This window comes from Microbulbifer sp. ABM4_008 (genome assembly GCF_056311705.1).
Genome location: NZ_CM149970.1, coordinates 1,252,672 through 1,310,342, shown reverse-complemented (window position 1 = coordinate 1,310,342; position 57,671 = coordinate 1,252,672). Strand labels below are relative to the sequence as shown.

At 52.1% G+C, this 57,671-nt stretch carries 54 protein-coding genes and 1 pseudogene (2 of these 55 only partly in view); 20 read left to right on the top strand and 35 right to left on the bottom strand.

Annotated features, from left to right (window positions below; all coding sequences use genetic code 11):
• The 3 genes from recJ to ACYX4J_RS05720 all read right to left on the bottom strand — a co-directional run.
• Window positions 1-540 carry the 5' portion of a single-stranded-DNA-specific exonuclease RecJ gene (gene recJ / locus ACYX4J_RS05730; protein WP_476178064.1) on the bottom strand. Its footprint begins 1,188 nt before the window's first position, so 540 of the gene's 1,728 nt are visible here — the first part of the coding sequence; it begins with the start codon at window positions 538-540; its stop codon lies beyond the left edge, outside the window.
• A gap of 60 nt (window positions 541-600) precedes the next feature.
• Window positions 601-2,001, bottom strand: a complete 1,401-nt coding sequence (thrC, locus tag ACYX4J_RS05725) for a threonine synthase (RefSeq protein ID WP_445358741.1) — start codon at window positions 1,999-2,001, stop codon at window positions 601-603.
• 87 nt (window positions 2,002-2,088) lie between these two features.
• Window positions 2,089-3,411 carry a homoserine dehydrogenase gene (locus tag ACYX4J_RS05720; RefSeq protein WP_444898218.1) on the bottom strand — a complete coding sequence of 441 codons (1,323 nt, stop codon included), beginning with the start codon at window positions 3,409-3,411 and terminating at the stop codon, window positions 2,089-2,091.
• A gap of 404 nt (window positions 3,412-3,815) precedes the next feature.
• Between ACYX4J_RS05720 and ACYX4J_RS05715 the strand changes: the two genes are divergently transcribed.
• From ACYX4J_RS05715 to aspA, 3 genes are all read left to right on the top strand, one after another.
• Window positions 3,816-4,829: an asparaginase gene (locus ACYX4J_RS05715; protein WP_476178063.1), complete on the top strand. Its 1,014-nt coding sequence runs from the start codon at window positions 3,816-3,818 to the stop codon at window positions 4,827-4,829.
• Window positions 4,830-4,934: 105 nt separating this feature from the next.
• Window positions 4,935-5,750: a helix-turn-helix domain-containing protein gene (locus tag ACYX4J_RS05710; RefSeq protein WP_476178062.1), complete on the top strand. Its 816-nt coding sequence runs from the start codon at window positions 4,935-4,937 to the stop codon at window positions 5,748-5,750.
• Between the two features lie 106 nt (window positions 5,751-5,856).
• The gene (gene aspA / locus ACYX4J_RS05705) at window positions 5,857-7,323 is read left to right on the top strand and encodes an aspartate ammonia-lyase (protein ID WP_444907653.1); all 1,467 of its coding nucleotides are present in this window, start codon (window positions 5,857-5,859) and stop codon (window positions 7,321-7,323) included.
• Window positions 7,324-7,376: 53 nt separating this feature from the next.
• On the opposite strand, the gene ACYX4J_RS05700 is transcribed toward aspA, so the two are convergent.
• The 6 genes from ACYX4J_RS05700 to ffh form a co-directional block, all read right to left on the bottom strand.
• A complete protein-coding gene (locus ACYX4J_RS05700; protein ID WP_282933659.1) occupies window positions 7,377-8,126 on the bottom strand; it encodes a DsbC family protein in 750 nt (249 codons plus the stop codon).
• Between the two features lie 319 nt (window positions 8,127-8,445).
• The gene (gene rplS / locus ACYX4J_RS05695) at window positions 8,446-8,802 is read right to left on the bottom strand and encodes a 50S ribosomal protein L19 (protein WP_282934563.1); all 357 of its coding nucleotides are present in this window, start codon (window positions 8,800-8,802) and stop codon (window positions 8,446-8,448) included.
• A gap of 73 nt (window positions 8,803-8,875) precedes the next feature.
• Entirely contained in the window at window positions 8,876-9,640 is a 765-nt protein-coding gene (gene trmD / locus ACYX4J_RS05690) for a tRNA (guanosine(37)-N1)-methyltransferase TrmD (protein WP_476178061.1), read from the bottom strand.
• A gap of 12 nt (window positions 9,641-9,652) precedes the next feature.
• On the bottom strand, window positions 9,653-10,192 hold the full coding sequence (gene rimM, locus ACYX4J_RS05685; RefSeq protein ID WP_108735295.1) for a ribosome maturation factor RimM: 540 nt from the start codon (window positions 10,190-10,192) through the stop codon (window positions 9,653-9,655).
• 22 nt (window positions 10,193-10,214) lie between these two features.
• Window positions 10,215-10,454, bottom strand: a complete 240-nt coding sequence (gene rpsP / locus ACYX4J_RS05680; RefSeq protein WP_108733998.1) for a 30S ribosomal protein S16 — start codon at window positions 10,452-10,454, stop codon at window positions 10,215-10,217.
• Window positions 10,455-10,609: 155 nt separating this feature from the next.
• Entirely contained in the window at window positions 10,610-12,022 is a 1,413-nt protein-coding gene (gene ffh, locus ACYX4J_RS05675; RefSeq protein ID WP_444893186.1) for a signal recognition particle protein, read from the bottom strand.
• Between the two features lie 205 nt (window positions 12,023-12,227).
• On the opposite strand from ffh, the gene ACYX4J_RS05670 reads away from it, so the two are divergent.
• Both ACYX4J_RS05670 and ACYX4J_RS05665 read left to right on the top strand, forming a co-directional pair.
• Window positions 12,228-13,028: a cytochrome C assembly family protein gene (locus tag ACYX4J_RS05670; RefSeq protein WP_413662808.1), complete on the top strand. Its 801-nt coding sequence runs from the start codon at window positions 12,228-12,230 to the stop codon at window positions 13,026-13,028.
• Between the two features lie 79 nt (window positions 13,029-13,107).
• Complete coding sequence (locus ACYX4J_RS05665; RefSeq protein ID WP_444911251.1) at window positions 13,108-14,370, top strand: HlyC/CorC family transporter; 1,263 nt, start codon at window positions 13,108-13,110, stop codon at window positions 14,368-14,370.
• A gap of 15 nt (window positions 14,371-14,385) precedes the next feature.
• Here ACYX4J_RS05665 and rnhB read toward each other — a convergent pair whose 3' ends face one another.
• The 16 genes and pseudogenes from rnhB to rpsB all read right to left on the bottom strand — a co-directional run bounded on the left by rnhB (window position 14,386) and on the right by rpsB (window position 30,959).
• Window positions 14,386-15,003, bottom strand: coding sequence for a ribonuclease HII (rnhB, locus tag ACYX4J_RS05660; protein ID WP_476178060.1), 618 nt, complete (start codon window positions 15,001-15,003; stop codon window positions 14,386-14,388).
• A gap of 6 nt (window positions 15,004-15,009) precedes the next feature.
• Window positions 15,010-16,179, bottom strand: a complete 1,170-nt coding sequence (gene lpxB / locus ACYX4J_RS05655) for a lipid-A-disaccharide synthase (RefSeq protein ID WP_476178059.1) — start codon at window positions 16,177-16,179, stop codon at window positions 15,010-15,012.
• A 101-nt stretch (window positions 16,180-16,280) separates the two neighbouring features.
• Window positions 16,281-17,060, bottom strand: coding sequence for an acyl-ACP--UDP-N-acetylglucosamine O-acyltransferase (gene lpxA / locus ACYX4J_RS05650; RefSeq protein ID WP_444896539.1), 780 nt, complete (start codon window positions 17,058-17,060; stop codon window positions 16,281-16,283).
• A gap of 106 nt (window positions 17,061-17,166) precedes the next feature.
• Window positions 17,167-17,607, bottom strand: coding sequence for a 3-hydroxyacyl-ACP dehydratase FabZ (gene fabZ, locus ACYX4J_RS05645; RefSeq protein ID WP_108734005.1), 441 nt, complete (start codon window positions 17,605-17,607; stop codon window positions 17,167-17,169).
• Window positions 17,608-17,685: 78 nt separating this feature from the next.
• Window positions 17,686-18,747: a UDP-3-O-(3-hydroxymyristoyl)glucosamine N-acyltransferase gene (lpxD, locus tag ACYX4J_RS05640; protein ID WP_476178058.1), complete on the bottom strand. Its 1,062-nt coding sequence runs from the start codon at window positions 18,745-18,747 to the stop codon at window positions 17,686-17,688.
• A gap of 14 nt (window positions 18,748-18,761) precedes the next feature.
• The gene (locus tag ACYX4J_RS05635; protein WP_413662813.1) at window positions 18,762-19,277 is read right to left on the bottom strand and encodes an OmpH/Skp family outer membrane protein; all 516 of its coding nucleotides are present in this window, start codon (window positions 19,275-19,277) and stop codon (window positions 18,762-18,764) included.
• Window positions 19,278-19,345: 68 nt separating this feature from the next.
• Window positions 19,346-21,898 (bottom strand): outer membrane protein assembly factor BamA, encoded by a 2,553-nt coding sequence (bamA, locus tag ACYX4J_RS05630; RefSeq protein ID WP_476178057.1) that lies wholly within the window; start codon window positions 21,896-21,898, stop codon window positions 19,346-19,348.
• A gap of 61 nt (window positions 21,899-21,959) precedes the next feature.
• Window positions 21,960-23,237, bottom strand: a pseudogene (bamA, locus tag ACYX4J_RS05625) (outer membrane protein assembly factor BamA); the annotation flags it as partial.
• Window positions 23,238-23,348: 111 nt separating this feature from the next.
• The gene (gene rseP / locus ACYX4J_RS05620; RefSeq protein WP_475712164.1) at window positions 23,349-24,704 is read right to left on the bottom strand and encodes an RIP metalloprotease RseP; all 1,356 of its coding nucleotides are present in this window, start codon (window positions 24,702-24,704) and stop codon (window positions 23,349-23,351) included.
• Between the two features lie 60 nt (window positions 24,705-24,764).
• Entirely contained in the window at window positions 24,765-25,949 is a 1,185-nt protein-coding gene (gene ispC, locus ACYX4J_RS05615; RefSeq protein WP_476178056.1) for a 1-deoxy-D-xylulose-5-phosphate reductoisomerase, read from the bottom strand.
• A 109-nt stretch (window positions 25,950-26,058) separates the two neighbouring features.
• Entirely contained in the window at window positions 26,059-26,904 is an 846-nt protein-coding gene (locus ACYX4J_RS05610) for a phosphatidate cytidylyltransferase (protein ID WP_413662816.1), read from the bottom strand.
• Between the two features lie 122 nt (window positions 26,905-27,026).
• Complete coding sequence (gene uppS / locus ACYX4J_RS05605; protein WP_476178055.1) at window positions 27,027-27,782, bottom strand: polyprenyl diphosphate synthase; 756 nt, start codon at window positions 27,780-27,782, stop codon at window positions 27,027-27,029.
• Complete coding sequence (gene frr, locus ACYX4J_RS05600) at window positions 27,782-28,339, bottom strand: ribosome recycling factor (RefSeq protein WP_282933674.1); 558 nt, start codon at window positions 28,337-28,339, stop codon at window positions 27,782-27,784. The genes uppS and frr overlap by 1 nt, the downstream gene beginning before the upstream one ends.
• Entirely contained in the window at window positions 28,336-29,073 is a 738-nt protein-coding gene (pyrH, locus tag ACYX4J_RS05595) for a UMP kinase (protein WP_282933675.1), read from the bottom strand. Before pyrH ends, frr begins: the two co-directional genes overlap by 4 nt.
• Window positions 29,074-29,235: 162 nt before the next feature.
• On the bottom strand, window positions 29,236-30,099 hold the full coding sequence (tsf, locus tag ACYX4J_RS05590) for a translation elongation factor Ts (protein ID WP_282933676.1): 864 nt from the start codon (window positions 30,097-30,099) through the stop codon (window positions 29,236-29,238).
• Window positions 30,100-30,212: 113 nt separating this feature from the next.
• The gene (gene rpsB, locus ACYX4J_RS05585; protein WP_282933677.1) at window positions 30,213-30,959 is read right to left on the bottom strand and encodes a 30S ribosomal protein S2; all 747 of its coding nucleotides are present in this window, start codon (window positions 30,957-30,959) and stop codon (window positions 30,213-30,215) included.
• Window positions 30,960-31,284: 325 nt separating this feature from the next.
• Here rpsB and map point away from each other — a divergent pair, with 325 nt between their 5' ends.
• The 7 genes from map to dapE all read left to right on the top strand — a co-directional run bounded on the left by map (window position 31,285) and on the right by dapE (window position 39,458).
• Window positions 31,285-32,055 (top strand): type I methionyl aminopeptidase, encoded by a 771-nt coding sequence (map, locus tag ACYX4J_RS05580; protein WP_282933678.1) that lies wholly within the window; start codon window positions 31,285-31,287, stop codon window positions 32,053-32,055.
• Between the two features lie 122 nt (window positions 32,056-32,177).
• On the top strand, window positions 32,178-34,883 hold the full coding sequence (locus ACYX4J_RS05575; RefSeq protein ID WP_475710334.1) for a [protein-PII] uridylyltransferase: 2,706 nt from the start codon (window positions 32,178-32,180) through the stop codon (window positions 34,881-34,883).
• 31 nt (window positions 34,884-34,914) lie between these two features.
• Entirely contained in the window at window positions 34,915-36,087 is a 1,173-nt protein-coding gene (gene dapC / locus ACYX4J_RS05570) for a succinyldiaminopimelate transaminase (RefSeq protein ID WP_476178054.1), read from the top strand.
• A gap of 74 nt (window positions 36,088-36,161) precedes the next feature.
• Window positions 36,162-36,830, top strand: coding sequence for an endonuclease III (gene nth / locus ACYX4J_RS05565; protein ID WP_413662821.1), 669 nt, complete (start codon window positions 36,162-36,164; stop codon window positions 36,828-36,830).
• A 2-nt stretch (window positions 36,831-36,832) separates the two neighbouring features.
• The gene (locus tag ACYX4J_RS05560) at window positions 36,833-37,177 is read left to right on the top strand and encodes an ArsC family reductase (RefSeq protein WP_475709653.1); all 345 of its coding nucleotides are present in this window, start codon (window positions 36,833-36,835) and stop codon (window positions 37,175-37,177) included.
• 21 nt (window positions 37,178-37,198) lie between these two features.
• Window positions 37,199-38,230 (top strand): 2,3,4,5-tetrahydropyridine-2,6-dicarboxylate N-succinyltransferase, encoded by a 1,032-nt coding sequence (gene dapD / locus ACYX4J_RS05555; protein WP_475709652.1) that lies wholly within the window; start codon window positions 37,199-37,201, stop codon window positions 38,228-38,230.
• Between the two features lie 94 nt (window positions 38,231-38,324).
• Window positions 38,325-39,458 carry a succinyl-diaminopimelate desuccinylase gene (gene dapE / locus ACYX4J_RS05550; protein ID WP_476178053.1) on the top strand — a complete coding sequence of 378 codons (1,134 nt, stop codon included), beginning with the start codon at window positions 38,325-38,327 and terminating at the stop codon, window positions 39,456-39,458.
• A gap of 70 nt (window positions 39,459-39,528) precedes the next feature.
• Here dapE and ACYX4J_RS05545 read toward each other — a convergent pair whose 3' ends face one another.
• A complete protein-coding gene (locus ACYX4J_RS05545; RefSeq protein ID WP_413662825.1) occupies window positions 39,529-39,672 on the bottom strand; it encodes a hypothetical protein in 144 nt (47 codons plus the stop codon).
• 157 nt (window positions 39,673-39,829) lie between these two features.
• Between ACYX4J_RS05545 and ACYX4J_RS05540 the strand changes: the two genes are divergently transcribed.
• From ACYX4J_RS05540 to ACYX4J_RS05520, 5 genes are all read left to right on the top strand, one after another.
• Window positions 39,830-40,561 (top strand): cupin domain-containing protein, encoded by a 732-nt coding sequence (locus ACYX4J_RS05540; protein WP_444896528.1) that lies wholly within the window; start codon window positions 39,830-39,832, stop codon window positions 40,559-40,561.
• A gap of 344 nt (window positions 40,562-40,905) precedes the next feature.
• The gene (locus ACYX4J_RS05535) at window positions 40,906-41,448 is read left to right on the top strand and encodes an NmrA family NAD(P)-binding protein (RefSeq protein ID WP_476178052.1); all 543 of its coding nucleotides are present in this window, start codon (window positions 40,906-40,908) and stop codon (window positions 41,446-41,448) included.
• A 462-nt stretch (window positions 41,449-41,910) separates the two neighbouring features.
• Window positions 41,911-43,986: a S9 family peptidase gene (locus ACYX4J_RS05530; protein ID WP_476178051.1), complete on the top strand. Its 2,076-nt coding sequence runs from the start codon at window positions 41,911-41,913 to the stop codon at window positions 43,984-43,986.
• A 166-nt stretch (window positions 43,987-44,152) separates the two neighbouring features.
• Window positions 44,153-46,207, top strand: coding sequence for a S9 family peptidase (locus ACYX4J_RS05525; RefSeq protein WP_475709649.1), 2,055 nt, complete (start codon window positions 44,153-44,155; stop codon window positions 46,205-46,207).
• Window positions 46,208-46,333: 126 nt separating this feature from the next.
• The gene (locus tag ACYX4J_RS05520) at window positions 46,334-48,289 is read left to right on the top strand and encodes an alpha/beta hydrolase family protein (RefSeq protein WP_475709648.1); all 1,956 of its coding nucleotides are present in this window, start codon (window positions 46,334-46,336) and stop codon (window positions 48,287-48,289) included.
• Window positions 48,290-48,369: 80 nt separating this feature from the next.
• Here ACYX4J_RS05520 and ACYX4J_RS05515 read toward each other — a convergent pair whose 3' ends face one another.
• From ACYX4J_RS05515 to ACYX4J_RS05500, 4 genes are all read right to left on the bottom strand, one after another.
• The gene (locus ACYX4J_RS05515; RefSeq protein ID WP_476178050.1) at window positions 48,370-48,831 is read right to left on the bottom strand and encodes a Spy/CpxP family protein refolding chaperone; all 462 of its coding nucleotides are present in this window, start codon (window positions 48,829-48,831) and stop codon (window positions 48,370-48,372) included.
• Window positions 48,832-49,097: 266 nt separating this feature from the next.
• Window positions 49,098-49,466: a hypothetical protein gene (locus ACYX4J_RS05510; protein ID WP_444925558.1), complete on the bottom strand. Its 369-nt coding sequence runs from the start codon at window positions 49,464-49,466 to the stop codon at window positions 49,098-49,100.
• Between the two features lie 6 nt (window positions 49,467-49,472).
• On the bottom strand, window positions 49,473-50,015 hold the full coding sequence (locus tag ACYX4J_RS05505; protein WP_445362156.1) for a flavodoxin: 543 nt from the start codon (window positions 50,013-50,015) through the stop codon (window positions 49,473-49,475).
• 221 nt (window positions 50,016-50,236) lie between these two features.
• Window positions 50,237-50,701 (bottom strand): Spy/CpxP family protein refolding chaperone, encoded by a 465-nt coding sequence (locus ACYX4J_RS05500; RefSeq protein WP_444907633.1) that lies wholly within the window; start codon window positions 50,699-50,701, stop codon window positions 50,237-50,239.
• Window positions 50,702-50,869: 168 nt separating this feature from the next.
• On the opposite strand from ACYX4J_RS05500, the gene ACYX4J_RS05495 reads away from it, so the two are divergent.
• The 3 genes from ACYX4J_RS05495 to ACYX4J_RS05485 all read left to right on the top strand — a co-directional run bounded on the left by ACYX4J_RS05495 (window position 50,870) and on the right by ACYX4J_RS05485 (window position 53,727).
• Entirely contained in the window at window positions 50,870-51,574 is a 705-nt protein-coding gene (locus ACYX4J_RS05495; RefSeq protein WP_413662835.1) for a response regulator, read from the top strand.
• Window positions 51,575-51,584: 10 nt separating this feature from the next.
• Window positions 51,585-52,961: an ATP-binding protein gene (locus tag ACYX4J_RS05490; RefSeq protein WP_444917829.1), complete on the top strand. Its 1,377-nt coding sequence runs from the start codon at window positions 51,585-51,587 to the stop codon at window positions 52,959-52,961.
• 88 nt (window positions 52,962-53,049) lie between these two features.
• Window positions 53,050-53,727: an SRPBCC family protein gene (locus ACYX4J_RS05485; protein WP_444933844.1), complete on the top strand. Its 678-nt coding sequence runs from the start codon at window positions 53,050-53,052 to the stop codon at window positions 53,725-53,727.
• Window positions 53,728-53,794: 67 nt separating this feature from the next.
• Here ACYX4J_RS05485 and rluB read toward each other — a convergent pair whose 3' ends face one another.
• The 5 genes from rluB to ACYX4J_RS05460 form a co-directional block, all read right to left on the bottom strand.
• Window positions 53,795-54,661: a 23S rRNA pseudouridine(2605) synthase RluB gene (rluB, locus tag ACYX4J_RS05480; protein ID WP_444907630.1), complete on the bottom strand. Its 867-nt coding sequence runs from the start codon at window positions 54,659-54,661 to the stop codon at window positions 53,795-53,797.
• Entirely contained in the window at window positions 54,658-55,791 is a 1,134-nt protein-coding gene (gene scpB / locus ACYX4J_RS05475; protein WP_476178049.1) for an SMC-Scp complex subunit ScpB, read from the bottom strand. Before scpB ends, rluB begins: the two co-directional genes overlap by 4 nt.
• A 10-nt stretch (window positions 55,792-55,801) precedes the next feature.
• The gene (locus ACYX4J_RS05470) at window positions 55,802-56,824 is read right to left on the bottom strand and encodes a segregation and condensation protein A (RefSeq protein ID WP_444907628.1); all 1,023 of its coding nucleotides are present in this window, start codon (window positions 56,822-56,824) and stop codon (window positions 55,802-55,804) included.
• A gap of 53 nt (window positions 56,825-56,877) precedes the next feature.
• A complete protein-coding gene (locus ACYX4J_RS05465; RefSeq protein ID WP_282933701.1) occupies window positions 56,878-57,501 on the bottom strand; it encodes an L-threonylcarbamoyladenylate synthase in 624 nt (207 codons plus the stop codon).
• Window positions 57,502-57,593: 92 nt separating this feature from the next.
• Window positions 57,594-57,671: the end of a PHP domain-containing protein gene (locus ACYX4J_RS05460; RefSeq protein WP_445355947.1), read on the bottom strand. The gene runs 879 nt beyond the window's last position; the window shows 78 of its 957 coding nt (coding positions 880-957); its start codon lies off the right edge, out of view; the stop codon is at window positions 57,594-57,596.

The window sequence follows — 57,671 nt, the reverse complement described above, 5'->3', positions numbered from 1 at the left end:
GTCCGGCTGGTTCGGGTTTACGATGGCATCCGCCTGCGGCAGCTCACTGCCGGGCAGGTGGTGATCCGTCACAATCACTTTCATACCAGCAGCTTTTGCCGCTGCCACGCCCTCGATACTGCTGATACCGTTATCTACGGTGATCAGCAGATCGGGCTGATAACCTTTGGCTACCTCGACAATTTCTGGAGTCAGCCCGTAGCCGAAGTCAAAGCGGTTCGGCACCAGGTACTCCACCCCCGGCGCGCCCATTGCACCCAGGGCCAACACCCCCAAGGTGCTGCTGGTGGCTCCATCCGCATCGAAATCCCCCACGATAAGGATTTTCTTTTGCCCGTGGATAGCATCCACCAGCAAGGCAACGGCAGCCTCCAGCCCTCGCATACTCTGCGGGCTCTGTAATTGAGAGAGACTGTGATCCAGCGCTTCTTCGCTGACAATTCCCCGCCCCAACAGGACACGCTGCAATATTTTTGGTGTTTCAGAAGCAAAACGGCCAGTAGACAAATCCACTGGCCGCCGCTGAATTTTTGTACTCAATGTATTTCTCAGCAAACAAATAGCTAATCGGTTGCCGCTTATTACACGACAGCGTGCCGATTAACTGCCTTCTGACAGCATCGTCGCCATATAGTCGTGTACCTGGGACAAGTTATTGGGCAATACCTTGAAGCGCTCCTCCCGCTGCCAGAGATCCTGCATATGAGTCGGCAGGGGAATCTCTTTTTCTGGCAGGGCCTGGGCCACGGCATCAGGGAATTTTGCCGGGTGTGCGGTAGATAAGCAAACCATGGGCTGTTCGGTGGAGTGACGTACCTGTCGTGCGGCTTCAACCCCGATAGCTGTATGCGGATCGAGCAGATATTCGCAGGAGCTGAAGGTCTCGCCAATCACTTCAACCGTGCGCTTATCATCCACCCGGCTGGAGGAGAAAACTTCCCTCGCTTTGCCCAGGGCCGATTCACTCAAATGCATGGGCTGGCTGCGATCCGCGAGCAATTCAGCAACCGTCGCACCATCGCGACCGTAGAGATCAAACAGCAATCGCTCAAAGTTGCTCGACACCATAATATCCATACTGGGAGACAAGCTGTGCACCAGTGGTTTGGGAGTGTGGTCATTGCCGCTGATGCAACGATGCAGAATATCGTTGGCATTGGTCGCAATTACCAGTTGGTCGATAGGCAATCCCATCTGCCTCGCCAGATAACCGGCAAAAATATCGCCAAAATTACCGGTGGGCACGGAGAAGTTAACGGTTTTATCCGGCGCCCCCAGGCGCAGGGCGGCATAAAAGTAATAGACGATCTGCGCCATAATCCGCGCCCAGTTAATGGAGTTAACCGCTACCAGGCGGCGTCCATCGGGCAGGAATGATTGATCGGCAAAACTCGCTTTCACCATATTCTGGCAATCGTCGAAATTACCTTCGAGAGCGATATTAAATACGTTATCCGACTGCACTGTGGTCATCTGGCGTCGCTGGACTTCAGACACACGGTTATGGGGGTGCAGAATAAAAATATCGATATTGTCGCAATGGCGGCAACCTTCGATCGCGGCCGAACCGGTATCACCAGAAGTTGCTCCCATTACCACCACTCTTTCACCGCGCTTTTTCAGCAGGTGATCAAAAAGTTGACCGAGGAACTGCAAGGCAAAATCTTTAAATGCCAGGGTGGGCCCGTGAAACAACTCGAGCACCCACTCATTCGTGTCCGTCTGCACCAGCGGGGCAATAGCCTTGTGGCGGAAGTGCTTGTAGGAACGTCCGATAATACCGCTCAGCTCTTCATCACTGAGATCATCCCCCACAAACGGCTGGATAATGCGAAAGGCCAGCTGCTCGTAATCGAGCCCCGCCATAGAGGCAATTTCCTCGCGAGAAAACTTCGGCAAAGTCTCGGGAACATAGAGGCCTCCATCGCTGGCAAGACCTGTTAGTACGGTATCGGCGAAGGAGAGAGACGGCGCGCTGCCGCGTGTGCTGACAAATTTCACAGTATTTCTTGGCTCTTATCGCTGGCTGGGGAGTTTATTGATTGGGGGCACCGAGCCCGGGGTTATGTCACTCGGCGCCCGCGAGGTTTATCCGAGGCTCTCGACACGAATCCTGACGACTTCACCTTCGACCGTTTCCAACGCCTCTATTTGTGCAACCGCTTGGCGGAGGCTGGCTTCATCGGCTCGGCTGGTCAAAATCACCACCGGGACAAGTGCTTCACCTTCAACCGGTTCGTGCTGGATCAGAGCCTCGATGCTGATGCCCTGATCACTGCAAATGGTGGCCACCTGAGACATAACACCGGGCTTGTCGTGGGCAGCGATACGCAGGTAATAACTGGTAATAACATCTTCTTCCGGCAGAACCTGGGTTCCCCCTTGGTTCGCAAGAGCGACACCCGCTGCCGGCACTCTGTGCTCCGGCTTGGCCTCAAGAGTGCGGGCCACATCAACAAGATCGGCAATCACTGCCGATGCCGTGGCTTCATCGCCCGCACCAGCGCCGTAATACAGGGTTGGTCCCACAGCATCGCCGCTGACCAGCACCGCATTCATAACGCCGTTTACGTTGGCGATCAGGCGGCGCTGGGGGATTAAGGTCGGGTGCACCCGCAACTCCACGCCCTTGTCGGTGCGACGCGCAATCCCCAGATGCTTGATACGGTATCCCAGCTCATCGGCGTAGCGAATATCTTCACTACAGATCCGGCTGATGCCTTCGGTGTACACCTTGTCAAAAGCGAGCGGCATAGCAAATGCCAGGGAAGCCATAATCACCAGCTTGTGGGCAGCATCGATACCTTCCACATCAAAAGTGGGGTCCGCTTCTGCATATCCTAATGCTTGGGCCTGGGCCAGAGCTTCATCGAAACTGCGCCCTTTTTCCCGCATCTCAGTGAGGATGTAATTGCCGGTGCCATTAATAATTCCGGCGAGCCACTGCACCTGGTTGCCCACCAATCCTTCGCGCAGGGATTTAATAATAGGAATACCGCCAGCTACTGCCGCCTCATAGGCAATGGTGACATTGTGCTTTGCGGCCAGCTCAAACAGCTCGTTGCCGTGTTCGGCAATCAACGCCTTGTTAGCGGTGACAACATGCTTGCCATTTTCAATCGCTGTGCGCACCAGCTCCTTGGCTACCGTAGTACCACCGATAAGCTCCACCAAAATATCCACGTTGGGATTATTGGCGACATCGAAAATTTCCCGGGTAACGTTTATCTGGCTGGTATCACAGTGTGCGTTATCGCGGCGCGCACCTATTTGTTCAATGACCAGGGCGCGACCGCAACGGGCTGCAATTTCCCGCCCATTGCGCGCCAATACATTCACCGTTCCACTGCCGACAGTACCCAGGCCACAGATACCGATCCGCACGGCACGGGGTGCCTTTTTTACAACCACCTGAGCCTCCGCCTCCGCAGTCTCTTCCACTGTTGCGCTCACAATGTTCCTCCGCGCAACTATAGGGGCAGCGAACCAGACCGGGATCTAACCCCGATTACATAGAAAGTGCCACCACAGGAAGCCGCGCAATAAATGCAAATAAAATTGACAAAAGATCATCAACCTTACCGAGCGGAACGTAAAAAAGTCAATATAATTGCGCCATAAAGGCACCGCTTCCAGCTAGAGTAGAGTCGAAACTTCTGTCACCCAAAATCACCTCTTGAAACCAACAGCGTCCTCAGTAGATGCTATAGAAGCATCTACTAGCATCAGGTAACAGCAACCTGCGAAATTGCATCCACCGCGCCTTTGCACAAAATAGGGGCGTACTGAATCCGGACTCAGATAGTGGTCGAGTAATGAAGAAAACCCTTATCCTTTATACAGGCGGAACCCTGGGAATGCGCCGAAGCGAATCGGGCTATGTGCCTGACGCCGACCTGGAAGGCGCACTGGGCCGCCTCTTACAAGATGTTATCGGCCAGCTTCCACAATACGATTTCCAGGCACTCGACCCACTGCTGGATAGCGCCAATATGCGACCAAAGGACTGGTATCACATTGCCAGCCTGATACGCGACAACTATAGCCAGTACTCAGGCTTTTTGGTGCTGCACGGCACCGACACCATGGCCTACACCGCCTCAGCACTGTCCTTTGCCCTGCAAGGCATAGAAAAGCCCGTCGTCGTCACCGGTTCCCAGATTCCCTTGCGGGAGATGCGCAGCGACGCCTACAACAACTTAATTGCGGCGCTATTATTAAGCGGCTCCGACGATATCAGGGAGGTTTGCCTCTACTTCAACGGCAAACTTTTACGCGGCAACCGTGCAGTAAAGGTCAGCTCTGGCTCACTGGATGCTTTTAGCAGCCCCAATTACCCCAGCCTCGGGGAAGTGGGTATCCAGGTCAATATCGACCACAACGCCCTGCTGGTGCCCACCGGTGAACCGCAGTTCCAGATCCCCGCAGACGCCAATGGCGGAGTGATTTTACTGAAACTATTCCCCGGTATATCTCCCTCACTGATTGAGAAAATTTTAGAGAGCCGCCCCAAGGGCCTGATTATTGAAACATACGGCACCGGCAATGCACCAACTGACGACAGCGCATTTACCGAGCAGCTTGAGAAGGCCTCAAAGCTCGGCACTATTTGTGTAGCAGTGTCCCAGTGTTTGGAGCACCAGGTGGATCTGGGTAAATACGCTGCGGGCTCCGCACTGCTTGATGCCGGTGTTATAGGTGGTCTGGATATGACCAGCGAAGCCTGTTTTGTAAAACTCAACCACCTGTTGGCAATGGGCTATTCAGATATGGAAATTAAAACCCTATTACAGCGCCCGTTGTGCGGTGAGTGCAATCACCCCAACTGATAAAAACTGAAACTATTGGCGAAGCCATATGGCTTCGCCTTTAAAAAGGGATCGAGTGATTAACAGGGATTGAAGGGATAACCTCTATCCAGAAGCAAAATACCGATGAGCAACGATTTTTCGCAAAACCTCCGCCTTCTGTGCAGCTTCTACCCATCCATAGCCGAGGTGTGCCGGCGAATTGGGGTGAACCGTGCCCAGTTCAATAAATATCTCAACGGTAACACTCAACCCTCCCAGTATACCCTGGGAAAGATATGTCATTTTTTTGGCGTAGAGCCCCATGAAATCGTGATGCCTCACGAGCAATTCAGCCAAATTGTTCGCGTGCGCAACGCGCCCCTCTCCGACAGCCTCCCCGCCAGGCCCTACAATCGCGATATTGATATTCTGATGCGGGAGTCCCAGGGGCGGGCCGATAAATATTTAGGCTTCTATTTCGAGTACCACTACTCCATGACCTTCTCCGACCATATTATTCGCAGCCTGCTGCATATTGAGTCGGATGGTGATGGGTATTATTTTCAGCGCTTCGAACGTATGCGCTACCCGGATAGGGATGAGTGGTATAAATCCCGCTATAAAGGCATGCTGCTCTTTCTTGCCGATCGTATTTTTTTGATCGGCTATGAATCCTTGACTCACAATGAAATCGCACAAACTATTTTATACCCTACTTATAAAAGCCGAGTCAGCTATCTATCCGGATTAAAGCTGGGAGCATCCGCCAGTGACAGGCGTGAGCCAGTCTGCACAAAAGTAGTTCTCGAATCTCTCGGTCGCAACATCAGCATAAAAAATGCACTGAAATTATGTGGTGTTTTTGGTCCTGAGTCCGAAGAGATCAACAAAAATATTCGCGAGAATATTCGCGCAACCTCTACAGAGGGGCCGCAGAGTTTCTTTGCGACACCACTCTAAAAATACTTCCCAATTAATTGCTAAATTACCCCAACACGAGGCTTGCGGGAGGTGGGGATATTACCCCACCCCACACAGGCCCATACGATGAAGAGAAGAGAAACTGATGACCAACGATTTCCACACACTCAAACCAATGCCGGTTTTTAGTGCAGGTGCAGAAACCCGCTTGGAGAAAGACTTATTGGGTGAGCGCGAAGTACCGGCCGATGTCTATTTTGGCATTCAAACTTTGCGCGCTTTGGAAAACTTCCAGATTACCGGAATTACCCTGAATCACTTCCCCAATCTGGTAAAAGCACTGGCGATGGTAAAAAAAGCTGCAGCCAGCGCCAATGGACAGCTCGGCTACCTGGAGCCCAAACTGCAAGATGCCATTGCCACTGCTTGTGACGAGATTATCGATGGCAAACTGCACGATCAATTTTTGGTAGATATGATTCAGGGCGGCGCCGGCACTTCTACCAATATGAATGCCAATGAGGTGATTGCCAACCGCGCACTGGAATTACTCGGTCACAACAAAGCCGAGTACAAAAAAGTACACCCCAACAACCATGTAAACCTGTCGCAATCTACCAATGATGTTTATCCAACCTCGATAAACCTGGCCATTCTGCTCAGCTACAGCGACCTGGTTCAGTCCATGGAGAGCTTGTGCGTTGAGTTCGACAAGAAGGCCAAAGAGTTTGCCTCAGTAATTAAAATGGGGCGCACCCAGCTGCAAGATGCGGTACCCATGACCCTGGGCCAGGAGTTTGCCGCCTTCGCCGCCACTGTGCGCGAAGATGTCGACAGAGTTAAGGAGCTGGTCGCTCTATTCAAAGAGATCAACATGGGTGGTACCGCAATCGGCACCGGCATTAATACGGACCCGGAATATCGCCAGCTGGTTGTTAACGCGCTGTCAGAAATTTCCGGCATCGATTTTGTCTGCGCAGAAAACCTGGTGGAAGCCACTTCCGACATGGGCGCCTTCGTGATGTTCTCCGGTGTCATGAAACGCATCGCCGTTAAGATCTCGAAAATTTGCAGCGATTTACGCCTGATTTCCAGCGGCCCTCGCGCTGGCCTCAATGAAATTAACCTGCCGCCGATGCAACCCGGCTCATCCATTATGCCCGGCAAGGTCAACCCGGTTATTCCCGAAGTGGTTAACCAGGTTGCCTACCAGGTGATCGGCAACGACCTCACGATTACCCTGGCTGCTGAATCCGGCCAGTTGCAGCTCAATGTAATGGAGCCAGTGATCGCCTTTAACCTGCTACAGTCCATGCGCCTGATGACCCAAGCCATGACCACGCTTGCGGATCGTTGTGTGAGCGGCATCACTGCCAACGAAGAGCACTGCCTGCAACTGGTTGAGAACAGCATCGGCCTGATTACTGCGGTAAACCCGTTTATTGGCTATGAAAATGCCACCCGCATCGCCAAGCAGGCACTAATTACCGGTGCCAGTGTGAAGCAGTTAATCCTTGATGAGGGGTTACTGAGTGAGGAGGAACTGAACGATATCCTCGCGCCGGAGAATATGACCCAGCCGAGAAAGGTAGAAATTAAAAACCCTGCTTAAAAACAAAAACCGGCGACCTCTCGGTTGCCGGTTTTTTTAGCTATCAGCCGGGCTTAGATTCCCAGCTCTTTAAGCAGGCGATCCGGTGGTAAGTAACCGGGAACAACCCGACCATCTTCCATCACGATAGTTGGTGTACCGCGCACATCGATAGCCTCGTTGCCCAACTTGTATTGAGCTGCCACCGGGTTTGTCTTACAGACATCCAAAGGCACGTTTTCACGGTTCTTAAGTGCAGTCAGCGTCTTGTTGCTATCTTCCGCACACCATGCAGTTGCCAGTTTGCGATATCCCAGGGAATTCAGACCACCGCGCGGGAACGCCAGGTAGCGCACTTCGATACCGCGCTTGTTCAACTCGGGCACATCCTGGTGCAGCTTGCGGCAGTAACCGCAGTCCACATCGGTAAATACATAAACGCTTGCCTTGGTTTCACCTTTCGGGGAGAAGACAATCATATCCTCTGTATCAAGGGCGCCCATCACCGCAGCGCGGCGCGTCGCTCTACGCTGCTCGGAAAGGTTGGCAACACCGCCAGCCTTCACCTGGTAGAGATCGCCATAAACAAAGTGATTGCCATCAGCAGAGACGAACAGGGTCGTGTTGCCGTCATCGACATCCACTTCGTAAAGCCCTTCAATAGGACTCTCCCGCACCTCTCCATAGGTTGCTTTGGGATTACTCGCCTCAAGGCGTGTCTTAATGGTTTTAACCACGTTGGTATCGACTTCTGCCAACGCTGCAGAGCCCACCAGACTGAGTAGCGCGCCAGCGATTGCCAGCGGCTTCTTGATAAGCGTCATTACCAATTGCTCCTTAAATTCTCATTGGGCTTCGACTTAATCATCGGCCTTCAGTTCCAGCCAGTATGGCAGCTCTTTGCCGCTGCGAACCTAATTGGCACGTTTTAACATATCCAGTTACCTTGGACTACGCAAAACACCGCAAGACGTGAGCGCTTTAGCGAAATTGACTGTATCCCCGCGCCAGGGCAAGCCCGTGTCCATTTATGTCAGTTAAGGCAAGCAGACCCAATCTGGGACACCAAATATGCTGCTCGTAACCCACATACAAAAAAGGCCGAAGCGTACGCTTCGGCCTTTTTCTGCGATCAAGGAGAGCTTAGTTGAGCTTCTCTTTGATACGTGCAGCTTTACCGGTCAGGCTGCGGAGGTAGTACAGCTTGGCCTGACGCACGTCACCGCGACGCTTAACCTTGAGGCTGTCAACCATCGGGCTGTGAGTCTGGAAAGTACGCTCAACGCCAACACCGTGGGAAATTTTACGCACGGTGAAGGAGGAGTTCAGACCACGGTTGCGCTTACCGATAACCACGCCTTCGAACGCCTGCAGACGCTCACGGTTGCCCTCTTTTACTTTTACCTGAACGATTACAGTGTCGCCCGGTGCGAAGGGAGGTACTTCGCTCTTCAGCTGTTCCTGCTCCAGCTGCTGGATAATTTTGTTAGTCATTTGGATCGCTCCCAAATACAGATTGTGTAGCTTCTCAGCTAGTTCACCGAACTACTCGCGCCTCCCGGCGAATTCGGCCTCAATTTTCTTCGAGCTTCTGTTCCCGCTGGATCTCATCCAGCAACAACTTCTGCTCATCGCTCAGCTCCAACCCTTGCAATAAGTCCGGGCGTCGCTGTTGCGTGCGCGCCAATGCCTGTTTCAGGCGCCAGCGGCGTATTCTTTCATGGTTGCCGGAAAGCAAAACTTCCGGTACCGCTACTCCCCGATATTGTTCCGGTCGGGTGTAGTGTGGGCAGTCCAGCAGGCCAGAGGAGAAAGAGTCCTCAACCGCCGATTGGTTGTGTCCAAGTGCGCCGGGAATCAAGCGGGTAATAGCATCCACCATCACCATAGCAGCCAGTTCGCCACCGCTGAGGACATAGTCACCAACGGACCACTCCTCGTCGATCATAGATTCGACGATACGCTCATCCACACCTTCGTAGCGCCCCGCCAACAACACCAGGTTGCCAGCTGCAGACAGCTGCTCCACTCCACCCTGATCGAGTTGTCGACCCTGAGGAGACATGTAGATACTGCGTACAGATTCACCATCCTCACCAGCCCAAGCTCGAGCAGCCCCGAGAGCCTGGTAAAGGGGCTCAGCTAACATCACCATTCCCGGTCCGCCGCCGTAAGGGCGATCGTCCACAGTCCGGTGCCTGTCACTGGTAAAGTCCCGAGGATTCCAACAGCGAACTTCTAAAAGGCCATCTTTCACAGCCCGTCCACTGACGCCATACTCGGTCAATGCGGCAAACATTTCCGGAAAAATGCTTACCAGAGCGATTCGTTTTGTCATCGCTCCTACGCCTTAAAAAGCCGGGTCCCAGTCGACGGTTATTACACCGACTTCCAGGTCAATATTGGTAATAAACTGATCAGGTAGATAGGGAATCAAGCGCTCGCGCTTATCCGCTCCACCGCGCACCACCATTACATCGTTGGCGCCAGTTTCCATCATGCGAGCAACGGTACCAAAGTCGTGATCTTCGCCATCGAAATGGCTGACAACCTTTAACCCTTCGAGCTGGTGCCAGTAATACTCACCATGCTCAAGCTCAGGCATCAGTTCACGAGCTACAGCAATATCGCGCTGGCAAAGTCGAGCCGCCAAATCGCGGTCATCAATGCCTTTCACATGCACAATCAAGCCCTTGCCGTGACGCTTACCAGCGTCAATTTCGAGAGCTTCCCAACCTTTCGGCCCCTGCAAGCGCCAATTAGGGAACTGCAGGATGTTGTCCATCGGCTCGGTATAGGAGTGAACCTTGACCCAGCCGCGCACACCATAAACGGTAGTAACGCGCCCAACCGTGACCAACTCTTCGGAAGGTTTTCCGTTATCTGTCACAGGAGCACCACTTACGCGCAAATTAAGCAGATTCTTTCAGAAGCTTGCCGACGCGGTCAGAAACCTGTGCGCCACGACCCAGCCAGAAATCAACACGCTCGCGATCAACACGCAGACGCTCTTCCTGACCACGGGCAACCGGGTTGAAGAAACCAACACGCTCAATAAAACGACCGTCGCGAGATTTGCGGCTGTCGGTAACGGTCAGATGATAAAACGGGCGCTTTTTAGCACCACCACGGGCCAAACGAATGGTTACCATGTAACTTTCCTATAGGTTCAACACTAGGCAACCGCACTAAGCAGTCACCACAACAACTTTTTACCGGCAGCAGGGCCGGCAGAAAGGCGGCGTATTCTAATGTACCACCCCAGATTTGTATAGGGTCGCCAAGCCGCCCGGAGAACCGTGGTTCTCTACTTCTTTTTGAGGCCCGGTGGCAGGCCTCCGGGCATACCGCCCATACCGCCAGGCATACCACCGCCCATACCGGGCAGACCGCCGAGGCCGCGCATCATTTTACCCATGCCGCCGCCTTTGAGCTTCTTCATCATCTTGCCCATCTGCTTGTGCTGCTTGAGCAGGCGATTCAAGTCCTGCAGCTGGGTGCCTGAACCGGCAACGATGCGGCGCTTGCGCGAACCGTTAAGAAGGTCAGGATTGCGGCGTTCGGCCGGCGTCATGGAGGAAATCAGGGCATCCATACGCTTAAATTCTTTACCCATATCGGCCTGTTGCGCAGCCTGCGCTACACCGCCCATGCCGGGCATTTTCTCCAACAGGGAGCCAAAGCCACCCATGTTTTGCATTTGCTGCAGCTGATCGCGCAGGTCTTCCAGGTCAAAGCCTTTACCCTTCTGGACCTTCTTAACCAGCTTTTCGGCTTTCTCTTTATCAATCTTCTGCTCTGCTTCTTCAATCAGAGACAGAATGTCACCCATACCCAGGATACGGGAGGCAATACGATCCGGGTGGAAGGTTTCCAGGGCGTCGGTCTTTTCACCAACACCGATAAACTTAATTGGCTTGCCAGTGACGTGACGCACGGAGAGAGCGGCACCACCACGGGCATCGCCATCGGCCTTGGTGAGAATCACACCGGTCAGCGGCAGTGCATCATTAAAGGCACTTGCGGTATTTACCGCATCCTGACCGATCATTGCGTCGATCACGAACAGGGTTTCCGCCGGGTCCAACTCACTGTGCAGCTCACGGATCTCATCCATCAGCTCGGAGTCCACATGCAGTCGACCAGCAGTATCCACAATCAGCACATCGGCAAATTGTTTGCGGGCAGCGTCCACAGCACCCTTGGCAATATCCAGCGGTTTCTGCTCAGCTGTAGAGGGGTAAAACTGTGCCCCCACTTCACCGGCCAGGGTCTCCAGCTGTTTAATAGCGGCGGGGCGGTAGACATCCGCACTCACCACCATGACTTTTTTCTTTTCACGCTCCTGCAGGTATTTGGCCAGTTTGGCCACACTGGTGGTTTTACCAGCGCCCTGGAGGCCCGCCATCAGGATTACCGCCGGAGGTTGTACGGCGAGGTTGAGAGGCTCTGCAGCCGCACCCATCACCTTAACCAGCTCATCCTGAACAATCTTGACGAACTGCTGACCCGGGTTGAGAGCCTTGCTAACCTTCTGTCCTACCGCAGCGGTGCGCACTTGCTGAACAAATGCCTTAACCACTGGCAGAGCGACATCCGCCTCCAACAGCGCCTTGCGCACTTCGCGCAAAGTATCGCGGATATTGTCATCCGTAAGGCGCGCTTTACCGGTAACTTTCTTTAAGGCCGCCGATAAGCGGTCACTCAGGTTATCGAACATAAATTCGTCTCGATCTCTCCGTTTACGGACTCAACCCCAGTGCGGAGGGGCGCGAAATTAGGGGGGAGCAAACTGCAACTCCCTCTCTGAGGCGCGGCAGTATAGCCCAGGTCTCGCCACAGCCGAAATATCGCAAGTCTTCCTTGTTTCAACTGGCTATGACACACTCCTGCCCTAACGCAATAATGAAGACACGGATTTACCCATGGCGGCTTTCGCCCACTGGACAGCTATCGCTCTCTACCTGGCCACAACCATAGTTGCAGGTGCGGCTCTAGCCCAAAAACAACAGCCGAATTCCAAACTGCTTCTCAGCCTTTTGGCGGGTGCACTTGTCACCCACGGAATATCCCTGGGACACGTTCTCTTTTCACCCGAAGGCTATCGCTTCGACCTGCTGGCAATGCTCTCGCTGATTTCCTGGGTAGTTAACTTTCTATTATTGATCCTGGCCGTTGGCCGGCCACTTACTCTACTTATTCTTATTTTCGCACCAGTGGGAGCCGCCACTGAATTTGCTGCATCCCATATTTGGGGCACCGTAACGCCACATCAACAGATCTCTGCCGGCATTGCGGTACATGCTCTACTGTCTATTTCTGCCTATTCGCTGCTGACCCTGGCTACCCTTCAGGCGATCTATCTCTATTACCTTAACCAGCAACTGCACAACCACAGGCCGGTAGGCGCCACCCGTCTTCTGCCACCATTGCAGAGCATGGAGTCACTGCTGTTTGGCCTGATCACTTTCGGGCAACTACTGCTCACCGCCTCCCTGCTGACCGGTTTCGTCTTTGTTGGCAATTTGTTTGAAGAGGGGCCAATACACAAAACCATCCTCTCTATGGTCGCCTGGGTTCTCTACACCATACTCCTATGGGGACACTGGAGGTTGGGCTGGAGAGGCAATACCGCTGTGCGTTGGACCTTAAGCGCTTTCGCCGCCCTACTACTTGCCTATTTTGGTAGTAAGCTGGTTATGGAAGTCATTCTCCAGCGCGGGTAATCGAATATACGACTGCAAAGCTTGCGGAGGTCGGCAATATGTTCCAATATCTCCGCTTGGAAATAAAAAGAGTTCTCCCTTGAACGAGATGCCCACGGGCCTGCTATTCGGTTTGCTGGCCCTATTGATACTGATATCCGCCTTCTTCTCCAGCTCCGAAACCAGCATGATGGCGCTTAACCGCTATCGTCTGCGGCACCAAGCCAAAAGCGGGCACCGCGGGGCAAAGCGCGCCACCGAGCTACTCGCACGCCCGGACAAGCTGATCGGCTCAATTCTAATCGGCAACAATCTCGTTAACGTTCTTGTATCCGTAATCGCCGGCTCGGTATTCGCGCAAATTTACGGAGAAATACTCACCACCATAGTCTTAACTCTTGCCCTACTGATTTTTGCTGAGGTCACACCAAAGACTATTGCCGCTCTACACCCGGAAAAAATTGCTTTCCCCGCCTCATTTATTTTGCGCCCGCTGCAGTGGTTGCTCACTCCCCTGGTGCTGTTGATTGGTGGCATATCCAACGGCCTGGCGCGTATGCTGGGAGTCGAAACAAAAGCGAATAGCGAAGCGGAACACCTGGCCCCCGAAGAACTCCGAACCGTTGTATTCGAATCAGGCGCCCTGCTTCCCAGCAAGCACAAAGGCATGTTGCTCAACGTGCTGGACCTGGACCAAGCAACCGTTGAAGACATCATGATTCCGCGCAATGAAGTCATGGGCGTTGACCTGGAGAACAGCGCCGAAGAGATCCTGCAGCAGCTAGCGGAAAGTTCCTACACTCGCCTCCCCGTATATCGCGGTGACATCAATCGAGTAGTAGGCATACTTCACCTGCGAAAAGCGGCGCAAATACTGCGTGACGGACCGGATAATTTAACGGCAGAGCGGCTCAACTCCTTCACCGATGAGCCTTACTTCGTACCCGAGGCAACACCACTCCCCACACTGCTGATGAACTTCCAGAAAACCAAGCGCCGCATGGGGCTAGTAGTTGATGAGTACGGAGAGGTAATGGGTATCGTTACCCTGGAAGATCTGCTGGAGGAAATTGTCGGCGACTTCACCGCAAGTCCAGTACCCAGCGATGACGAGGAGATAGTCGCCATAGAAGATGGCTGGTACATGATCGAGGGCGGCACTTCTATTCGCGATATTAATCGCACCCTGGGCTGGGAACTGCCCACTGACGGGCCGAAAACCTTTAACGGCCTGGCAATGGAACACCTGGAGAGCATCCCCGACGGCAATATCAGCCTATACATCCTCAATTACCTGGTGGAAATTGAGGAGGTCTCAGACAAGATGATTACCCGGGCCAGAATCAAGCGAATCGACAAGTAACGCTACAGCCGTTAATCACTCAACCTCTTCTAGCAAGCGCCTTACCGGTGCAAAGCTGGTGCGGTGTATTGGAGTGGGACCCTGCAACTGTAAAGCTTCCATATGCGCCTTGGTGGGATACCCTTTATGACCTGCAAGGCCGTAACCGGGATATTCGGAGTCCAGCGCTACCATTTCCCTATCACGGGTCACCTTAGCCAAAATAGATGCCGCCCCAATTGCAGCGACACGACCATCGCCCTTTACAACGGTATCGCAAGGGTAATCCCAGTTCGGTTTTTTATTGCCATCCACCAACACAAATTCGGGCTGCACGGATAGCTGCGCAACTGCACGATGCATCGCTAGTAAGCTTGCCTGCAAAATATTTAGCTGGTCAATTTCCTCAACTGTTGCACGAGCTATGGAGTAACTGAGCGCTCGCTCACAAATCTCATCAAACAATTGCTCGCGCTTTTTTTCAGTCAGCTTTTTGGAGTCGGCAAGCCCGGCAATTGGCTTGTTAGGATCAAGAATCACGGCTGCGGCAACCACATCACCAGCTAAGGGGCCGCGCCCAACCTCATCGACACCTGCAATCAAATCACCCTTGAAAGGGCAAACATAGGGGAGCAATTCCGTTTTACTACTCATAACTTACTACTCGGCAGATTCAGGCTTAGCTTCCAGTAGCCCCACCACGGCATCGGCAGCCCGCTCAGAAGCATTGCGTCTCAACTGTTGATGCATTTCGAAAAACTCGCGCTCTAAATGATCCCCAAGAAGCGGATCTTCAAAGTACTGCATCACCGCCGCACCAAGATTCTCAGGAATAGCATCATTCTGCAAAATTTCCGGCACCAGTTCTTTTTGGGCTAGTAAATTTGGTAGCGAAACCCATGGGGTATGCAACATCCGCGAGACAATCATAGACGTCAATCTGCCCAGCTTGTAGGTAACGACCATGGGCTTTTTAAGCAGCATTGCTTCAAGGGTCGCCGTACCCGATGCAATGAGCACACAGTCTGCCGCAGAAACGGCCCGTCTCGATTGCCCCTCAAGTAAAGTAATAGGGAGTTCAGGGTAATCTTTTAGCTGCTCTTGAATCTCATCCATACGCTGCTTGTTGGCAGCGGGAATAACAAATTTAATATCCGAGTGACGCTGGTGGCACCATCGGGCCGTCTGCAGAAACAAAGGCCCCAACATACGAACCTCACCTCCACGACTGCCAGGCAAAAGGGCAATTACCCGGTCGCCTTTCTCAAAGCCCAATGCTTTGCGTTCACCGGCGACATCCACTTGCAGGGGAATTTCATCAGCCAAAGGGTGGCCAACAAAGGTCACCGGTACTTGGTTATCTCGGTAGAAATTCGCTTCAAATGGAAGCAGGGTCAACATGTGGTAGACAGCCCGCGCAATCTTTTTAATTCGACCCTGCCGCCAGGCCCAAACCGAAGGACTGACATAATGGACGGTGGGGATACCCTCAGCCTTGAGCGCAGCCTCAAGAGTCAATGTAAAGTCCGGGGAATCTATACCAATAAATAGATCGGGCGGGTTATCAGTAAAGTGGCGACGGAGAGATCTGCGGATTTTCAACAGTTCTGGAAGGCGCTTCAAAGGCTCTACCAGCCCCATTACCGACAGCCGCTCCATAGGAAATAAACTTTTAGCACCCAGTTCCAGCATGCGCGGCCCGGCAATCCCCTCAAACTCTACATTGGGAAGCCGAGTTTTCAATGCGGCCATCAAACCAGAACCGAGGATATCTCCTGACGCCTCACCGACAACGATACCAATTCGTATCGGCTTATTTTTCTCTGACACGCCTAAATCCCTCCTCTTGGGGAGCTGTTTACGTTGGAATTAAATGGGAGTTGCATAAAGTGCAATCGGAGCCGCACGAAACAGCTCCAAAGAGAAGTGAATTAGCGAACAATGCCGCGGGTGGAAGATTGCAAAGACTCTATCCACGGCTGAATAACTGGAGATTGTTCGCGCAACTCCATCAAGGCCTGCAGCGCCTCTTGCATAGTAAGACCGCGACGATAAACGGTCTTGTAAGCTTTATTGATCAGGGCAATATCTTCCCTAGAAAAGCCCCGTCTGCGCAGCCCTTCTGAGTTAATGGTCTTTGCTTCGGCAGGGTTTCCGGCGACCATAACATAAGCAGGAACGTCTTTACCGATAGCAGCGCCCATTCCCAGGAAAGCATGCTCTCCCACAGTACAATTCTGGTGAACCAAACTATAACCACTCAGAATCGCCCAGTCCTTAACAACAACATGACCGGCCAAACCACAGTTATTCACCATAATAGTGTGATTACCAACAACACTATCGTGGCCAATATGGGCATAGGCCATGATCAGGTTTTCGTCACCAATGGTGGTCTCACCTCGATCCTGAACGGTACCACGGTGGATCGTAACCCCCTCGCGAATCACGTTATTGTCGCCAATAACGAGTGTCGTCTCTTCACCGCGATACTTTTTGTCCGGGGTATCCTGCCCTACGGAAGCAAACTGGTAGATTCGGTTGTTCTTCCCCAGTTTGGTCGGCCCACTAAGCACCACATGAGAGGCAATATCACAGCCATCACCTATCTCTACGCCGGCTCCAACAATGGTGTAAGCACCAATACTCACCCCGGAACCAATTACTGCCGTAGAGTCGACAATAGCTGTAGGGTGGATACTTGTCTGCATTCTGGGATCTACTCCTCGGCATTAATCGTACTGGGTAACCTGTACCCTTAAAAACAAAGGCTACCCGGAAAATCCTGAATCTAACTCTCCAGCGAGCTTTACAGAATTACTGAACCTTTTTGACGGCACATAGGATATCAACAGAAGCTGCCAGCTCGCCATCAACACTGGCTTTACAAGCGAATTTCCAGATATTTCTGCGAACAGATACCGCTTCAGACTCGAGCTCAAGGCGATCACCTGGGATCACCTGACGCTTAAAGCGCGCCTTATCAACCCCACCGAACAGATACAGATATCCATCTTCCGGTTTTTTGCCAAACGTTTTAAAGCCGAGGATTCCCGAGACCTGAGCCAGGGCTTCAACAATCATCACTCCCGGGAAAATAGGCATTTCCGGAAAGTGGCCATTAAAAACTTCTTCATTTCCAGAAATGTTTTTATAGCCTTTTATATACTTCCCTTCTTCGAGTTCTACTACACGATCCACCAACAAAAAAGGATAACGGTGCGGCAGATACTCGCGAATTTCACGTACATCCATCATTCCAAATGCCCCCAGAAACCACTTCGGGGCGTAAAACGCCCCGAAAACAACAAAGCCAAATTAATTAATAACTAAAGTTCAATCGTCTGTCCCACTCTTTTGGGACAGTGCCTGAACCTGTTTTTCCAAATCTTTCAATCTGCGCGCCATTTGATCCAACTGACCAAAACGCACAGCATTACGACGCCAGGTAGAACTATCGGCAAAGGATAGCGCTCCAGAGTAGCTACCAGTATCCTTTATCGACTTAGTAACAAACGTGTTACCCGACACCTGACTGCCATCTGCAATCGTTATGTGCCCGTTAATACGGCTACAGCCACCGAGAAGACAATGCTTCCCTATCTCAGCACTACCGGCAATTACGGCACACCCGGCTATGGCCGTGTAGTCACCAATCTTCACATTGTGCGCGATTTGGACCAGATTGTCGATCTTGACTCCTCGCCCAATCACCGTATCACCCAAAGCTCCACGGTCTATACAGGTATTGGCTCCAATTTCCACATCTTCGCCAATTTGCACTCCACCAAGCTGGTGAATTTTCACCCAGCTGCCTTTATTAGGCGCAAACCCGAAGCCATCGGCTCCAATAACCGTCTGGCTGTGAATAATACCGTGTGCACCGATAGAGCAGTTATGATGAAAAACAACGCCGGCATACAGGCGTGTTCCTGCACCGACTAAACTGCCCTCGCCAACATAGCAGTTAGCACCAACAATCGCTCCAGGCTCCAATTTTGCGTAGGCCTCGACCACAGAGCCGGGCCCCACACTGACACCAGCACCAATCTCTGCCGTGGGGTGAACTACTGCAGAGGGGTGAATACCAATAGGTGCTTCAGGAGTTGTATCGAACAGGGCTGTTGCTCGAGCAAAGGCCAAGTAGGGGTCCGCAACACATAAAGCCGTTACCGGGCACTCTTCAGCAAACTCTTCCGATACCAGCACTGCGGCAGCTTTGGTCGTTTTCAGAAAGCGTCGATAATTAGGGCTTGCAAGGAAAGCCAAGTGCTCTGCACCGGCATCCTGCAGTGTATTTAAACCCTGAACTTTTTGATTGGAATCTGAACCGGGCGCCAACCGCAAGTCGGCCCCCAGCTCTTGCGCCAACTGGGCAAGAGAAAAGCTATCTTTCATATAAGACTATCGACTTACTTGGCTGCGTTCATACGCTTAACAACAGCCTCTGTCAGGTCGACGCTGGGACTTACATAGTAGGCAGTATTGGAATCCAGCACTACGTCAAGCTTCTGCTCTTTAATCAGTGCGTCCAGGGCATCCCTGGCCTTTGGTCCCATAGAAGCCTGGATCTCTTGACCCACTTGAGCTTCCATTGCACGCAATTTTTTCACCGTTGTCTCAAAATCTGAGCGCTGGAAATTCATCTTGCGTTGGTACTCAGTCTTTTGCTCATCGGACCAGGTCACACTATTTTTCTTGGCATCTTCAGCCATTTTTTGCAGTTCAGAACGAATTGACTCGGCACTGCTCTGCAGCTTCGAATATTCAGAGCTGGTCTTCAAGGAGTTAACCTTGGTTTTCGCTGCATCTGTGCTCATGATCGCAGCTTGTAGGTTAAGTACCGCAACCTTGGTTTGCGCCAGCGCTGCGCCGGACAAGGTCATACCTGCAAGTAATACTGCAACAATTTTTACATTCTTAAGCACGTCGGTCTCTCCAATAGATTTTATTTTAATTGCGCTGATATACGCCTAATTCATTTTATCTGACAAATTTAGAAGCTGTTACCCAGAGTGAACTGGAATACTTCCACATCGTCATCATCATTTTTCTTAAGAGCTTTCGCCAAGCTAAATGTCAGCGGGCCAAAACCGGTAATCCAGGTCAGGCCAATCCCCGCAGAGACATTCATCTTACCAAAGTCCACATCGTAACAGTTGATCTGGGTATCACCACAGCTGGTATCGAATACATTACCCGCGTCCACAAAGAAAGCGGTTTGTAAGGAACGCTGATCTTTAACAAAGGGCAATGGGAAGATTACCTCTGCACTACCTTCGATCAGGATATTACCGCCAAATGGATCGGCATCATCGTAGGAGCTAACTACCAAATCGCCATCATCGTCGACAAAATAACAATACTCAGTTATCTCCCCGCCCTCAGTGGCACAGCCAAGATCCGTATAAAATTCATAAGGCGTGGAACGAGGGCCTAGAGTGTTACGCTCAAATCCGCGTACGGAGCCAAAACCACCTGCGTAAAAGTTTTCAAAGAAAGGCAATTCATCAAGATCACCAAACCCATCGCCATAGCCCAATCGGGTACGCAGGCGCAAAGTCAGACTCTTAGTTAATGGTCGGAAGTACTGCCCGGTGTAAACCAGCTTGTAATATTCAAGGTCACTACCGGGAACGGTAAATTCCAAAGAAAGATTCTGTGAGGCCCCTCGAGTCGCTAAAACTCCCCTGTTCAAGGTAGAACGAGCGTAAGATGCTGTTAAGGCAACGTTATCAAACGAGTCTCCGTAACGATCGATAAATCCGTCAAAGGTAGTATTAAACTGACTATCGTCAATATCCATCGCAAGATCGAGGGTCTCATCTTCCGCAAGAGCTTCCAGAATCAAATCATAGTTATCTTCTGTAATTCCCTTCCGGGCGACACCATCAATAAGGCTTGGGCTTGATGCAATCTCCTGAACAGTACCTGAGCGGGTAGATAATTCGAGGTGGTTAAAGCTCACATTAAGGCCGACACGAGATATTTCCGACATCGGGTAACCAAAACTAACTCCACCACCATAAGTCGTGGTGTTGTAGTCAGAGAGGTTGACCTCGGAGTAATCATTCTCTGTGTAGAAGACATTAAAGCCGCGGCTCACACCATCCGGTGTGAAGTAAGGGTCAAGGTAAGAGAAATTCACAGAAGTCTGGTAGGTGGAGGCATTCATCCCAATACCTACGGATTTACCGGTACCTAACCAGTTGTTCTCCTGGATATTGGCTCCCAGCACCAAGCCACTGCTCTGAGCCCAGCCTATAGTGCCGCCAATAGAACCTGAGGGTTGTTCTTCAACCGTGTATTCAACATCAATTTGATCGGATGTACCCGGTACTTCTGAGGTTTCCACCTCAACTTCTTTGAAGTAACCCAAGCGCTCAAGGCGGACTTTAGACTGCTCTATACGGGCAGAGGAAGCAGAAGCTGACTCCATCTGGCGCATCTCGCGGCGCAAAACCTCATCTGTAGTGCGAGTATTACCCCGGAAATTAATTCGGCGGACATAAGCCCGCTTGCCGGGATTAATAAAGAAGGTGATTTTTACCGTTTTCTCTTCTTTATTGGGCTCGGGGATACCATTAACCTCGGCAAAGGTATAACCCTCATTTCCCAGGCGCTTGGTAATATAATCCGAGGTTGTTGTCATGCGAACCTGGGAGAAGGTCTGCCCTTCCCGCACCAGTAACAAGCGCTTAACTTCTTCCTCTGGAACTACAGGATCACCCGCCAGGTCCACTTCACTAATGGTGTAAACATCGCCTTCATATACATTGACGGTGATAAATACACTCTCTTTATCCGGACTCAGGGAAACCTGGGTGGAATCAATTTTAAAATCCAGGTACCCACGATCCAGGTAATAGGATTCGAGACGCTCCAGGTCGCCGGTCAATTTCTCTCGTGAATACTTGTCATCACTGCGCAACCACGACAACCAGCCGGTGGTTTGCAGCTCAAAAATCTCTCCAAGCTCTTCATCTGAGAACGCTTTATTGCCGACAATATTGATGTGCTTAATTGCGGCTACTGAGCCTTCATCAACAATTACGCGAAGCTCAACCTGGTTGCGCGGCAACTCTTTTACTTCAGTTTTAACACTGGCGTCATAGCGTCCCTGGCCAACATATTGACGCTGCAGCTCCTGAGCCAACCCCTCAAGGGTTGCGCGCTTGAAGATCTGCCCCTCTGAAAGGCCATTCTCCTGCATGCCTTTCAACAGGTCTTCTGTTGCAATCGCCTTGTTACCCGTAATTTCAATCTTGGAAATTGCAGGTCGCTCGCGCACAGTGATAACCAGGACACCATTCTCCTGGCCGATTTGAATATCCTCAAAGTAACCAGTGCGAAACAGCGCCCGAGTGGCACTCTGAATTTCCAGAGTCTCCACCTCATCCCCCACTCGCACAGGGAGAGCTGAGAATACGGTACCGGCAGAGACGCGCTGCAGCCCTTCCACACGGATGTCATCAACTACAAATGACTGTGCTAAAGCACTGAGAGGCAGTGCCAGACTAAGAGAAGCCGCTTTCAGGAAATGTTTCATCTACTAATTCCAGGTGTTTTTATTCGCAATCCAGGAGTTACAGCGCCAACTAGCGCCCCGCTCCCCCAGAATCAGAGGGTTGCCCCTCTACCATGTAATCAACATCGGGCCGGTCTGAGGTGCCGGACACCTTAGTTGTTTCAACTTTCACTACCTTCAAGTATCCAAGGCGTTCGAGACGCACTTTGGATTGTTCTATACGCGCAGAGGAAGCCAAAGCTGACTCCATCTGGCGCAGTTCACGCCGCAAGACTTCATCTGCGGTGCGAGTGTTCCCGCGAAAACTAATACGTCGCACATAAGTGCGCTTTCCCGGATCAATAAAGAAGGTAATTTTTACTGTACTTTCTTCTTCATTGGCCTCAGGAATACCATTCACTTCGGCAAAAGCGTAACCTTTGTTGCCCAAGCGTTTAGCAATATAGTCTGAAGTGGTCGTCACCCTCGCTTGAGAGAACCGCTGACCTTCTCGTACCAATAGCAGGCGGTTGATTTCCTCCTCCGCTACTACCGGGTTTCCAGCAATTTCCACCTCACTAACCGTGTAAACACCACCCTCAACCACGTTAATAGTAATGAATACACTCTTCCTGTCCGGCCCGAGAGATACCTGTGTCGAATCAATCTGAAAATCAAGATATCCACGATCCAGGTAATAGGACTTTAAGCGCTCCAAATCACCAGTGAGCTTCTCACTAGAATACTTATCATCACTGCGCAACCAAGAGAGCCAGCCAGTAGTTTTAAGCTCAAAAATCTCTTCCAGCTCTTTATCAGAAAAGGCACGATTTCCTACGACATTAATATGTTTAATCGCAGCAACAACCCCTTCATCGACAGCAACCCGCAGTTCAACCTGGTTGCGCGGCAGCTCCTTGAGCTCCGCTTTAACACTGGCGCCATATCGACCCTGCGCCACATACTGGCGTTCAAACTCCTGGGTCAACCCCCTGAGGGTCGAACGCTTTAGGATCTGGCCTTCGGCGAGACCGTATTCCTTCATCGCCTTCAGTAGATCCTCAGTGGCAATCGCCTTGTTCCCTGATATATCTATCTTTGATATAGCCGGTCGTTCTCTCACGGTAATAACAAGAGCGCTGTTTTCGTGGCCAATCTGAATATCTTCAAAAAAACCAGTGCGGAACAATACTCGGGTTGCATCCTGAATCTCGCCAGGCTCAACTTCATCGCCTACCCGAATCGGAAGCGCTGAAAAAACTGTACCTGCAGAAACCCGCTGTAACCCGTCTACTCGGATATCGCTGAGAACGAACGACTGTGCCAAAGCGCTGAGAGGCAGCACCAGGCCCAGAAAGATCGCTTTCAGCAAATACTTCATACCGCTTCCGAGTCGCTTTTACTCACAACAAAATCGTGCCAAGACAAAACGCCTCACACGTATAAAAATCTCACTCACATTATCAGCCCGGAAAAAAGCCAATCCAGGGCACTACAAACGTAAAATATCGTTGTACAGAGCCAGCCCCATAATGCAGAGCACCAGGGCCATGCCCACTTGTAAACCAATCACCTGCACCCTCTCTGACACAGGGGACCCCTTGATCGCCTCAATACCGTAGTAAAGGAGGTGACCACCATCGAGTACCGGGATAGGCAACAGATTGAGTACACCAAGACTAATACTGAGCAACGCCAGCAATGACAGGAAAGACTGCCATCCCGCTTCCGCGGAAGTACCCGCCACTTTAGCAATGGTAATGGGGCCACTCAAGTTTTTGGTCGAAAGTTGACCAAATAATAGTTTCTTCAAGCTATTCAGGGTAAAGACTGTTTTATCCCAGGTCTCCTGCAAGCCCTTTACTAAAGCGCCGCCCACCCCATAGTGGTAAATCCGTACTCGATCATCCGGCCAAGTCTCTGATACCGGCTGCACTCCGACCTGCCCTATGGTTTCACCGCTGTCCAGCTTGACCTCCGCCGGTGTTACGGACACCGTCAGCGGTTCACCTCCACGCTCAACAGTGATATCCATTGGAACACCAGCGCGGGCTCTCACATAATCGGTCCAGCTTTGAAAAGATGAGAAGTCACGGCCATCGGTCGAGACAATCTTGTCTCCAGCCTTTAGCCCAGCTGAGGCTGCTGGGCTTCCCTCCACCACATTATGAAGAGTCATACTCACCGGTGGAGTCCACAGCTGCAGTCCAATCTCCCCGAGCGGATCGGGAACTTCACGGCCGGCAAGCCAGCGATTGATATCCGCCACCATATGGTATTCGAGGTTGGAATCCGGGTAGCGCACAGAGAATTCTATGGTGCCACTATCACCCAGGCGGTTTGCCAGGCGCCAATTGAGGGCCTGCCAAGTGGGGGTAGCCTCACCATCAACAGCAACAATTTCCTGCCCGGACTCAAGGCCTGCCGACGCAGCAATACTCCCGGGCTCAACGGATTTCACAATAGGAACCGGGCCCGCTGTTCCACCGAGGAACACAGCCCAGAAAAAGACTACCGCCAAAAGAAAGTTAGCGGCAGGGCCGGCAGCGGCAATCGCCATCCTCGCCCATACGCTCTTGCGGTTAAACGCCTGATCCAGCTCTTCAGCCGCTACAGGCCCCTCGCGCTCATCGAGCATTTTTACGTAACCACCGAGGGGGATAGCGGAAATAGTGAATTCGGTACCGTGGCGATCATAGCGGGAGATCAACCGGCGGCCGAACCCCACAGAAAAGCGCAGCACCTTAACACCACACAGACGTGCTACAAGAAAGTGCCCAAACTCGTGGAAAGATACCAGTACACCGAGAGCCACCAAGGCCCAGATTACCGTCTGAATTAGATCCATACTCAGCTACAACTTCTTGTCATACGCAATTTAGCGGCCATTATACGCCGGGCAATGTGTTTATAGGGCGGCAAGCGCCTGCTTGGCCAGTTCTCGCGCATTGAAATCAATGGCTTCGACTGCCTCGAGCCCCGACAGTTCAACAACGGGAGCCCTATTCATCACTTTTTCTATCACCAATGCAATATCAGTAAATGCTAGACGCCCCTCCAGGAAGGCTTCTACTGCAATTTCATTCGCTGCATTTAAGACTGTTGGAGCACTTTTTCCCTCATTAACAGCCTCTCGCGCCAAACGCAGACAAGGAAAACGATTAAAATCCGGGGCCTCAAAATCCAGCCTGCCTTGCGCAATCAGATCCAAAGCTGGCACCCCTGCATCAATGCGCTGGGGAAAAGCCAGGGCATGGGCGATAGGCGTGCGCATATCCGGATTACCCATCTGTGCCAGTAAAGAGCCATCCCGGTACTGAACCATCGAGTGAATAATACTCTGGGGGTGCACGACTATCTCAATCTGCTCAGGGCGCGCATTAAACAAATAGCACGCTTCTATAAATTCGAGCCCTTTATTCATCATTGTGGCGGAATCAACAGAGATCTTCCGGCCCATCGACCAATTGGGGTGTGCACAAGCTTCATCCGGCGTCACCGCCCCTAACTCATTTGCAGCCCGTGTGCGAAATGGCCCACCCGAACCCGTAAGCAGTATTTTTTCCACTCCCGCAGCTTCGAGACTCTCACAGGGGAATGGCAAACATTGAAAGATTGCATTGTGCTCACTGTCAATCGGCAACAGTTGCGCACCACTCTTATTCAAGGCCCTCTGAAATATTGGGCCCGCCATAACAAGCGCTTCCTTGTTCGCCAGTAACACTTTCTTGCCCGCATCTACTGCCGCCAAGGTTGGGCGCAATCCCGCAGCTCCTACGATCGCCGCCATGACTGTATCGACCAGAGTATCGGAGGAAACACGACACAAACCCTCCACCCCACTTAGAACTTCCGTATCCACTTCATCGCCAAGCAGTACTCGCAACTCTTCAGCTCGCGCCTCATCGACAACAACAGCATATTGAGGCTTAAACCGCCGACACTGCTGAGCAAGATCGGCAACCCTTTCACGGGCGGTAAGGGCAAAAACAGAATATTTTTCCGGGTATCGCGCCAACACATCCAGAGTGCTCACGCCGATCGAACCAGTGGAGCCGAGAACGGTAATTTGTTGCGGGGGAATTACTTGCATAGGCCCTTTTCGTACCTCTGATAGCAATATTGCTGCCACCAAACAATTGCACGCCCAGCATTAAGCTGGGCGCTAGCGAATAAAACACAAAACTGGAGCGGAAACGCCTCTACAAGTATTTCGGCAGCTCGCTCGCTAGTGCGGCCATCGTAAACACTGGAAGAGCCGCGGAAAGGCTATCTATCCGATCGAGGATGCCACCGTGCCCCGGTAACATATGACTACTGTCCTTAATCCCTCTGTGCCTCTTAAACATGCTCTCCACCAGGTCCCCAATAACTGAAGCCAGTGCAGTAACCAAGACACCAAAAGTGAACAAGACAGTATTTTTCAGTGGAAGCTCAAATAGGTAGGAAGTTACGAGAGCCAAAATCAAGCAAGCACCCAGGCCACCGAAAAAGCCCTCCCAGGACTTGCCCGGACTAACTTCTCTAGCCAACTTCCGCTTACCAAACTTGCGGCCAACAAAATAAGCACCGACATCCGCCGCTGCAACGATCGCCACCACATAAAGAACCAGCCAGGCTCCGTGATCCAAGCCCCGCAAAACTACCAGTGACAACCAGGTTGGAACTAACACAACAAGGCCTATCAGGCCGCGTACCCACCGGTTGCCCCACAGAGCAGCACTGGACGGGTAGCTCTGCACCCACAAGAAAGCGAGCGCCCACCAACCACAGGCTACAGCCAGAATCTGGCGGCCACGATCGATATCTGGATCATCAAAATTCATTGAAAAGACGTATTGAGCCGTGACCATTAGGGTTAACCCCAGTGCGGCCAAAAAAACGAAGCGCAAGGCTCGATTCAAATTCGAGAGGTTGGCCCACTCCCAGCCCGCCAGCAAGATAACCGCCACAAATATCAGTGAAAACCACTGCATTGGAAGTAAAAACAATACCCCCATAAACAGTGCCAATAGCACCAAAGCAGTAATTATTCTTTGTTTTAGCACCGCAAACCCCTTTGTTAGTAACTTGACCACTCTGTCTGGATACTCTGTACAGATCAAGAGCGTGTCGGCAAAGATTTCCAACCAATTTGTATCGCAAGCCTGGCGCCGCAGACTTGCCCGGATCACGCCTGAGCGATCGCGTCATCCCCCTCCGCGCGACCGCCGTAGCGACGATCACGTAACTCATATTCTGCGATAGCCTTATCCAGCTCGGCTTCGTCAAAGTCGGGCCAAAGCGTATCAGTAAAATAGAATTCACTGTAAGCGGCCTGCCAGAGGATAAAATTGCTAATACGCTGCTCACCGCTGGAGCGGATCAAAAGGTCTACCGGCGGCAGATCTTGAAGTTGTACGTATTCGCCAAGTCCATCCTCAGTAATCGACTCTGGGGAGCGCGTGCCATCGGCAACCTCTTGAGCCAATCTGCGGGCCGCCTGGGCAATATCCCAGCGCCCGCCGTAATCAGCCGCAATTATCAAGTCGCCCTCAGTCCCTGCGCGGGTGATATCTTCCGCTTCGGCTATAGCGCGCTGCAAGCGAGGAGAGAATCGGTCCCGTCGACCAATAACTCTCAGGCGAACCCCCTCCTCCCGCATCCGTCGGGCCTCTTTGCGCAAATAGGAGTTAAACAGGCTCATCAGCAGCTCGACCTCCTTCGGGGGGCGCTGCCAATTCTCGCTGGAGAAGGCGAACAGAGTAAGCGCTTTAACACCGCGGGCTTTACAAGCTGAAAGCAGGTCGCGGATACGCTCGACACCGGCCTTGTGGCCGGCTGAAGGGGAAAGGCCCTTGCGGGCAGCCCAGCGCCCATTGCCATCCATAATAATGGCGATGTGACGTGGGCCGGGAGCATGTAGCTCGGTACCACCGATGCTCATTAAATTTCCATCAGGTCTTTTTCTTTCGCTGCCAATGCTTTATCCACATCAGCGACAAACTGATCGGTAATTTTTTGAATGTCGTCACTTGCGCGGCGCTCATCGTCCTCAGAAATTTCCTTATCCTTGACCAGTGACTTCACGTCCGCCAGCGCATCGCGACGAATATTGCGAATGGAAACCCGCGCGGTCTCTGCCTCACTTTTTGCCTGACGAGTGAAGTTCTTGCGGGTCTCTTCGGTCAGCATAGGCATTGGAATACGGATAACCGCACCAGCTGTGCTGGGGTTGAGGCCCAAATCGGACTTCATAATGGCCTTTTCGATATCCGGGACCAGGTTTTTCTCCCAGGGAGTTACGGAGAGAGTGCGCGCATCCTCAACAGTAACATTGGCAACCTGAGATAACGGAGTATCAGAACCGTAATAGGAGACGTGGATGCCATCGAGAATACTCGGGTGTGCACGGCCGGTGCGAATCTTGTTGAAATTTCCAGCCAGGGCATCGAGTGCCTTACCCATACGAGCTTTCGCGTCTGTTTTTATATCTTCAATCACGATTTCACTTCCTCTTCAATTAAGGTGCCTTCCACGCCGCCAACCACAATATTCAACAGCGCCCCGCTTTTATCCATGCGGAATACACGTACAGGCATATTGTGCTCGCGACACAGGCAGATAGCGGTCAAATCCATCACGCCGAGTTTCTTGTCGAGAACCTCATCGTAAGTCAACTGGTCATAGCGAGTTGCTGTCGGGTCGAGTTTGGGATCAGCAGAGTAGACGCCATCGACCTTGGTCGCCTTCAAAACCAATTCGGCTTCAATTTCGATACCGCGCAGGCAAGCTGCAGAATCAGTGGTAAAGAAAGGGTTGCCGGTACCGGCAGCAAAAATCAGAACTTCGCCACGCTCCAGGTAGCGAATAGCCGCGCGGCGATCGTAGTGATCGACAATACCGCTCATTTGAATCGAGGACATCACTCTCGAGGAGATGTCAGATCTTTCCAGGGCATCGCGCAGTGCCAGGGCGTTCATTACCGTGGCCAGCATTCCCATGTGATCACCGGTCACACGGTCGAGACCTGCAGCGCTCAGCGCAGCCCCACGGAACAGGTTGCCGCCGCCAACAACCAGGCCCACCTGGACCCCGATACCAACCAGCTGCCCAATTTCCAGGGCCATTTTGTCCAGCACCTTGGGACTGATACCGAAACCCTGATCACCCATCAGCTCTTCGCCGCTGAGCTTTAACAAAATTCTCTTATACTTGCGGTCTTTAATACCGGGCATTCGTTAGTCCCCTTCAATGTACCTGTTAGTGGCCAGGCCTTGCCGCTGAACATTACAACAATTTCAGTCATTTACACAGAGGGGTGCTCCACTGTGGGCAAGAAACCCCAGCGGAAGCACCCCACTGCGATTGAGTGCCCGAGGGCACCCAATAATATGCGATTAAGAAGAGGACTTAACCTGGGCCGCAACTTCCGCTGCGAAATCCACCTCTTCCTTCTCGATACCTTCACCCACTTCGTAGCGAACAAAGGAAACCACATCGGCACCGGCATCTTTAACCAGTTTGCCAATGCTTACGTCCGGGTTCTTAACAAAAGGCTGCTCTACCAAGCTGTTCTCTTTCAGGAACTTCTTGATGCGGCCACCCATCATTTTCTCTACGATTTCAGCCGGCTTGCCTTCCATATCCGGCTGAGCCTTGATGATGTCCTTTTCTTTTTCCAGGACGTCAGCAGGCATATCTTCCGGCTTGTTCACCTGCGGGTTAACCGCAGTCACGTGCATGGCAACATCTTTGGCCAGCTCGATCTCTCCACCGCTCAGAGCTACCAGGGCAGCGATGCGGTTGTTGGAGTGAACGTAAGCACCTACAACTGGGGCTTCAACCAGCTCGATACGACGCACGCCGATGTTCTCACCGATTTTCTGAACCAGTGCTTCACGAGCAGTTTCCAGCTCGCCTTCCATCAGGGCAGCTACGTCTTGCTGGCGATCGGCAAATGCCTTCTCCACAACCTTGGCAACAAACGCCTGGAAGTTTTCATCGCGAGCAACGAAGTCAGTCTCGGAGTTCACTTCAACCAGTACGCCGTAGCTGCCGTCTTCTGCAACTTTAGCGGCAACAACGCCGTCAGCAGCAGTGCGGCCAGCTTTCTTAGCGGCCTTCAGGCCGGAGGCTTTGCGCAGGTCTTCAATCGCCTTTTCGATGTCGCCATCAGCAGCCGTCAGAGCTTTCTTACACTCCATCATCGGCAGGCCGGTACGCTCGCGCAGTTCTTTTACCATAGACGCGGTAATCGCCATGATTCAATCCTCGGGGTTCTGTCACTAAAAATTAGAAAAAAGGGGCCGTAATTCGGGCCCCTTTTTGAGTTCGCAGTGTAAAACGACTGTGTTACACCACTTAGCCCTGCAAATTACTCTGCAGCGGCTTCGTCATCGTTAGCTTCGACGTACTCGTCCTTCGCAACGGTGTTACCAGCTTCTGCAGCGCCAGCAAGTACTGCGTCGGCTACAGCTGTGGTGTACAGCTTGATTGCGCGGATAGCGTCGTCGTTACCGGGGATCACGTAATCAACACCAGCGGGATCGCTGTTGGTGTCGACAACACCGATTACGGGGATACCCAGCTTGTTAGCTTCCTGGATAGCAATGCGCTCGTGCTCAACGTCGATTACGAAGATCGCGTCAGGCAGGCCACCCATATCCTTGATACCACCGATGGAGCGCTCAAGCTTATCCATGGCACGGGTACGCATCAGAGCTTCTTTCTTGGTCAGCTTCTCGAAAGTACCGTCCTGAGACTGGGCTTCCAGCTCACGGAAACGCTTGATGGAAGCGCGGATGGTTTTGTAGTTGGTGAGCATACCACCCAGCCAGCGGTTGCTGACGTAAGGCTGGCCACAACGCTCTGCCTGCTCTTTGATAGACTTCTGTGCAGCACGCTTGGTGCCAACAAACATAATCTTTTTCTTTTGAGCAGTCATGCCCTTGATGATCTGCAGGGCTTCGTTGAAAGCCGGTACAGTGTGCTCAAGGTTGATGATGTGAATCTTGTTGCGGGCACCAAAGATGAATTGACCCATCTTCGGGTTCCAGTAGCGGGTCTGGTGACCAAAGTGAACACCAGCCTGCAGCATATCGCGCATACTTACTTGCGGCATAATAAACCTCTATATATACGGGTTAGTCCTCCACGTATCCCATGCGTCAACCCCTTTCAGGGCACCCAGACACATGTGTCGATGCGTGTGCGGCTTTTACTCGCCCAGGGAGTATCCCCAGGCGGCGCGCTTTATACCACAAGTGCACCCCATAGTGAAGAATTGGCACCGATTTCGCGCAAATGATCACGCCTCAATACTATTGGCGGGACGCCTGGGCCACGCTTGCGCCAATAGCGGCAAAATGTGTCCTACAGCCAGCAATCCGCTACAATAGCCCGCCTCTTGGGCGCTACCCGCCCCAACCCAGAAACAAAGGATACGCATGACCTCAGCCATTAAGACCCCAGAACAAATCGCCAAGATGCGCACCGCAGGCCGCCTCGCCGCAGAGGTGCTGGAAATGATTGGCGAGTATGTCGTTCCAGGAGTCACTACCGAAGAACTGGATCGACGCTGCCACGAACACATCGTGAAGGTACAGAAAGCGATCCCGGCCTGCCTCGGTTATCGCGGCTTCCCAAAATCTATATGCACTTCCGTCAACGAAGTGGTGTGTCACGGTATCCCCTCCGAGAGCAAAATTCTCAAGAAGGGCGACATCATTAATATCGATGTGACCGTTATCAAAGATGGCTGGTACGGTGACACCAGCAAGATGTTCTTTGCCGGCAAGCCCGCCGCCCACGCTGAACGCCTGGTACAAATCACCCAGGAGTGCATGTACAAGGCCATCGAAATTGTCCGCCCCGGCACTACCCTCGGCGATATTGGCCACGTCATCCAGCAGCACGCTGAGAAAAACTATTACTCAGTGGTACGCGACTTCTGCGGACACGGCATCGGCGACGTCTTCCATGAAGACCCACAAATTCTTCACTACGGTCAGCCGGGAACTGGTGAAGTGCTCAAAGAGGGCATGACCTTCACCATTGAACCCATGATTAACGCAGGCAAAGCGGCCACGCGCGTGCTGGGAGATGGCTGGACTGCGGTAACCAAGGACCGCCGTCTCTCCGCCCAATGGGAACACACCATGGCAGTGACTAGCGACGGGGTAGAAGTACTCACAGCACGTAGCGAGGAGAACTTCTAAAGCCGTACTGACAGTGCCGCGAGGAATAATTGCAATACTCGCGGCACCACAGTAGCGAATCTCCGCAAACCGAACCCAAGCCGCCCCCACCTGCGGCAGCCCAAGAGCAAAACGGACTTCCCATGCAGCCGGTCAGCCCTCCCTACTTTGAACGCCCCCTGTTTTTCTTTGATCAGTCTCGTTTTCGCAGGGATTTAAGCTCCGGTGACAAACCCACTCTGGAGATATTCAAAGATGCTGTCGGCGCAGCCGAACGGCAAATGGCAGAGCGCTTTCGCGAAGGAGAGGACGTTGTCACACTGGTACACGAGCGCGCCCTGTTTGTGGACTGCCTTCTGCATTACGCCTGGCACCAGTTCGAGTGGAGAGACGGTATCGGGCTTCTCGCTGTGGGCGGATACGGGCGCGGAGAGCTGCACCCCCACTCCGATATCGATTTACTCATCCTCTCCAGCGATCACCCAACCCCGGATACCATCGACAACATAGAGCGCCTGGTAGCCTTTTTATGGGACCTGGGCTTGGATATCGGCCACTCTGTACGAAACATCGAGGAGTGCCTGGAGTTGGCCGCGAAGGACATCACCGTGGCCACCAACCTCACCGAATCCCGCACAGTTGTCGGCGACAGCACTGTTGGCGAGCAACTAACTGCACAAATGGAACACAAAAGGCTCTGGCCCACCGAAGAATTCTTCAAGGCCAAGCTCGCCGAACAGAAAAAGCGGCACAGCAATCAGCAGGCTGCTGAATATATTCTCGAGCCCAATATTAAGAACTCTCCCGGGGGCCTGCGGGATATCCAGACAATTGCCTGGGTTGCCAAATATTTTTTCCAGGTGCGCACCCTGAAGCAACTGCAGGGAAAGGCATTTTTTACCGAGGAAGAGTTCGCCATATTACAGTCCGGGGAAACCTTCCTCTGGCGTGTGCGCTACGGCTTGCACCTGCTCGCCGGCCGCGCGGAAGAGCGACTATTGTTTGACTACCAAAGAGAACTGGCGAAGCAATTCGGTTATGTAGATAGCGACACCCAGCTCGCCGTTGAGCAGTTTATGCACAACTACTACCGCATCGTGATGGCACTGCAGGAATTGAACGATGTTCTTCTCCAATATCTCGGCGAAGCCATCCTTCAGCGCAAAGGCAGCCAGCTGGTCATTCCGCTAAATGAGCGATTCCAGCTGCGCGACGGCAATATTGAGGTTACCCACCCCCAGGTATTTAACCAGGAGCCCTCGGCCCTGCTCGAGATCTTCGTGCTGATGGCCAACAACCCGGATATTAGTGGGGTACGTGCCTCCACCATCCGCCTGATTCGCGAGCACCGACACCTGATCGACGACCAGTTCCGCGCAGATCCGAAAAATACCCAGTTGTTTATGCAGCTGCTTCGCTCACCCCGGGGCTTGTCGACACAGCTATCCCGAATGACCCGCTACCGCATTCTCGGGCGATACCTACCAGAATTTGGGCAGGTAACCGGGCAAATGCAGCACGACTTATTCCATATCTACACCGTGGATGCCCACACCTTGCAAGTTGTGCGCAATATGCGCAGCTTCCGGAGCCCCGAGGCGCGGGAAAAATTCCCGATTGCAGCGGACATTCTCGAGCGCATGCGCCAACCGGAACTGCTGTATATCGCCGGCCTCTACCACGATATCGCCAAAGGGCGCGGTGGCGACCACTCCAAACTGGGCGTTGTGGATGCAGCGGAATTCTGCCAGCGCCACCACCTGCCCGCCCGCGACCGGCGTCTGGTTTGCTGGCTTGTAGAAAAGCATCTATTGATGAGCCAGGTTTCTCAGAAGCAGGACATCAGTGATCCCGAAGTCGTGCACGCATTCGCCCGCGAGATGGGTGACCGCGAACACCTGGACTACCTGTACGCCCTCACTGTCGCAGATATCAATGCCACCAACCCGGAGCTCTGGAACAGCTGGCGGGCCAGTTTGATGCGCCAGCTCTACCAGGCCACCCGGCACGCCCTGCGCCGAGGCCTGGAAAACCCCATCGACCGGGAAGAAATCATCGAGGAAACCCGCTGCCAGGCAATGGAAAAACTGGACGCTATGGGACTTCCGCAAGCTTCGGTGGAAAATATCTGGGCACAAATGGGGGATGACTATTTTGTTCGCGAGACCGCTGACAATATCACCTGGCACACTTCAGCCATCCACGAACTGCACAGCAGCCCCGACACCAGCCAAAAAGACACCCTGGTTTTAACGCGAAACTCGGGGCCCGGCGAGCACGATGGCGCTACCCAGGTTTTTGTCTACACGCCTGATAGAGCCAACGTATTTGCCGCAGCGGTTACCGGGCTGGATATGCTCAACCTGAACGTTCACGATGCGCGCCTGTACAATTCTGCCTCTGGTTATACGCTGGATACTTTTTACGTGCTGGATGAAGCGGGCCAACCGCTACTGGACGAACCCCAGCGCCTAGCGCAGATTCGCGACACTCTACAGCAGGAATTGGCCCTGGTTGAGGACTACTCAAAGATCATTCAGCGACGTACGCCCCGCCGCCTTAAAATGTTTGAATTGAAGAGCCAGGCTCATCTCTCCACTGAGCCCGGCGATCATTACAGCACCCTGGAAATTACCAGTGCCGACAGACCCGGCTTGCTGGCCCGCATCGCGCGTATTTTTATTTCCCACGATCTGCGCCTGCACAATGCAAAAATTTCGACACTCGGCGAACGAGTCGAAGATATTTTTCACATTACCGACGCCGAGGGATCACCACTTACCGACATCGAGGCCAACGGCGCACTGGAAAAAGCCATTTGCCTGGAACTGAACAACCAAGACGCCTAACCGAAAAAACGCCCGAGGCCCGCTCACGACCATGAACCCAAATCTGGAACAGCTGCAGCCCTATCCATTTACCAAGCTGCAAGCCCTGAAAGAGGGCCTCCAAGCGGCGGACAAACCGCATATTGCACTATCCATCGGTGAGCCCAAGCATGCGCCACCGGAGTTTGTCAGTGCAGAGCTTGTTCGACACCTGGACAAGCTTGCCGCCTACCCACTGACCAAGGGAATAGAGCCCCTGCGGCGGGCGATCGCCAATTGGCTGAGCCAGCGTTTTCAGCTATCCAATGTGAGCACAGATAGCCAGGTGCTGCCGGTCAACGGGACCCGGGAAGCACTTTTTGCATTCGCCCAGGCGACCGTTTCCGCAGGCAGCAAAGTCCTGATGCCCAATCCCTTCTACCAGATCTATGAGGGCGCGGCCCTTCTCGCCGGGGCGCAGCCGCACTTTATTAACTGTGTAGCAGAAAACCAATTCAAACCAGATTTCACCTCGGTGCCGGAATCGGTTTGGCAGCAATGCGAATTGCTTTACCTCTGCTCTCCCGGCAACCCCACCGGCGCTCTTCTCGAAGCTGAAGATTTTAAACAGCTGATAGAGAAGGCAGACCGCTACGATTTCACCATCGCCTCCGATGAATGTTATTCGGAGCTGTATTTTGACGAGTCATCACCGCCGGTAGGATTATTACAGGCCTGCGAGGAAATGGGGCGAACAGACTTTCGCCGCTGTGTAGTATTCCACAGCCTATCAAAGCGCTCGAACTTACCCGGGCTTCGCTCGGGCTTCGTCGCCGGTGATGCCGATCTGCTGCAAAAGTTTTTGCTCTATCGAACTTACCACGGCTGCGCCATGCCGCTGCCCAATCAATATGCTTCGATCGCAGCCTGGCAGGATGAGGAACACGTCCGCCAGAATCGCGCGCTTTACAGTGAAAAGTTTTCTTCAGTTCTCGAAATTCTCGACGGCTGCCTAGAGGTACAACAGCCACAGGCAAGCTTTTACCTATGGCCCAAGGTCGGGGATGGTGAGCGTTTTGCCAAGGAACTCTACGAGGCGCAAAATATCACGGTACTTCCCGGTGCATTTCTCGCCCGCGATAGCATCGGCTTGAACCCCGGTCGCGAGTATGTGCGTCTGGCACTGGTAGCGACACTGCAAGAGTGCATCGACGCAGCGCACCGTATAAAGGCATTTTGCAGGTAAGGCCAACTCACTTTTCAAGAACAACTGACAACTCGAGCACATACAGGAACTCCACGCCCAGGCATATCTTAACAATGGCAGTAAAAAATCTACTCAAGCAAGAGCGCGTTACTTATATTTTGCAGCGCCTGGAGGAACTCTACCCGGAAACTCCCGTTCCTCTCGATCACAAAGACTCCTATACCCTGTTGGTTGCGGTACTCCTATCCGCGCAATGCACCGATGAGCGTGTCAACCAGATAACCCCTGCGCTCTGGCAGCTGGCAGACAACCCCAGGGATATGGCGCAGGTCCCAGTAGAGGAGATCCAGAAAGTCATTCGCCCCTGTGGCCTCTCACCGCAAAAATCCAAAGCCATCAGCAAGCTCTCGCAGATCCTGATCAACGAATACCACGGCGAAGTGCCCGAGAATATGGCCGCACTGGAGACCCTGCCCGGGGTCGGACACAAGACGGCGAGCGTGGTTATGTCACAGGCTTTTGGGCACCCGGCGTTTCCCGTCGATACTCACATTCACAGATTGGCCCAGCGCTGGGGCCTGACGAATGGCAAAAATGTCACCCAGACGGAAAAAGACCTGAAGCGGCTGTTCCCAAGAGACAAGTGGAATAAATTGCACCTGCAGATTATTTTCTACGGTCGCGAGTTCTGCTCTGCGCGAGGCTGCGACGGCACCGTCTGTGAAATCTGCACAACCTGCTACCCCAACCGTAAAAACCCCAAGAAAACCAAAAAGGCGTAACCGTGATTACTCTGTACGGCATTAAAAACTGTGACACCGTAAAAAAAGCCCGCAAATGGCTGGAGAAAAATGGAGTCGATTATCGCTTTCACGATTTTCGCGTAGACGGCATGGAAGATGTTCCCCTACAAGCATGGCTGGATAAATTTGGCTGGCAGGAGGTCCTGAATCGCCGCTCAACGAGCTGGCGTGAACTGAGCGATGAACAGAAAAACAAAATGGACAATGCACTCGCCTTAGATCTGGCCAGTGCGACCCCTACCTTAATCAAACGCCCGGTCACCACCACCTCAAAGGAAACCCTTTTCGGTTTTAAAGAGGCGACCTTCGAACAACTGCAAAGCTAGTCGAATTAGGAGATAACCACCATGAGCAATATTTACAGCATCGGTTTTGGTGTCGGCACTTGTAACAGCAAGGGCGACTGGCTCGAAGTTTACTACCCCAAACCCCTGTTTAAACCCAGCGCAGAAATCGCTAACGCAGTTACTGAAACTCTGGGCGTGGCAGAGGGAAATCACAGCCTGCCTCTGGACTCCACCCAGCTACAGAAATTAGCCGATGCTCTCCACAGTGCAGGCGCCGCTGACCAGGCGGAAATCCTGCAGCAATTCGCCAATTCCCAAAGACCACTCGCAGTAGTTATTTTGGCTACTGACGAAGCCCCGCAGTCAGTGCCCGAGGCCTACCTAAAGCTACATCTTCTCTCCCACCGTCTGGTAAAACCCCACGAGACCAAACTCAATGGTATTTTTGGCAAGCTGGTTAATGTCGCTTGGACCAACCAGGGGGCCATCGATCTCGAGGAATTACCGCAGCGACAACTGGATGCAAGACTCAAAGGCGAGTACCTGGATGTCTCCTGCGTTGATAAATTCCCCAAAATGACCAACTACGTAGTACCGGCTGGGGTTCGTATCGCACACACCGCTCGAGTGCGCCTGGGCGCATACCTTGGGGAAGGCACCACAATCATGCACGAGGGCTTTGTTAACTTTAATGCTGGCACCGAAGGGCCCGGCATGATTGAAGGCCGTATTTCCGCCGGGGTATTTGTCGGCGCAGGTTCCGATCTCGGTGGCAGCAGCTCCACCATGGGCACGCTTTCCGGCGGCGGAAATATCGTTATCTCGGTAGGCGATAACTGCCTGCTCGGCGCTAATGCCGGCATCGGCATTCCCCTTGGCGACCGCTGCACTGTCGAGGCAGGGCTCTACATTACCGCTGGAACCAAAATCGCCCTGCTGGATGACAGCGGCAAGCTGGTAGAGCACATCAAGGCCAGAGATCTGGCCGGAAAATCCGATTTACTATTCCGCCGCAACTCCACTAATGGTGCAGTGGAATGTCTCACCAACAAGAGTGCTATCGAGCTCAATGAAGCTCTACACAGCAATTAAAATTGCACGGTGCGGAACTTCAGTTCTGCACCGATGCACCCCACCCCTCTAGCCGCTTCTTTGCGGCCCATCTCCCTATACAAGGAAAGCCCAAGTGACTCCCACCCTCCAACTCGCTTTCGACCTGATTTGCCGCCGCTCTGTCACCCCCGAAGATGCGGGGTGTATGGACCTTATGATCCAGCGCCTGGAAAAAATAAGATTCCAGGTAACAAAATTGCGCAGAGGTGACACCGATAATTTTTGGGCAGTACGCGATGGCTCTAGTGAAGGCTCCCTACTCGCCTTTGCCGGGCACACCGATGTCGTACCCACAGGCCCAGAAGAAAACTGGAGCTCCCCCCCGTTCGAGCCTGAAATTCGTGACGGTTTTCTATATGGCCGCGGTGCGGCGGACATGAAGGGTTCCCTGGCAGCCATGGTGGTTGCCTGTGAGGAGTTCGTTGCGGCACACCCAGACCACAGTGGTCGCATAGCATTTCTGATCACCAGCGACGAGGAGGGCCCCGCAATAAACGGCACCGTTAAGGTTGTCGAGTGGCTAGAGGAACAGGGAGAAAAGATTGACTGCTGTATCGTCGGCGAGCCATCCAGTAGTGAACGGGTTGGCGATATCATCAAAAATGGGCGCAGGGGCTCACTCGGCCTGGAACTAAAAGTTCTCGGCACCCAAGGCCATGTAGCCTACCCTCACTTGGCCGAGAATCCGATTCATACCCTGGCCCCTGCTCTCGCTGAACTCGCTGCCGAAGAGTGGGACCAGGGGAACAAATTCTTCCCCGCAACCAGCTTCCAGGTTTCCAATATCAATGGCGGCACCGGCGCAACCAATGTTATTCCCGGCGAAGTGGATTTACTCTGCAACTGGCGTTTTTCCACTGAATTAACCGCCGAAGACCTTGAGACTCGGGCCCGCGCAATCCTGGATAAGCATAACCTCAAGTACGAGGCGAATTTTAAATTATCCGGATTGCCTTTTCTCACTGCCGCAGGCCCACTGGTTCAGGCAACTCAGCAGGCAATTCTCACCATCACTGGGGAAAAAACGGAGCTATCGACCGCCGGCGGCACTTCCGATGGCCGCTTTATTGCCCCTACCGGAGCCCAGGTCGTAGAACTGGGACCAGTAAATGCCACTATCCATAAAGTGGACGAAAGGGTTGAGGCCGACCACTTGGATATCCTTAAAGATATTTATCGGGAAGTCTTAAAAGAGTTACTCACTTAAATTAATCCGACTCAACCTAGAGGCTCATAGGGGCGAAAGCTCAAAGTATTCTTTTGAGAGGCCCCGGCTTTCATGGCTGGGGCAGTAAAACTCCAGTAGGTTTATCTTGCCAAAAACTGGCTACCTCTTGAATATTACTATTCAGCGTATTTGCCAACTCTGCCAATACAACATCCCATTGCTCCAGACCGTGCAGGGTGGCTCGGGCCGACACAATTTATCGAGAGCAACATCTATCGCCAAGTTGGATTAGACTACTAAATGAGTTGCGGCAGAGATACTTAGTGAATCGCGCCGACGACCACCAACCGCTCACTGATTCTCGAGTCGCGCGGCTCCTGCCACCAACTCGAGCCCTCGAGAAAGACGCCATGAAAAGCGTAATCAAGTTGGACCCGCACAACCCAAGTGGCGAAGGCCTTGAGTCCTGGGCTGTCATCCCTCCCTCTTTTCTTACCGGCCCGACACCTATCCAGCGAGGGTATAAAGCCTTTGAGCGCAACGGCCTCTGCACTGGGACCTGGGATTGCTCTGGCGGAAGCAGCACAGGGCTCAATCCCTATCCACTCTTTGAGTTCATGCTTCTGATCGAGGGCCACGTCGGCATTATCGACGAAACAGGACACAAAGAAGTTATCTCTGCTGGAGAGCCGTTTTTCCTCCCGCAAGGCCTTAATTGCGCATGGGACATGCCGGTATACTACCGCAAGTACTTTATCAATTTATTCAATGATGAGTATCCTGCAGAGACTGATCCGTCTAAGCTGAGAGTCGTGCGCCCGCTTCCAAACATTTCAGAAGACGACTGCAAAGAGACCAGTCTCAGCACTCTAGAGCCACACCAAGCCCGGCATCTGGCATACGAGTCTGGTGATGGCAGGATCCAGGTCGGCACATTAATATCCGGCCCTTGTCGTTGCGATATCACAGATTTCAGTCGGAGCGAGCTGATATGTATGCTGGAGGGGTCGGTACGGGTCACAACGTCAAACGGCGAGGAGGCCTTCCACGCCGGCGACAGCTTCTTCGCACCATTGAATGCCCCGGTAGGGTGGCACGCCGACAAACCTTTTCGCGCATTCTTTTGCGCAGTCTGGCCCTGAGCATCAATGGATCACATCGATGACTGTCCTCATCTTTGGCGGCTCAGGAAACGTCGGCCGGGCCCTCATTCCGATCTTATATGCGAGTGGAGCAAAGATCCGGGTCGCCACACGATCGACTGCCTATGCCGCAAGTCTCCCGATGATATTGATACAGTCATTGCCGATATGGACGATCCTTCCACCCTGAGGTCCGCATTTAAGGGAGTTGAGAGTGTCTTTCTTCTCATCGCAAATAGTCCCAAGGAGACTCATCAAGGCCTCTCCACACTGGCGATCGCCGCTGAATCACCCCCCACAGGCACATCGTTTATCTATCGAGCGATCTTGCAGTTCGCGCACCGATGATTCCCCATGCGGGTGGAAAATTCGCCATTGAAACAGCGCTGCGAGCAAGTGGGATCGCGCACACGATACTACGGCCCACCTACTTCGCTCAGAATGATCTTGTTCAGAAGGATGTGATCACTGCAGGAGCTTATGCAACGCCGTTGGGGGCCCACCCGGTTGCACGCATCGATACCCGTGATGTTGCGCTCGCAGCAGCGTCAGCACTCTTAGACATAAGGGCGAAGAACGAAGTATTTCTTTTGTCGAGTTTGGATGCCCCTAACGGCAATGAAACCGCTGCACTCTGGTCCATAGCACTTGGTCGCGCCGTCATCTACCCTGACCTAACGCCGGAAGACTTTGCCAACAGCATCGAAACCATGGTGCCTCCATGGCTGAATTTCGATCTTCTGATCATGCATCGCTGGTTCAAAACAAACGGCCATCCAGTCAATCAGGAAGATCTCGAGGCTCAGGCCGCACTTTTACCACAGGGTCCGCGAAGCTATCGAAGTTTCGTAGAGGAAACGGCCAACACATGGCAGAGTGAAACCTAAAGCCACCAAGTACCGTAGCTCACCTCCTTTTCAATACAGCCGCTATTATCGTAGTGGTAGGTCACCCCTTGTTCCGTTAGCCCAATACACACCCAGGTCCCATTAGAACCGTGCCCACCAGAATTGTGGTTACCGAATTAGAACCCGAAAAACTACTATTCACACAGTGTGACGAAATGGTTGGGATCGACCAGTTTGATACTCTCAAAGATATTTATCGGAAAGTATTAACATAGCTACTATTTCGATTAATCTGGCTTATTTTACAGGCTCAAAAAAGACGAAAGCACCAAGTTTAATTTTGATCTGCCCCGGCTTTCCTTTTGAGAAAGAAAAACTCCAAAAGGTTTATCCGCCAAATAAACTGACTATCCCTTCAATACTACACTTCAGCGTATTTATCCCCTCTGTTGACACCCCTTCGGTATGCTGTATCTAACAATAAAAAGGAGCTCACGGACCATGGATAGGTTTATAAAGTTTATTGCTGCGGCAGTTATTGCAAGCCCGGCATTTTCCACCCACGCAAATACAAATGAACATTCACCCAATTTTAGCTACGAGGATATTTTCGACCTGGAGTACGCCAGCGACCCACAGTTTGGCACTAACGATAAAAATATTTATTACGTGCGCAACTCCCTGAACAAAATGGCAGATACCACAAGGGCAAACCTCTGGTATATCAGCGATGATGGCAAAGATCATCGCCCCCTAACCTCGGGAGATTTTCACGATCACTCGCCACATCTATCTCCAGATGGAAAAACCATTGCCTTTATCAGCGACAGGAGTGGAAAGCCCCAGATACATTTGTTGTGGCTAGACAATGGTAAAAGTGAGCAAATTTCCCATCTACCCAAAGCCCCATCAAATATCCAGTGGTCCCACGATGGTCAGCATATAGCCTTCACCATGTTCGTGCCCGAGAACAAACCGCTGCCAGTGGAGCTTCCCACACCACCAGAAGGGGGCGAGTGGGAGGAAACACCTCAGTTTATCGACAAGAGCTTGTATCGCATTGAGGGCCAGGGATACTTAGAGCAGGGTAATTCACAGGTTTTCATGATTTCCCGTGAAGGAGGCACTCCCCGTCAGCTCACCAGTGGGGACTACGAGCACAACAGCCAGCTCAGCTGGGGCAAAAATAATAAGGCCATTTACTTTTCAGCAAATCGCCACCCAAATCATGAAATTGAACTGCTGGATTCAGAAATTTACAAGGTAAATATCAACGATGGAAATATTGAGCAAGTAACCGAGAGATTTGGCCCCGATTTTCAACCTCAAATCTCACCCGACGGAAGAAAGCTGGCATATTTAGGCTATGAAGATCAGCGGTTTTCCTACCACCAAAACACTTTGCGAGTGATCGACCTCGCTAGTGGAAAAAACCAGCTAATAAAAACTGCCAGCGATCGTAGCGTTTCCGATTTTCAGTGGCTCGCTGACAGTAAGCGTATTGCTTACAGCTATGACGATCATGGCTCAACCAAAATTGCCATTAAGAAAATTGGCGGAAAGGAAACCTTGATAGCGGATGACGCTGGTGGACTGACACTAGGCGCGCCCTATAGTTTTTCAGATTTTGCTGTCTCCAAACTTGGAAACGTAGTTTATACCCGAACCACACCTCAAATTCCCGCAGAACTTGCAATTTCTCGTGGCGGTAAGATAAAAATTCTCACGGCGATCAACAGTGATTTGATACCTCTACGCAATATGGCCCATGTGGAAGAGATCAACTATAAATCCAGCTTCGATGGTCGCAATATCCAGGGCTGGATCGCCTACCCCCCAAATTTCGACCCCCAAAATAAATACCCCCTGTTACTTGAGATTCACGGTGGCCCACTATCTAACTACGGCCCGCGCTTTTCTGCCGAAATGCAACTATTTGCCGCCGCAGGCTATGTCGTGCTCTACACTAACCCTCGTGGCTCTACCAGCTACGGCAATGAGTTTGCCAACCTGATCCATCACAACTTCCCTAGCCAGGATTACGATGACCTAATGGCAGGTGTCGATGCAGTTATCGCCCAAGGCTATATCGATGAGGATCAATTATTTGTCACAGGTGGGAGTGCCGGCGGCACACTGACGGCCTGGATTATTGGTAAAACTGAACGATTCAGGGCTGCGGTAGTTGTCGCACCGGTAATCAATTGGGAGAGCTTTGTTCTAACCGCCGATTACTCCAAAATATTTACTCGCTACTGGTTTTCCGGGATGCCTTGGGAGGCCCCCGGGGAGTATCGACGCCGCTCTCCACTCACATATATTGGCAATGTCACTACACCGACCATGCTATTGACTGGAGAAAACGATTATCGCACCCCGATATCTGAGACCGAGCAGTTTTACCAAGCACTAAAGTTAAATGATGTAGAGGCAGCTATGGTGCGCCTTCCAAACACATCCCATAACTTTTCCGATAGACCCAGCAAGAGAATCTCTAAAGTAGCTTCGACCCTCTACTGGTTTGATCAACACAAACCCGATAGAGAAAATGAAAGCGAGGATTTGGCAACCAACTAATTCAAAATTTTACAGGTATATTCGGCCAAATAACGGAGTAGCAGGTCAGCCACCCTGTTGCTCCATCACGGATTATCCCGTCGAGCACACCAGTCAACGGATCACTCCCTTTGTCCCCCCTTCCTCAGGTATCCTCTAGGAAACAAGAAGGAGGAGCCTAAAGATCATGAACCGGCTAATAAAAATTGTCGCAGCGATGTTTATCGCCAGCCCTGCGCTCGCTGATAACCAACTACCCAATTTTAGTTACGAGGATGTATTTAACCTCGAATACGCGAGTAGCCCTCAGTTCAGCAGTGACGGGAAAAGTATTTATTACGTCCGCAACTCAATGAACAAAATGAAAGACGGCAAGCGCGCGAACCTTTGGCGTATCGGTACCGATGGCAAAGATCACCGCCCTCTGACCTCTGGAGACTACTCCGATTACTCCCCACAGCTATCTCCAGACGGGAAGACCATCGCTTTTATCAGCACCCGCAGTGGCAGCCCGCAGATCCACCTGCTGTGGTTAGATAATGGCCAGAATCTGCAGATTACTCACCTGCCAAAATCCCCCTCCAATATCCAGTGGTCACGGGATGGTAAGCAAATAGCTTTCACTATGTTCGTACCGGAAAGCAAACCTCTGCCAGTACAGCTCCCCAGTGCCCCGGAAGGCGCAGAGTGGGCTAAGCCACCACAGTTTATCGACAGCAGTATTTATCGTTCAGATGGCATGGGCTATTTAAAGCAGGGGCATGTACAGGTTTTTGTGATCCCTCGAGAGGGCGGTACCCCTCGCCAGCTTACCGAAGGCGAGTACGATCATCACAGCAGTCTCGCCTGGAGTAAAAATAACGATGCAATTTACTTCTCAGCCAATCGTCATCCCGATCACGAAATCGAGCTGATGAACTCGGAAATTTACAAGGTGAGCCTACAAAACGGCAGTATCGAGCAAATTACCGAACGTTATGGTCCCGACCATCACCCGCAGATGTCTCCAGATGGTACGAAGCTGGCCTATTTAGGCTTTGAGGATCAAAAGCTCGGATACCAACAACATACTCTGCGCGTCCTGGATCTCAATAGCGGGAAGTCCCGTAAAATAAAAACTGCCAAGGATCGCAGCATCTCCAACTTCCACTGGCTGGGCGATAGCAAGCGAATTGCCTATAGCTACGACGATCACGGCTCCACCAAAATTGCCATCAAGAAAATTGGTTCCAGCGAAACCCTAATGGCCAGCGACGCTGGAGGCCTTTCGCTGGGACGCCCATACTCCGGTGCCAATTTTGCAGTCTCCAAACGCGGGGACATCGCCTACACACAAACAACCCCTCAAAATCCCGCCGAACTGGCTCTAGCGCGCAACGGCAAAACCCAGGCACTCACCGAGCTCAATGGCGACCTGATGCCACTGCGCGAGATGGCAAATATTGAGGAGATCAACTACAAATCGAGCTTTGATGGCCGAGATGTTCAGGGCTGGGTCGCTTACCCACCCAATTTCGATCCCGAGAAGAAATATCCCCTTCTATTGGAAATTCACGGTGGCCCCTTCTCTAATTACGGCCCCAGATTTGCCGCCGAAGTCCAGTTATTTGCCGCTGCTGGGTACGTTGTTCTGTACACTAACCCCCGCGGCTCCACCAGCTACGGCCATGAATTTGCCAACTTAATTCACCATAACTACCCGAGCCAGGATTACGACGACCTGATCTCTGGCGTCGACGCTGTAATTTCTCAAGGTTATATTGATGAAGAGCAGTTATTTGTTACTGGTGGCAGCGGCGGAGGCACGTTGACAGCCTGGATCATTGGTAAAACTGACCGTTTTAGGGCCGCTGTTGTCGCCAAGCCTGTCATCAACTGGGAAAGCTTTGTCTTAACTGCCGATTATTCCAGATTCTTTACCAGCTATTGGTTCTCAGGGATGCCCTGGGAGAAACCTGAGGAATACCGGCGTCGCTCACCGCTCACCTATGTCGGAAACGTTACCACTCCCACTATGCTCTTAACCGGGGAAGAGGACTACCGCACACCGATGTCGGAAACAGAGCAGTTTTATCAAGCACTAAAACTTAATGACGTTGATGCTGCCATGGTTCGCATTCCGGGGGCATCCCACAGTATCGCTGCCAGGCCAAGCCAGCTAGTGGCAAAAGTTGCATCGATTTTATATTGGTTTGATAAACATAATCCCAACCAAGAAAGCGAAGACCTTGTAGCAAGATAAATAACCATTCAATTTGTTATATTTTGACACTTTATTTCCAGTGGGCTCTTTGAGCCCACTGAGTAATCTTGTTACTAGTGTCATTTGTACCGCATAATCTCTTAAACAACAGACATGGACGAGATCATGCGCAAACTAATATTTCTACTATTTCTCTGGCCCACCTTAGTCCTCTCTAGTCAAATTCCCTTAAATGACTTAATACGTCATGCTGATATAGAAGAAGTTAAAATCTCACCAACAGGTACACATATAGCAATACGAAAACTCCACGAAGGTGAGAGAGTGCTTATTTTCATGTCTTTGGAAACAAGGAAAGTTACAGGTCTTTTACGTTTTCGCGGTGAGGAAGAGGTAGGAGATTTTTTCTGGGCCAACCATGAGCGGGTTGTTGCTGAGATAGTGTCCAGACAAACCTCACTGGAAACTCCTGTCACTTATGGTTCGCTTTATGCAGTCAATTACGACAATACGAAAGCCAAAAATATTTTTGGTCACTCAAGTGGTGAAATGCAAACTGGCACTCGCTTTAAAAAAGCTAAAGCCACATATGCACACGCTGACTTGGTAGATCCTCTAATCCATAAAGATAAAAAGATACTGATATCCACACGCCCATGGGCTCAAAACCAAGAAGCTATTGGAGAGATTTTAGAGCTAGATATCTACAGTGGTATCAAGAAAAAAGTAGCTCGACTTCCAGAGGTTGACGGGGTTGTTCACACAGATAATGCAGGTAATATAGTATTTGCCACTGGCACACATGAAGAAGGTTATCAGCAGCTTTATCAAATGACTGATAATGGTTGGAAGTTAGTAGACCAACCTGTATTAAAAAATGGCACACCTGTTGGTTCAGACTCAACAACCAATGAGTTCTACCTATCGATATATCACAGTGACAACACTGAACAACTTATTAAATTAGATACCAAGTCAATGGAATTCAAGTCTGTATTCCAGCATGAAATTTCAGATATCGAAGGCATCATTTATAACCCCAAAGATTTAAGACCACTTGGAGTGTATCTCCACCCAGACTACCCTGAGGAATATTTCTTTGATGATGGCGATGGATTTTCTGCATATTTCCGCGGCCTAAAAAAGGCCTTTGATGGATACAACCTTCTATTTACAAGCTTTACAACTGACGGTTCCTTAGGGGTATTAAGAGTATATGGCGACAGGCTTCCTGGAGATTATTTCTTAGTTAATACTAAAACCAAAAAAGTTGACTTCCTAATTTCCTCATCAGAGTGGCTAGACCCACAAGCACTCAATCCAATGGTTGCAGATTCATTTATAACTGACGACAAGCTTCGCATTGGCACCTACTTAACATTCCCCAAGAAGAGAAAAGAAAGACTGCCAATGGTCGTAATTCCTCACGGCGGGCCGCACTCTCGTGATTATTGGAATTACAACCAAACCGCTCAAATATTGTCTATGAACGGTTACTTGGTTCTGCAAATGAATTTTCGAGGCTCAACGGGATACGGTGGAGGGTTCTATACCGCTGGAGAGAAGGAATGGGGCAATAAGATTCAACAGGATATTGCCGATTCAGTAATGTGGGCGATAGAAAAAGGTTACGCTGATCCTGAGCGTATATGTATCTATGGTGCAAGCTTCGGTGGCTACTCGGCACTTATGAATCCAATTCGCCACCCCAGTCTCTACAAGTGTGCGGCAGGTTATGTTGGTATATATAACTTAGAAATGATGTATACAAAAGGGGATATCAAGCAGAGGGATCGCGGAATTGCTTACTTAAACCGAGAACTCAGCAGGGATAAAAATTTCCTCAATGAAAACTCCCCCCTTTACAGCTTGGAAAAGCTTAATTTGCCGATATTTTTGATTCATGGTGAAGAAGACCAAAGGGCTCCCTTTGAACACGCAAAAGCCATGGTGAAAGAGTTCAAAAAAATGAACAAGCCTGTTAAAACTTTATTTGTGAAAAGAGAAGGCCACGGGTTCTACACAGAAGAAAATAATATGAAACTCTATACAGAACTTCTTGAGTTTTTAGACGAGCATATAGGTGTTGGAGCGGCCGAAAAACAGCCCAGCAGAGGGTAGAGTATTAAACTGATAATGTAGCCCCAATCAACCAGGGGCTACATGTTCTCTATTTCGCGATCACCTAAAAAGACTCTCACTCAACCATGATCGCGATACGCCTTCCACTTCTTCATATGACGATCCTTTTTTTCAGCCTTCAGGGTTTCCAGCTTGGCGAGCTGCTCATCTGTTAATACAGACTCAAATTGAGTACGCATCTGGTTGCGGCTCTGCATTTTAGCGACTTCCAGTTTGCCAATCTCCGCCCCCAGGCTTGCCAGTGTTTGCTGATCGGCACCGGAACGAATTGCTTCACGCAACTCTTCATACGCTTTGTGCATTTCTTCGCGCTTAGCTATTTTTCCTTCACGGTTGGACTTGCGAAGCTCCTTCAGTTGATCCTTTTGAGCTTCCGTCAGGTCCAGCTCTTTAGCAATTTTTTCTGGTCCATGGCCGCGACCTTCCATACGTCCTTTACCATCACATGCCATGCCAACGGCTGGTACTGCTACAACGCCAGCCAAAGCCAAACTACCTACTACAGTTTTCCAGTTTTTCATCGTTCAACCCTCTCGTTTGCATTCAGTAAGTACATAGTAAGTGGGCGCCGTGTAAACGGGGGATAACTGTGGTAAACCTTTGTTAAGAACTCACAACAAGCGCTTTTTATAATAAATACAGCTTACAAAATGCACCGACTGTAAACAAACTTTCAAATTAATGGTTGTGAAGGGAAATAAAAGAGAGGGGTAGAATTTAAATTAGAAATTTAATCCGGAAGTTATACAGGGCTGACCAGTATAACTTCCACAACATCGAAAAGTTTTTAATGGAGAGCGGCTGAGGAGGGGTTTTGTTTCGTATCCACATCTTCCAGTGAGTGAGTCAGAACAAAGTAATAAACAACCTGCTCACGCCCCTGGACTTCTGCTACCAGGTCAAAGTTGTACTCTCCCCGCTCCCCGGGAGAAATACGCACAGCGGCTATATGTTCAGGCTCAATAAACAGCTCGGCGACGGGTCGTTTACCACGCATTACCTGAACCAACTTGGTACGGGCATCTTCAGCGGTGAAGCGCCAGTGGTAGTCATCATCATCGTATACTACCGAATCACTACTTCCGGCCCTGACGATGCAATTTGTATGCTCTGCCAGCCAGGGCCAAAACTCGCTGAACAACAGGGAGTTTTTCATAACGAATCAGTCATCCAGCTCAAGAACATCACTGTCAAGCGCAAGCTCTTCAGCTATTTGCTGGCACCAGCGATTCAGCCGCTCTGTGGTCAGCTCTTCCTGCTGGTCTTCATCAATAGCCAGGCCGACAAACTTTGCTCCACCTTCGACTTCAGCTTTTGAGGCTTCATACTCGTAGCCTTCAGTGGACCAGTGACCGACTATAGTGGCTCCTTTTTCCACAATAACATCGTGGAGCATGCCCATCGCATCCAGGAAATAGTCGCCGTACCCAAATTGGTCTCCCAGGCCAAATAAAGCGACGGTCTTTCCGCTAAAATCGATTTCCTGCACATCCTCCCAGAACTCTTCCCAGTCAGATTGAATCTGACCAAAGTCCCAGGTAGGGATTCCAAAGATAAGATACTGATAATTAGCAATATCCAACTGGGTGACATCGGCAATATCAAACAGGTCTACATTGTCTTCGCCAAGGCGGGCGCGGATGCGCAAAGCTACAGACTCGGTATTACCCTCATCACTGCCATAGAACAAGCCGATTTTACTCACAGTCAACCCTCTCCGCCCAATCCGGGCCGCTACATACTAAATTACAAGGCGGCGTATTCTCCCAGCAATAACCGGGCTCAGCAAGTTACCTATCTGATCAGGTTTCGGCAGGAATAAAGAAAAATGCCCCCGGGGCAGCGGGGGCTAAGGGTTATGAACCTGCTGGGCCTTGGGGAAGGGTGCACCCAGCGGATCGCACAAGGAGTCTTTGGTTGGGGGGCCTAGGACTCTGAATCCTGGCTTGCAGAGCTTTCATCGCGCCGTTTCATTTGGCGCGCTTTGCGCTCACTCTTTAGCTGCTCTAGCTTGGCCTTCTGCTCATCAGTCAGAATGGCCTTAAACTGTTCTTTCATTTCGTTGCGGTTCTGCATCTCCTGAAGCTTTAGCTTGCCTAGCTCTTCGCCCAATTGATCCAGTGTCGCCTGGTCAGCGCCCGACTCAATCGCCGCATTTAATTCCTTGCGCAGCTCGATCATTTGCTCGCGCTGTGCCATTCTCGCCTCGCGGTTGCTCTCCCGGTTGGCCTTTAACTGTGCCTGCTGGCCTTCGGTCAACTCAAGCTGGCGGACCATATATTCAAATCCACGCCCCTGACCACCTTCACCACCGCCGAAAGCAAGTGCCGCAGGGGCAACCAGAACACCTACCAAGGCCAAGCTTCCCATTGCTTGTTTCCAGTGTTTCATTCCTACGTCCTCATGTTCGCGTTCAGTGACTACATAGTAAGCCCAGCTTGTGTAAACGGGGGAAAACACCGGTAAACATTTGTTAAGAACGGTAAAAAGCCCTATCGCCAGCGGTAACCAGCGCCAGCGCTTTGCATATAATGGCCACACAGAAACTGAGAGAACGCCATGAGCCGCATCCTTTTAATCGACGATGACACCGAACTCACCGACTTGCTAAGGGAGTACCTTACCGGAGAGGGTTTTCAGGTAACCGCAGCCAATGATGGTGGCCGGGGACTAGAGCTCGCCCAGAGCGAGAGCTTTGACGCTCTGGTTCTGGACGTCATGCTGCCCGTTCACAATGGCTTTGAAGTACTGCGCAAACTTAGGGAGGAGGCGTCAGCAGCAAGCCGCTCCCTACCGGTTTTGATGCTTACTGCAAAGGGGGACACTGTGGATCGTATCGTCGGCCTGGAAATGGGTGCCGACGACTACCTGCCCAAACCCTGCAATCCCAGGGAATTGGCGGCCCGACTGCGCGCAGTACTCCGCCGCGGCCGAGTCGAAGCTGAAGAGAGCGACGACACTCTTAGCAGCGGCCAGATTCGACTACTGCCTGCAGAGCATCAGGGTTATTGGAACGATCAGGCTTTGGCTCTGACTGGCGCAGAGTTCGCCGTGCTCAAGGTACTGGTTCAGCATGCCGGCGAAGTGGTTGGCAAAGAGGTTCTCACTGAAAGTGCCCTTGGCCGTAAGCTGATGCCCTACGACCGCTCCATTGATGTCCATGTCAGTAACATTCGCAAGAAGCTCGCGGATAAAGGTGCCAGCCGCGACCTAATTATCAATATCCGAGGTGCCGGATACATGCTCACCCAGAGCAAGCAGTAGGTTTTCCACGATGCGCAGTCTCTTCTGGAAAATGTTCTTTGGGGCCTGGATCACCGCCATGGTGATGGTTGTAGCCGCCATTTACATTACCCACTTCGGTGAATTCGGCGATCCCCGACAAGAGGAACGCTGGGAGGGCCCCGCCCTTTTTCGCGAGGTCATGCGAAATATGCGAATCGCCCGCCGTCACGGTCCCGAACAATTCCAGCACTGGCTCGAGAAAGCCCCCAAAAAAGTCAAACGGCGGGTTTATGCGGTTGATCAACAAGGCAACGACATCCTCGGTCGCGAAGTGCCATCAAATATGGGCTCGTTGATCGACAGTCTTGATTACCGCAATCGCGAAGCTCACAAACTGGTAAATAACAAGCCCACTGTAGGCTTCTTCCTGCCGCTGCGCACCGGAGACCCCTTGCGTATCGTCGTCGTTGCTGGGGATAGCAAGGAAGGCCTATTGCTGCGCTTCCTGTGGCGCAATTTCTGGCCGATGTTGCTGCTCTCCATGATCGCCTCGGGTCTAGCCTGCTACTGGCTGGCCCGCTACCTGAGCCGCCCACTGGAACAGCTGAGCGCCGCCACCAAGCGCGTCGCTGCCGGCGAACTGGACTACCGCGTGACCCCGTCCCTAAAGTCTCGAAATGATGAACTGACTGACCTGGCCCTGGACTTCGACTCCATGACCGCCCAGCTTCAAGAATCGATGTCCGAGCAGCGCCGCCTGATCAAGGATGTCTCCCACGAACTGCGCTCGCCACTAGCGCGCCTGCAAGTGGCACTGGCCATCGCCCGCCAAAAGCAAATAAACGGGCTCGACACAGAACTGGATAAAATCGGCAAGGCAGCGGACTACCTGGAAGATATTATTGCCGACGTGCTATCACTTCCTATTAGCAGCCAGGAACAGCGCCCCCTGGATGACGTAGTGGAAGTGAATGCCCTGATAAGCGCCCTGACGGAAGACCTCCACAGCGAAGCTGCTGACAAAGAGCTATCCTTTGAAATTCGCTCCGAAGGGGAAGAGCTCCTTGTCGCAACCCGGGGCAGCTCCCTGACCGCTGCCCTGGAGAACATCCTGCGCAACGCAATCAAGTACAGCCCCGAGCACGGCCGGGTCAAGGTGTCGATTAAAGAATCCTCAGATTCCTGCACCATCTCAGTCATTGACTCAGGTTCCGGCGTGGCAGATGAGGAATTGGAGGCTATTTTCCGCCCCTTCTATCGCACAGATAGTGCACGCACCCGGGAAAGTGGTGGCTTTGGACTGGGACTCGCTATCGCCCAGCGCACCATCCTGCATCACCAGGGAAGCATCAGCGCCAAAAACAGCCGGGATGCGGGCCTGTGTGTTGAGATTAAGCTCCCCCTGCTACATATTGCCGACGATTAAGCATCGCAGCAGCTAATATAAGCATCTCTACCGCCAGAGTTTTCTGGCGGTTGCTTCCTTGCACCCGCAAATAGCAAAGGAACCCGCTATGCGCTGGATTATTTATATTCTTATTGCCCTGGTAATTCTCGTGCTCGCGGGATACTTATTCCCACGCGAAGTCACTGTTCATCGCAGCGTATTTATCAACAAACCACCACAAGTGGTTTTCCCCTACGTTAATAATTTCCACAAATTCAACGAGTGGTCCCCATGGCGCCACATCGACCCCTCGGTACTCTATGAGTACAGCGGTCCCCAGGAAGGCGTCGGCGCCAAAATGAGTTGGCGCGGCGAAAACTCCAAAGCCGGAAGCGGTAGTCAAACTATCTTCGCCAGCAAGCGAGATTCTGTAGTCGCCACCAAGCTGGATTTTGGTGATGGCAGCCAGGCCACGGCAGAATTCCAGCTGGAACCAAAGGATGGCGGCACCCTTCTTACCTGGAACTTCCACAGCGATACCGGCGGTGGTCCCAGAGAACGCTGGATGGGCCTTGCAGTGAAAAAAATGGTGGGAGAGTCTTATGAACAAGGGTTGGAAAAACTTAAAAACCTGGTTGAAACAGCACCGGAAAATAGCACCTCCGACGGAACCTCCACCGATTCAGTTTCAGATATTCCATCCGATGTAGATGATGCAATGGGTGATGGCCCTCAGGGTGTCCCCAGTGAACTGCGAGACCAGAATGAAGAGGAAGCAGGAGAAACACAGGAAAACCAGCAGTAACACTCAGCAATTAAGAGTAGCGATTACTGAAATACAAAAAAGCCCGCAATTTGCGGGCTTTTTCTGTTTAAACCGACTTCGGTCGATTGCGCCGAGCAGCCGGTGCTGGCGACTTGCGCAACTTCCTGCGCTGGCGCTCCAGGTTTTGTTTCTCACCCTGGGTCAATGGGCGCTGGCCCAGTTTCGGCATTCCCGCCGTTACGCAGAGGTCATCGATCTCGCGGGGCTCCATCTCAATCCACTGCCCGACGCGCACATGGGAGGGAATAAAGACGCTGCCGTAGCGCACACGCTTCAAGCGGCTAACTCTAACTCCCTGGGACTCCCACAGACGACGCACCTCGCGGTTGCGGCCCTCCATCACTACACAGTAGAACCAGCGGTTTTTACCTTCACCACCACTCTCTACGATGTCGGTAAAGCGCGCCGACCCATCATCCAACAACACGCCCTTGAGCAGACGCCGCCTCATTTCCTCATCCACATCACCCTGGATTCGAACCAAGTATTCGCGGTCGATTACCGAGGAGGGATGCATTAATTTATTGGCCAGCTCTCCGCTATTGGTAAACAGCAGCAAACCACTGGTATTGAAATCCAGGCGCCCAACAGAAATCCAGCGGCCGGTTTTCAGTCTCGGCAGGCGATCGTAGACCGTCGGGCGGCCTTCCGGGTCGTGGCGGGAGCATATTTCTCCAACCGGTTTGTTGTAGAGTATTACCCGGCAGCGATTCTGCTCTGCCGAAGGCAGCCGGCTACCATCAAACTCGATATGATCCGCGTCAGTTACGCGCTCGCCAAGCTCCGCCACTTTTCCATTTACGGTTACGCGGCCCGCATCAATTGCGCGCTCCATTTCACGGCGCGAACCGAGGCCGGTGCGCGCTAATACTTTCTGTAATTTCTCGCCTGCTGGCGGGGTACCATCACTCATGGGGTGGTGCTTTCCACTTGTACTACTTCTTTGGAATCTTCATCGACATCAGCATTTGCCTCCACCGACTCCTCGGCGACCTCTTCAGCTGTGTCGTCTTCGGCAAACATACTGCTGGGTGGTAACGTTGCCGTTAGAGAGTTCTCGCTCTCTTCTTCTGCTTGCAGCGATTCAGCGCTGCTTCCCTCATCACTGTGAAGTTCACTCTCTTCACTTAGATCAACATTTACATCCAACTCCGAATTACCTTCAGAGTCTTCCTGCTCCATTTCCCACTGGATCTCTGCTGCCGCAGTTTCCACTGGATCTTCCTCTGCATCCGTCTCGGCGGGCACTGCATCGGCATCTACTCCGGGCTCAGACTCGGTCTCGGTCTCGGCGTCTGATGCTTCAGCAGCAACTTCCTCAGCCAAAGCCTCTACCAGGGCATCGTCTATATCTTCGTGTTCAGCCGCAGGGGCTTCAGTAGAGGATTCTGCCTCGGTGTCTTGCCCTGACTCAGAATCTTCCAAAGCACCATTGTCCACCTCGGACTCTCCCTCCTCGGGAACCGGCTCTGGAGGCAAACCTTCCTGCTCCAGAATCTGATTCAGACTCTCGATATCGCGGATCTCCGCCAGAGTCGGCAAATCATCCAGGGTGCTCAAATTAAAATAATCGAGAAACTCCCGGGTTGTTGCGTAGAGAGACGGCTTACCGGGCACGTCCCGCTGCCCCACAACTTTAATCCAACCGCGCTCCAGCAGGGTTTTAACAATATGCGAACTCACCGCAACGCCGCGGATATCCTCGATATCACCACGGGTTACCGGCTGTCGATAAGCGATAATGGCGAGGGTCTCCAAGGTTGCACGGGAATACCGTTGCGCCTTTTCCTCCCACAGCCGATTCACCCATGGAGCCAGGTCTTCCGGCACTTGAAAACGCCAACCACTCGCGACTTTCTTCAGTTCAAACCCTCGGTCAGCACAACTCTGGGCGATTTCTTCAAGCACATCTCTCAGGGTAGTCTTGGAGGGTTGCTCTTCCTCGTCCAGCAAAGACAACAGTTTTTCTTCACTGAGAGGCTGACCAGCAGCCAACAGGGCGCCTTCGACGATTTTGCGCAGTAATTCGGGGGCGATTGTCATCTTCTATTTTCTAACTCGAATACATTTCCGACGCTTTATCCGAGGCCTCTACAGCGTCCTCTGGATCTTCAACCTCTTCGAGAGTCTGATCCTCAAGCTCGCTATCAGCACCGTCTTCGCTTTCACTGCTGTGGGTAGCAGCGCGAGCTCGCACGTGGATCGGGCCAAATGCTTCATTCTGCACCAGCTCCACCAGAGACTCTTTTACCAGCTCCATCACCGCCAGGAAGGTCACTACGACACCGAGGCGACCCTCCTCAACGGTAAACAGGCTGACAAAGGGCACAAACTGGCCGTGGCGGATCTTATCCAGCACCTGGGTCATACGCTCGCGGGTGGACAACTTCTCCCGCTCAACCTGGTGGCTCTCAAACATATCCGCACGCCGCAGCACATCAGCCAAGGCGACCAGGACTTCTTTCAAGTCAATTTCAGGATCGGGGCGTGTGATACTGCGATCGGGAGCCTCTGCATTGGCCTGATGGACATCCCGGCCAACACGGGGGATCTCATCGAGATCCTCAGCCGCAGTTTTGAAACGCTCATACTCCTGCAAACGGCGAATCAGAGCCGCCCGGGGGTCCTCGCCTTCTTCCTCCTCCGCTTCAGGCGGTCGCGGCAACAGCATCCGCGACTTTATTTCCGCCAACATAGCGGCCATTACCAGATACTCGGCGGCCAAGTCAAAGCGAATTGCCGTCATCATCTCCACATACGCCATATATTGATGGGTAATGTCGGAGACGTTGATCTCGAGAATATCCAGGTTTTGGCGGCGAATCAGGTATAGCAGGAGATCCAGAGGCCCCTCGAAAGCCTCCAGAACAACTTCCAAAGCATCTGGTGGAATAAAGAGATCCTGCGGGAGGTCGTTAAAGATTTCGCCCTGCACCAAAGCCAGGGGGGAATCCTCATCCGAGTCCTGGCCCTGCGATTCCGCATCGCCAGCCTGGGCAGGAGCTTCATCATCGCTCGCCGCAACCTCGGCCAGCACTTGCTCCTCGACCTCTGCTAGTAACTCATCACTGGACACCCTGCCCCACCCTCAATCGTGCAAACGCGCGATTATACACGGCGCCGCAGCTTTCAGCCGAGTATTTCGTCAGTTGCCCCACATCCCTGACGAATCAGTTGGGGCTCATCACCCGTCAGGTCGATCACGGTGGTGGGCTCCAACCCGCAGAAACCGCCATCGATAACCAATTCCACCTGGTGCTCCAGGGTATCGCGGATATCGTAAGGTTCGGTTAGGGGCTGTTCTTCGCCGGGCATAATCAGGCTACAGCTCATCAACGGCTCGCCCAATTCTTCAATCAGGGCCAGGGCGATGGGATTATCCGGCACGCGAATACCGATGGTCTTGCGCTTCGGATGAATTAACCTGCGCGGCACTTCGGCGGTCGCCGGCATAATAAAGGTATAGGAACCCGGCGTATGATTCTTTAACAGCCTAAACATCTGGTTGTCGACCTTGGCATAGGTCGCCAGCTCCGATAGGTCTCGGCACATCAATGTGAAGTTGTGCTGCTTGTCCAGCTGGCGCACTCCTCGAATGCGCTCAACCGCCAGCTTCTCTCCCAGTCGACAGCCTATGGCGTAAGCTGAATCGGTGGGAAAAACAATAACGCCCCCTTGGGCGACGATCTCTGCTGCCTGAGTGATCAGGCGGCCTTGAGGATTATCCGGATGAATCTGAAAAAACTGCGCCACAAAGCCCCCCAAAAGCCTTACCGATTGAAAATACCTCACTGCCATCCACCAGGCTTAAAGCCGGGCGATGGCCCCCAATTCACAAGCCGGAATCAGGGCAGCGAAACGTGACCCCGCTGTTCCCGGTGCAGAGTGTGCCACAGATTCCACACCGGCTCGACGTCTGCGGG

Bases quoted from the DNA above. Each gene is read 5' to 3' on its own strand.
- map (WP_282933678.1), top strand. From the start codon at position 31,285: ATGACCTCAGCCATTAAGACCCCAGAACAAATCGCCAAGATGCGCACC.
- ACYX4J_RS05670 (WP_413662808.1), top strand. From the start codon at position 12,228: ATGGCGGCTTTCGCCCACTGGACAGCTATCGCTCTCTACCTGGCCACA.
- dapC (WP_476178054.1), top strand. From the start codon at position 34,915: ATGAACCCAAATCTGGAACAGCTGCAGCCCTATCCATTTACCAAGCTG.
- ACYX4J_RS05490 (WP_444917829.1), top strand. From the start codon at position 51,585: ATGCGCAGTCTCTTCTGGAAAATGTTCTTTGGGGCCTGGATCACCGCC.
- uppS (WP_476178055.1), bottom strand. From the start codon at position 27,782: ATGAGCATCGGTGGTACCGAGCTACATGCTCCCGGCCCACGTCACATC.
- ACYX4J_RS05485 (WP_444933844.1), top strand. From the start codon at position 53,050: ATGCGCTGGATTATTTATATTCTTATTGCCCTGGTAATTCTCGTGCTC.
- tsf (WP_282933676.1), bottom strand. From the start codon at position 30,099: ATGGCGATTACCGCGTCTATGGTAAAAGAACTGCGCGAGCGTACCGGC.
- ACYX4J_RS05500 (WP_444907633.1), bottom strand. From the start codon at position 50,701: ATGAAACACTGGAAACAAGCAATGGGAAGCTTGGCCTTGGTAGGTGTT.
- lpxD (WP_476178058.1), bottom strand. From the start codon at position 18,747: ATGAAAGATAGCTTTTCTCTTGCCCAGTTGGCGCAAGAGCTGGGGGCC.
- ACYX4J_RS05510 (WP_444925558.1), bottom strand. From the start codon at position 49,466: ATGAAAAACTCCCTGTTGTTCAGCGAGTTTTGGCCCTGGCTGGCAGAG.
- pyrH (WP_282933675.1), bottom strand. From the start codon at position 29,073: ATGCCCGGTATTAAAGACCGCAAGTATAAGAGAATTTTGTTAAAGCTC.
- rnhB (WP_476178060.1), bottom strand. From the start codon at position 15,003: ATGAGTAGTAAAACGGAATTGCTCCCCTATGTTTGCCCTTTCAAGGGT.
- ACYX4J_RS05530 (WP_476178051.1), top strand. From the start codon at position 41,911: ATGGATAGGTTTATAAAGTTTATTGCTGCGGCAGTTATTGCAAGCCCG.
- nth (WP_413662821.1), top strand. From the start codon at position 36,162: ATGGCAGTAAAAAATCTACTCAAGCAAGAGCGCGTTACTTATATTTTG.
- trmD (WP_476178061.1), bottom strand. From the start codon at position 9,640: ATGACAAAACGAATCGCTCTGGTAAGCATTTTTCCGGAAATGTTTGCC.
- lpxA (WP_444896539.1), bottom strand. From the start codon at position 17,060: ATGCAGACAAGTATCCACCCTACAGCTATTGTCGACTCTACGGCAGTA.
- ffh (WP_444893186.1), bottom strand. From the start codon at position 12,022: ATGTTCGATAACCTGAGTGACCGCTTATCGGCGGCCTTAAAGAAAGTT.
- ACYX4J_RS05710 (WP_476178062.1), top strand. From the start codon at position 4,935: ATGAGCAACGATTTTTCGCAAAACCTCCGCCTTCTGTGCAGCTTCTAC.
- fabZ (WP_108734005.1), bottom strand. From the start codon at position 17,607: ATGATGGATGTACGTGAAATTCGCGAGTATCTGCCGCACCGTTATCCT.
- dapD (WP_475709652.1), top strand. From the start codon at position 37,199: ATGAGCAATATTTACAGCATCGGTTTTGGTGTCGGCACTTGTAACAGC.
- ACYX4J_RS05715 (WP_476178063.1), top strand. From the start codon at position 3,816: ATGAAGAAAACCCTTATCCTTTATACAGGCGGAACCCTGGGAATGCGC.
- aspA (WP_444907653.1), top strand. From the start codon at position 5,857: ATGACCAACGATTTCCACACACTCAAACCAATGCCGGTTTTTAGTGCA.
- rseP (WP_475712164.1), bottom strand. From the start codon at position 24,704: ATGGATCTAATTCAGACGGTAATCTGGGCCTTGGTGGCTCTCGGTGTA.
- bamA (WP_476178057.1), bottom strand. From the start codon at position 21,898: ATGAAACATTTCCTGAAAGCGGCTTCTCTTAGTCTGGCACTGCCTCTC.
- rluB (WP_444907630.1), bottom strand. From the start codon at position 54,661: ATGAGTGATGGTACCCCGCCAGCAGGCGAGAAATTACAGAAAGTATTA.
- ispC (WP_476178056.1), bottom strand. From the start codon at position 25,949: ATGCAAGTAATTCCCCCGCAACAAATTACCGTTCTCGGCTCCACTGGT.
- ACYX4J_RS05700 (WP_282933659.1), bottom strand. From the start codon at position 8,126: ATGACGCTTATCAAGAAGCCGCTGGCAATCGCTGGCGCGCTACTCAGT.
- ACYX4J_RS05525 (WP_475709649.1), top strand. From the start codon at position 44,153: ATGAACCGGCTAATAAAAATTGTCGCAGCGATGTTTATCGCCAGCCCT.
- ACYX4J_RS05520 (WP_475709648.1), top strand. From the start codon at position 46,334: ATGCGCAAACTAATATTTCTACTATTTCTCTGGCCCACCTTAGTCCTC.
- ACYX4J_RS05495 (WP_413662835.1), top strand. From the start codon at position 50,870: ATGAGCCGCATCCTTTTAATCGACGATGACACCGAACTCACCGACTTG.
- ACYX4J_RS05540 (WP_444896528.1), top strand. From the start codon at position 39,830: ATGAAAAGCGTAATCAAGTTGGACCCGCACAACCCAAGTGGCGAAGGC.
- ACYX4J_RS05515 (WP_476178050.1), bottom strand. From the start codon at position 48,831: ATGAAAAACTGGAAAACTGTAGTAGGTAGTTTGGCTTTGGCTGGCGTT.
- rpsP (WP_108733998.1), bottom strand. From the start codon at position 10,454: ATGGTAACCATTCGTTTGGCCCGTGGTGGTGCTAAAAAGCGCCCGTTT.
- scpB (WP_476178049.1), bottom strand. From the start codon at position 55,791: ATGACAATCGCCCCCGAATTACTGCGCAAAATCGTCGAAGGCGCCCTG.
- ACYX4J_RS05535 (WP_476178052.1), top strand. From the start codon at position 40,906: ATGATTCCCCATGCGGGTGGAAAATTCGCCATTGAAACAGCGCTGCGA.
- rpsB (WP_282933677.1), bottom strand. From the start codon at position 30,959: ATGCCGCAAGTAAGTATGCGCGATATGCTGCAGGCTGGTGTTCACTTT.
- ACYX4J_RS05575 (WP_475710334.1), top strand. From the start codon at position 32,178: ATGCAGCCGGTCAGCCCTCCCTACTTTGAACGCCCCCTGTTTTTCTTT.